Below are 57,671 nucleotides of genomic sequence, written 5' to 3'. Positions count from 1 at the left end.
CACCGATCTCTCAGCATAGAGGATGTGGTTGATATTTCTGGTATTGTCGGGGTTTTCATCTGTATGCTCAGCCTTTGGAAATGGCTTCAGCCAATTCTGCATTCGTCATCGCTATACCCCCGATACCCCATGCACCATCAACCGCATGTACGACATTTACCCAAATCTGATTTTTTGTAAGGTTGCCGCCAGAGGCTTCATGAACAATATTGGTAGCCTCTTTAATATGACCAATTTGAATTTCTCGTGTGGCGAATGCAAATGAAGGTGTTTTCCATTCCACCCATGCCCCTGAAGATTCTTGCCCACCCGTAAAACCCCGACCTTTGGATATTACATGGACTTGAGCAGTGACAGTTGGCGTCATCACTGTGTTACTTGCCAAACCATGCCACCGCAGCATGGATTCCGTTAGTTTAGCGACAATTTGCTTTTCTGCGGTTTCAGGTAATGCGCCTTCAGTATAAGTAAAAGTAAGTGGCATTTTTTGCTCCTAATAAATTGGATTATTGAAAATACGGCCTTTTAAATAACGACCGTGATGTATTATTAAATAACGATCGTTATATTGTCAATAGCTCTTGATCACAATTTTTGATATTATTTGCAACTGATGATTTAGGACAAAAAATGGTACGTTACAAAGCTAACCACAAAGAACAAACTCGGGAGCGCATTATTAGTGCAGCAGCGCGCTGCTTTAAAAAAGGCGGGTATAATGGAATAGGGGTTGATGGATTGGCAAAAGAAGCGGGTGTAACCTCTGGCGCATTCTATGGGCACTTTACATCCAAGGAAAATGCCTTTATTGAATCAGTTGTTGCTGGTTTAAGAGAAATTCACGATGCAGTTCTGCAGCTACAGGCTGAGTATGGCGCCCGTTGGTTCGAAGTGTTTATCGATTTTTACTTAAGCACGAAGCGTACTTGCGATCTTACCGAGGCTTGCGCCTTGCAGGCACTTACGCCCGAAGTGACTCGATCAAGCGAAATGGTAAGAGAAGTTTACCAAGCTGAAATGATTAAGGTAATTGATGTGGTTGCCAAAGGCCTACCACAAAGAGTCAATACCAATAATGTCGATTACGCATGGACATTACTCGCGCTGTTATCTGGCGGCGTAACGATGATGCGTGCTTTAGCTGATGAAGCACTGGCTGATCAAATTGCACATAATATTAAAATTATGGCGCTTGCACTCATTGATAACAATGTTACACGATAAGGTACATTCCATAGCGCACTGAATTGGCTAAAGCTGGATTGCGCATGATGAAATCAACGCCGATCCTCATCAACATTCAAAATAGACATAAGTGTTGCCCGATTTGCCGAAAGCGAATGATTATTACCAATAAAAGGTTTTGAACTCAATATAAAGGAGTGTCACTATGAAGTTCGGATATACCATCATATATGTTACCAATGTTGGCGCATCTTTAGCGTTTTTCGAGAAGGCGTTCGGCCTAAAAACACGGTTTCAGCACGAGTCTGGTTATGGCGAATTGGAGACTGGGGAAACGACATTGGCCTTTGCAACCCATAATCTCGGCCTAACCAATCTGCCTGCCGGTTATGTTGCCGCCGACGCTTCGCCTTTACCGCTTGGCGTGGAGATTGCTCTTGTCACTGAATCGGTAATACAGGCACATGAGCATGCTATAGCGGCTGGCGCAGTATCATTGAAAGAACCTATGGTTAAGCCTTGGGGGCAAATGGTGTCGTATCTCCGCTGTCCGGATGGCACATTGGTCGAGTTATGTTCGCCAATTTCCGCCTGAGATTCCCCTATGGCTACTCAACAAAGTACCGTTGATTTCATACTTGAACAAATTAAAGCTGCTGGAGGAGTCTACGGCAAAAAAATGTTTGGCGAATATGGGGTTTTTTGTGACAACAAGATGGTTGCCTTAGTTTGTGACGATGAACTATTTGTGAAGCCAACTGTGGCTGGCAGGGAGTTCATTGAGAATGTCGTAGAAAGCATCCCGTATTCCGGCGCGAAACCCTGTTTTTTGATTTCTGGTGACAAATGGGATGACCGGAACTGGCTATCTAACCTAATACGAATCACAGCTAACGAATTACCTTTGCCAAAGAAAAAGACACCTCCTCGTAAGAAAACAAACTGAGAGCCAATGTCAGAACTTAACGAAGCGCTAATTATCGAATCCTGGGGCAAAAATGTCTTACCCTGGATCAATGCGATTACCGAAGGACAGATTGAAAGCCGCAGAATCATAACTGACCAAGCAATCATTAACGCTATTGTAAGCTGTTCGCCGCAGTCAGCAATCGATATTGGCTGTGGCGAAGGCTGGCTGGCAAGAAGTTTGAATGCGAAAGGCATTTCTACCATTGGAGTAGACGCTCAGCCAGGCCTGGTCAAGGCGGCGCGGCAAGCAGGCGGTGGCGATTTTCGTCTGATGTCCTATGCCAATATTGCTGACCGTAAACTTATCGATATTGTTGATGTTGTAGTCTGTAACTTTTCCCTATTGGGTAAAGCCTCTGTCGAAGCTTTATTTGGCGCAGTACCTTATCAGCTCAATGCTGGTGGTTCATTCATAGTACAAACCCTGCATCCGGCCTTTGCTTGTGGCGAGCTTCCTTATAAGGATGGCTGGCGCGAAGGCTCTTGGGCAGGCTTTAATGCCGATTTTACTGAACCAGCACCCTGGTATTTCAGAACAATAGAATCCTGGATAAAACTGTTTACAGAGAATGGATTTCATTTAAGGGAGATACGTGAACCAATTCATCCAAAAACCTTAAAGCCTGCATCAATCATTTTTATGGGCAGTAAAACTATCAACAAATAAAACATCATTAACGCTCACGAGTTGGTGCTTTTTCCATCCAGAAATTGGATGATTGCTCAATGATCTTGTGAGAAGTGGCGTCTAACCCAAGCTACACGTGAAATGATGCGTCCAGTACGTTAGTACCGGTACTAACGTACCACTTGTGCTTTATCATCTTGATATGGCAGAATTCAACATACTTAATAGGGTTAATTAAACCTGTAATCGTGTTGCATATAAATACATATCAACTGTACTTCATTTAATAAAAACAAATAATTAAGCAGGAATTCATGTTTGAAAATAAATTGCCTTTATTAGAGTTTGATATTTTTAATGCCGACCCAAATCAAGCCAGCAAAATAACCATCAAAATTGAGTCGCGTAAAGCCAGAATATCTGACAATCCCAAAAATGATCCAAAAGACGAAAATTGCTGGCGATATATTCGCATCGGTTCAAAAGAGGACAAAAAAACTGAAAAGCCCTTAGAAACCTTCATAGGTCCTATTATAAATGTACGGCGCGATGTCGAATTAAAGGTGCATTGGAAAAACAAACTTGTTTCCATGAACAACAAACCCGGTATGGACGGCGCATGCCAACCCGAAATGCCTGCTGGGGATCCCATGCTGGAGATGCCGCCGATCAATCAGCCACCCATGGATAAAAATCCGCAAATGGCCGATATGAATCCTTCTGTAGGCGTGGTGGCGCATTTACATGGAGGAAAAATACATCCCGCTTCTGACGGCTGGCCAGTAGAACCTTTGAGTTTTCCGGGTAATCCCTATCATGTCACCGGAAAACCCGCTAAGAAATTTCCGACCGAAGCAACTTATACTTATCCAAATCAACAACGCGCCTCCATGCTTTGGTTTCATGATCACGGCATGGATAACACGGCTCCACAGGTACATGCCGGTTTAGCTGGATTATATTTTATCCGCGACCAGTCTGATGATGACCTGTTTAGTCTGCTGGGTGGGCAAATCCATAATAATGAGTTAATGGAACTGCCCTTGGTAATTCAGGATAGAGTGGTGGACTGCGATTTTTGCTGCTTCGATTATTGGGCTGGGCTGCCGACTAAAAACACACTGGACACTGTATCCGGAAAATTAACATCAATAGACTCGGTGCGCCCTGAATTTCTCGGTGACTCCATATTCGTTAATGGCAGACCTTGGCCCCATCATGAAGTCGGCCAAAATCGTTATCGCTTACGCATTGTAAATGGTTCCAATGCCCGTACCTATGCACTGGCATTGGTTAACCCCGAACCATGGACATCTCAAAATGTTACTGGTACTCCAAAAGTTTGGTATAGCGATAAAATTACCGTCATTGGCAACGATGGCGGTTTATTTCCACTTAAACAAACCTTGCAGGAAACTGATTATATCGTGCTGGCACCTGGGGAACGCCTGGATTTGATTCTCGATCTAACCGATATCTGTCCAGATGAAGTCTCCAAGTTGAGAATGGTTAATTTGGCGGTTGGATCGTTATTTAATGGTGATTGGCCGGAAGGCATTTTTCAATTCGAAGCGACTGGCGGCTCCATTTTACAGCCTACGCCTATACAAGCCACACCCAATCCAGACTATAAATTTTTGACTACGTTATTGGCAATCAAACAGGCCAATATCATGCAATTTTGCATCAAACATAATCATGGTGAATGTGATTGCAGCACCAATCAGTCACAAATAACCCAAGCCAAAACAAAGTTTCTGGACGATCTTGATCAATTGCTTCTCAAATATGCTGATGATGAAGGATTTCATTGGGATGACGCGAGTAAAACTCTGGTGGCAATCAACGGCGATGCTGTGCAGAATCGCCTGATTGTACTCATGAATGATACTAAAGGCTTAAAAGATGCTATTGGCGTAATTAATACCTTTACGGAAGAGCAAAAATGGCATGACACTCAGATTTGGGAAATGGGCGCGGTGAAGCCGGACAGCACACTGACACCGTTTCAAATTCCTTTCGATGTAACTGTGAATCAGGTGTCTCAAGGTATCGACAAAGGTCAACCATCGAGTTTTAAAGATTACCAAGTATTGCGATCAACTTTTTTTAAACCTAATCCTGGTTTGCCCGACAAGGTTATCACCAACAATAATCAGGAATATCCTGAATTAGCACAAGCCCAAATCAAACCCCAAGTTAAAACTTATGAACGCTGGTATGTTGCCAATATTGGTAATTGGCAACCGGCTGACGGTGTCCAAACCATACAAATTCCAGATATGCATCCTTTTCATATCCATCTGGTTAATTTTGTAGTTTTACGACGTTTTGTTTTGCAGACAAATGGCAGCTTTGTGCAATCCTACCCAAGTATCGGCATTGTCAATAGTGGGCTAAACACATTTGATGGTCAGGTTAGGCACGATACGGTTCGAATTAATTCTAACGAACTAGTAGAGTTGTTAGTATATTTCCCTGAAGGATATACAGGACAATATCCTTATCACTGTCATTTGGTCGAGCATGAGGATATGGGGATGATGTCGCATTTTGAAGTACAAGCATCCAACTAACGAAATTCTTGGTGTGCTTAGTGTGCAAAGTAAACTACTATCAAGAGAATGTTTTATTTAAGTTACTTTGGCAATAAGCACCCTACCCCCAGCTTTGACATTAAAACCGTATTTAATTAACAGCGTATAAGCCCATTGCCGTTGCCAAATGAGTGTACCCAACCAACTCGCACATGTAATCTGCGTCTGGCGGTAAATGCTCCTACTCCGTCAATACATCCACTTACAGGGAGTCGAATGCGGGGTTGAGCAAGGTTAATTCATGGTAATTAAATTCAGGCATGGGGAGTATTTTCTGTAACAGCAAATGTCGACACAAAAAAGCTCTGGCAAAAACATCGGAATTGGGGGTGTGTATGATTTCATTTCATTTGTTTCGTTACGACGAAAAGGTAAGAGGTAAAACATAGCGGATTCATTCATGATAGTCTTCAGCAGCAGTTAGTCTTAATAACCTATCAAAATCTTCCTTATAGTCAATATCAAATTCTGCTTCGGGTATAGGAATTTTCTGCAAATTGGTTTCAAATGCCTTAAACAATGACCTTGCACCTCGGTCACCACTTAAAGTTAGCAATTGCTCAAAATAGCGAGCTGGAAATAAAGCAGGTACCCCAACAGATTGCGGGTATTGACTAGCAACAATTTTATCCGTAGCACTTTGCCAACCCTTCAACAATTGTTGAAGATGCCGGGTATTAATCAGCGGTTGATCGCATAACAATATAAGCACTGCACTAGCAGATGCAGGTAAAGCGTTAACCCCTGCGCGTATGGAAGAGGCAATACCCTCTTCCCAGTTTGCATTGATAACAGTGTTGCGTTTATCAAGAGCAAGAGCAGATTGGATTTCGGCAGCATGTGCACCTAGTACTACATAGACTTGCTTGCCTAACAGCACCTGTACATTTTGTAGCGTATGCGCCAATAAACTCTGATTACGCCATTCAAGCAATTGCTTGGGGCTACCCAGACGTGTGGAAGCGCCTGCGGCTAAAATAATGGCATAGACTTTATCTAGGGATGCAGACATGTAAATCAACTGTGGACTTGGAAGACAAGGGCCGCCCGGAACGATTGCTTAGTTCGGCGCGTATACCCGCCACAATAGATAGAGCGATTTCTTCTGGCGTTTCCGCCCCTATATCCAGGCCCACAGGCCCAAACACCCTATTACTGATTAAAGAGCTGTCATTACCCAAGCTTTGCAATAACCTGTCTTTACGCGGCGCAGGCCCCAATAAACCGATAAACGGAATATGACTATGCACCAGCGCTTGCAGGTACCGCTGATCGTATTCTATATTATGCGTCATCAATACAGCGGCGTTAAAACTGTCCAGTTCCAGCGTATCACTAACTTTCTCTGGTACAGCATACAGTAACTGATCAGCCAACGGAAAGCGTTCAGGTTTAATATGGGCTGGTCGATAATCAACCACGCTAACTTGCCAACCAAGTGCCTTGGCACAGTTAACCACTGGTATGGCATCCGCTCCCGCTCCAAAAATCAATAAATGCAAGGGTGGTTGCAAAGGATCATAAAAGGCGCTGAATTGATGACCATTAATAGTATGAGACTCAATGCGCGGTTTTTGTTGCAACAGGCTTTGCAGCGCTGCCGTCATAAAAGGAAAGGGCGCTGAGGACAACATTTGCTGATTATTAGTCGTTGTGGCAGGCAAAAACAGGTTGTGTCCAACACAAAAATCAGCATACTGTGAATCAAAAATGGTAACCAGTACCCCGGCAAGTTTGGACTCAGCCACTTCGGCAATACTATTCAAGGGGCTAAAATCATTTTCTGCGCTGAGTAATTGCAGCAAAACTTTAACCGCACCATTGCAACCCAAACCTAAGCCCCAAATGACGTCTTCCGGCGAGCGCATATCATAAAAAACCGTTTTAGCAACGCCACTGGCAAATACCGAGAGCGCTTGCTCCACCAAATCGCGTTCGAAACAACCACCACCCAGCAAACCGGTCAACTCGCCTTTATGGCTAATCAACATGCGTGCACCCGCTTTTTGATAGGTGGAACCAAAGGTTTCTATAATGGTAGCGAGTACTACCGGGTGTGCATGCTGTTGCAATTGCCGATATGCAGGCAGCAGGTGGTTGATTTTATTGGCCATCCCTGCATTAACTCCAGCTCAAATCTGTTTTAAGTAATGGCAGTTGCCTTACACGAATGCCGGTAGCGGCAAAGATTGCATTACACACTGCCGGCGCCAACGGTGGCAATGCGGGTTCGCCCAAACCCGTCACCGGGTAATTGGTTTTAAGAAAATGCACATCCACCTGGGTAGGCGCTTCGGCAATACGTATCATGGGATAGTCGTGAAAATTGCTCTGCACAATACGGCCTTTTTCGATATTTAAGTCTTGAAACATCAATGCGCCCAAACCATCAATCACAGAGCCCTGCACTTGATTTTCCGCTCCGCTTAGATTCACAATTTGTGCGCCAATATCGGTGGCAACCACTACCCGATCCACCTTTAGTTTACCCTCTTTGGAAACTGTCACTTCCGCGACTTGCGCAATATAGCCTAAATGACTGAAATGGAAAGCAATACCCTGCCCTTGCCCTCGCGGTAAGGATTTTTTGCCCCACTCGGCTTTATCCGCCACATGTTGCAACACATGCTTCATGCGATTAACGTCGTAAGGGATGCCTTGTTGACCAGTGCCTGGGATAAAATCTTTGTCACCCAGAATTTCCAGACGAAACTCCAGAGGATCGCGACCAGCGGCATGTGCCAGTTCGTCAATAAAACTATGAAACACCCAGGCCAGTACATTACTGCGCGGCGCTCGCCAAGGCCCCATGGGTATATTACATTCCAGTGGCGTTTGTTCCAGCAGGCAGTTTTCTACCCAGCGTCCGGGAAATTCATCACCCGACAAATTGGCACCACTCCCCAACTCCAACGTGGGTTTACCCTCTTTGATAACCGAGTGGGCAAACGTCACAAAATGGTTGTGCCAAGCAATTAGCTTGCCTTTATCGTTCAGTCCGGCCTGCAAAAAGTGGAAACCACCCGCGCGAAACTGGTCATGCTGCAAATCGTCTTCACGGGTCCAAGTTAACTTGACAGGCACGGACAATTGTTTGGCAATAGCGGCCGCCTCAACTATATAATCGGGAATTAAGCGTCGCCCAAAACCACCGCCGCTGCGGGTGATGTGTAAGGTAATTTTGTCTTTAGGAATATCTAGCGTTTCTGTGACAATTTTCTGCCCTGCTTCTGGATTTTGTGTGGGTGCCCAAATTTCCAAAGCCCCATCCTTATAAAAGGCAGTACAATTTTGTGGTTCAATACTGGCGTGAGAAATAAAAGGATAGCTATAAGCTGCAACCACTGTTTTATCTGCATCAGCAAACGCTTTATTAAAATCACCATCGTTGCGCAGTGTCTCTGTACCCGGTTGTGAAGATAACTCTTGGGCCTTGGCCGTAAACCCAGCCCAGCTTTGTTCAACCACTTTACCCTCATCCCACACTACTTCCAACTGTTTACGTGCGCTAAAGGCTTCCCAGGTTGAGTCGGCTACAATGGCAATACCCGGCAATAATCCCTTCAGGCTACTACCGCCTTCGATTATAAAAGCATGACGCACACCGGGTAAGGATTTGATTTTATCCAGATTGGCACTAACAACTTTGCCGCCAAACACCGGCGATTTTACATAAACAGCATAGAGCATATTAGGCTGTTTTACATCAATACCAAACAGCGGCTTACCTGTCACTACACTGGGGTTGTCGATACCGCCAATACGCGAACCTAGCAACTTATAATCTTTTGTATCTTTTAACTTGACCGTATCGGCAGAGGGAACCGGTAGCGTAATAGCGTGTGCTACCAATTGCCCATAGTCTAGCTGACGGCCACTGGCTGGATGATGCACCGCGCTGTCTTTTGCTAGCAGTTCAGCTGCCGGTAACTGCCAAAGCTCTGCGGCTGCACTGATAAGCATGGTGCGTGCAGTGGCACCCAAGCGATGAAATTCTTCGTAGTTGGTCGGCGTAGAACGAGAACCACCGGCACTTTGGCTACCGTAAATAGGATCAAGATCGCCTTGCACGATCACCACATCCCGCCAATTAACTTCCAGTTCTTCCGCAATAATCATAGGCAGCGAGGTTTTTATACCTTGACCAATTTCCGGTTGCTTGCTAATCAGGGTGACGATACCATTGGTAGCAATGCGAATAAAAGCATTGGGTTTAAAGCTTGACGCTTCGGAAATAGCAGAGGGTTTAGCCACATGTTTGCTAGCGCTATTCGCTTCATCAAGATAAAAACCGAGCACCAAACCACCACCAGCTAGCGCAGAAGTACGCAAAAAACTACGGCGGCCGGGATTTTCAAGTTGGGACCTAATCATATGGACTCCTGACTGGTTAGTTTCGCCGCCAGATGTATACCCGCACGAATACGCAGATAAGTACCGCAACGACATAAATTACCTGCCAGGGCGCTATCTATATCAGCATCGGTGGGTTGCGGCGTTTTTTTCAAAAGCGCTGCTGCTGTCATTAGTTGTCCAGCTTGGCAATATCCGCATTGCGGTACGTCCAACTCTTGCCATGCCCTTTGCAAAGGATGTTCGCCATGGGGATGCAAACCTTCTATGGTGGTTATTTTGCTTTGCCCCACTTTAGATATTGGCGTCTGACAACTGCGGGTCGGCTGGCCGTCAATATGCACTGTACATGCGCCGCACTGACCGATTCCGCAACCGAATTTAGTGCCGACCAGTTGCAGATGGTCTCGCAATACCCATAACAAAGGTGTTTCTGCCGCCACCTCTACAGTTTTGTGCACTCCGTTTACCCTGACTGTGTATTTGCTCATATGAAATGATTCTGCTGATAATTATTATTGATGTTTTTAACCAAACTAAAATTATGTCTACATAAAATGTAACTATTTATTCATTCAAGATACCAAGCTAACAACGTTCGTAAGCACTGACTGCCTAGGCCCAAAAAGCCGAGTACCCAAAGGATCTGACCGAAGAAAAAGCCTTAGTTAATACAAAGGTGAATAGTTACCATGAAATAAACACATATATTTAGTCCTGTTAGTAGGAAGCAAAAATTGTACCGACTATAGCAAGTATAAATTAGACAACGCACAATTTCGTAGGTATTTGAATATCAATCAAATTACAAAAAATTCAATAATTTTCTAGAACACATATCAGTATTCCATTTAGAAATACCGGCAAATAGTTTAATTACCAACAGCACATCAACAGCTGCTGTTTCTTCAGCAACACAAAATTTATTTTTTAATGTTATTTATTATTTCAAACAAAGACTTGAAAAGTGGCATATTAATTGATTATCAAATTAAGCGATATGCATAATGCAAAAAATCGTGTATCACAATAAACACTCGATAAATCCGCTTATTATTTGCAATACTTATGTCCAAATCTTCAGTTCATCGCATGGCCAGTGCGCGCATCCCTACCGCCTATGGCGACTTTCAACTTTGTTATTACACCAATACTGAGGATAAAAAAGAACATTTGGCCTTTTATACTGGAAACATAAACGAAGTAGATGAGGTGCTGGTCCGCATACATTCCGAATGCTTTACGGGTGATGTATTGGGTTCCAGACGTTGCGATTGTGGAGAACAACTGGATAACTCGCTAAAAATGATAGCCAAACGCGGCGCAGGAATACTGGTCTACCTCCGCCAGGAAGGTCGCGGTATTGGTTTGTTGCAAAAAATGCGTGCATACAACTTACAGGACCAAGGATATGATACGGTGGATGCCAACTTGCTACTGGGGCATGGTGCCGACGAAAGAAATTATGCGCTGGCCGCACGTATTCTGGAAGAATTACAAGTAAAATCCGTATTACTGATGACTAACAATCCACTAAAAATTAGCGCACTCAAAGCGGAAGGCATCCAAGTTAATGCGCGCATTCCCTTAGAGGCCCAAGTCAACGCCGACAACGAAACTTACCTGTTAACTAAAGCCATGCGCATGGATCACCAGCTACAGATTACTTCTTTTTCTTACGCCAAAAACCATAGAGCAGCTTATGACTATCAATCAGCAGATTGAAAACTGGCTGGCTTCGCGCAAAACCACTTTTGAGTTTGAAAACCGCCCGTTTGTGACACTTAGCTACGCACAGAGCTGGGATGGCAGTATTACTACGCGTACCGGCGAAACACTGGCGTTAAGTGGCGCAGAATCAACCCGCCTGACCCATCAACTACGCAGCTTGCATGATGGCATACTGGTGGGTATCGGGACTGTGCTAACCGACGATCCGCAACTCACCGTCCGCGAATGGACCGGCGCTAACCCGCAACCCATCGTACTGGACAGCCACCTACGCATGCCACCCAACGCCCGTCTTTGCCAACATTCTGATAAAAATTGCTGGATTTTTACCAGTTTAAACGATGATTCAGATTTTGGTAACCAGGTTGAAATCATCACTATGGAGGGTGATAACGAAGGTAGGGTTAACTTACAACACGCACTCGGCTTACTCTGGGAAAAAGGGATAAAAATGCTGATGGTAGAAGGCGGTAGCCAAGTGATTACTGCATTTCTGAAAGCACAATTAGCGGATGCGCTGGTACTAACCATTGCCCCCACTTTAATTGGCGGCTACAAAGGCGTTGGAAACTTGGGCATTACCAGCAAACAGCAGTTACCTAAAATTCGCCCGCTATATTCACAGATGCTTGAGGATGACCTGATTATGTGGGGAGATTTGCAATACCAAGAGCCAGCCTTATCGTGAAAGCACAACAGCTCTGGTTTACCAATCCCTATCAAATCGAAATCCGTGAGCAGTCATTACCTACCTTGCAAGCTGAGCAGATACTCATCAAAAACGATTGCTCTGCTATTAGTGCTGGCACAGAAATGCTGGTGTATCGTGGACAATTGCCAGCCGATCTTACCCTGGATGCCACACTAAGCGCTTTACAAAACGCGCCCACTTATCCTTTGCAATATGGCTATGCCAGTGTTGGCAGAGTGGCACAGACTGGCACAGCTGTCGCAAGCCATTGGCAAGACAAACGGGTGTTTGCCTTTCAGCCACATGCCAGCCATTTTATCACTACCCCGGAACAAGTCATCGCCTTACCGGATGACATGACCCCCGAAGCAGCGGTGTTTTTGGCCAATATGGAAACAGCGGTCAATCTGCTGCTGGATGGCAATCCTGCACTAGGCGAACGCGTACTGATCTTAGGACAAGGGGTCGTTGGTCTGTTGGTTTCTAGCTTACTGGCACAGTTTCCATTAGCGGCACTGTATGGTATGGATGGCTTGGTTGAACGGCGGAGTCGTGCTTTGCGCATGGGTGTGCAACAAGTTTACGACCCTGGCTCTGCTACACAAATTGCCGTGTTAAAACAGGCGCTACAATTACCCTCACCACAACTGGCAACACCTGGCACAGGCGTTGATTTAATCTACGAACTGAGCGGTGTACCAGATGCCTTGAATCTGGCTATTGATTTATGCGGCTATAGCGGACGTATCGTTATCGGTAGCTGGTATGGCAACAAAGCCGGCACTCTACACTTGGGTGGTGTTGCACACCGTAATCGCATAAAACTCATTAGCAGTCAGGTCAGTAGCATTGCCCCGGAACTCACTGGCCGCTGGGATAAAGCACGCCGTTTTCACACCAGTTGGGACATGCTGCGCCGGGTGCAACCACAATCATTGATTAGTCATCGACTGCCGCTTACGCAAGCGAACAGCATCTATCAACAACTAGACCAAACCCCCGAAAAAGTCTTGCAAGCTATTTTTATTTATTAAAAGTGAAGGAAAAACCAAAGTGTATAGTGTAGCCGTAACCCGTGAATTCATTGCCCGTCATTTCTTATTTGGAGGCGACTGGGGGAGCGAAAATCAGCCCCATGCCCATCAGTATGTTGCAGAAGTTAGAATTAAGGGCGAACAGCTCGACCAACACGGCTATCTGGTCGATATTGTTGCCATTGAAGCGGCTCTAGACCTGATAGTGTCAGAGTTCCGCGATCAATTGCTTAATGATAAAGCAGAATTCGCCGGACTTAACCCTAGTATCGAGCACTTTAGTCGCATTATCAGCGAAAAACTCATCGCAACCATCAACCCACCCGGTACTGGTTCACTACGGGTAAAACTGTGGGAGAATGCCAGTTGCTGGGCTGCTTATAAACAGCCTTTCTAAGCAATCCTAAACCATGCGCATCGGTTTGTTGATTTATGGTGATTTGAACACAGTGAGCGGTGGCTATCTGTACAACCGGAAACTGGTATCTTATCTACGCGAACAGGGAGAACAGGTGCAGATTATCAGTCTGCCGCAGCGCAGATACTGGCAGCAACTAGGCGATAATTTCAGCCAGTTTTGCCTTGCGCAAATCAGCGCAGCCGATATTGACATATTGATACAGGATGCCATGGTGCATCCTTCAGTATTTATGCTGAATCAACGCTTAAGCAAACAGCTCAAGATACCTCTTATTGCACTGATACACTTACTGACAAGTTTCGATCACCACCCGTGGTTTAGCGTCTGGTTTTATCGATCCATCGAACGCCATTATCTTAAATCCGTAGCGGGAATAATAGTTAACAGCCAAACCACTAAAGCACAAGCAATTGAGTTAACCAACAACCACCCCCCGCCCCTGTGTTTGGCAGTACCAGCAGGCGATAATTTTCCCTGCGCGCAGATAGAGTTTGATGCTATCAACCAACGCGTACTAACACCCGGCCCTTTGCACATTCTGCTGGTAGGTAATGTCATTCAGCGTAAGGGTTTACATGTATTATTGCAAGCACTACGGCAACTGCCAACCGAGAACTTTCAGCTGACAGTAGCCGGACGACTGGACATGGAGCCTGACTATGTAAAGCGGATAGAAACGCTTATTCACGATTCACAGTTGCAAAAACAAGTGCTGCTAAAAGGGCCGGTACAAGGCCAAGCCCTGGCCAATCTATACCTGCAGCATCATATAATGGTATTACCCTCTGCCTATGAAAGCTATGGCATCGTCTATGTAGAAGCCCAGCAGTTTGGTCTGCCAGTAATCGGCACCCGCGCAGGTGCTGCTAAAGAAATTATCAAACACGGCGATAATGGTTATTTAATAGCGGTTGAAGACTGGCAAGCCTTAGCCGATCACCTGCAAACATTACAAAATAAGCGTTCACTTTTACTAGAATTAAGCCAGAATTCCTTAGCCGCTTATAGCCGCCATCCAACTTGGAAAAACAGTTGCAAAACCATACGCGAATATTTATATGCGCGATTGGACGGTGATTAAAAACACAAAATAATACTTATCAACATAAATGATATTTCATTCTAAATCTATCATTATCTTTAAGAAAATTAAGCAGATATAATAAACCTGCTTTTATGATTAATACCTTGATTAGAGGATTGGGTGATTAAGGACAATTACTGAAATGGATTTATTGATGGCGGGATTTATCCCGCCATTTTTATTGGGTAACGCTCTAGGATAAAATCAAACAACAACACTTTTTTTATCAAATAAATCTTTTCTATCTAAATACCCAATAAAGCTTAAAATCTTCGTAATATATGTTCGTCGCATCTCATGATTAGAAAATGATAAAAGCCCAGTATCCTACTTACGGATTTTTTTGCGGCCGTTAGTTGACTTGAATGAGAATAAAGCCCAGCTTAAAAGCAGATATGGTTATAAATCCAAAGGATAGCTTGAATGTAAAAAAACTCGGTTATTTCAAAGCATTTGCTGGGTTTCGCGTTGTTCTACCCAATCTACGTACCATATGCACATAACAGAATTGCAAACAGCTCGAACGATCCTCAGGCCATTTACCAACAATGATGCTAAACAAGCATTTTCGTGGTTTGGCGATCCAGATGTAATGAAGTTGACTCCTTATGGTCCAGATGTCACACTGGAAACCACCCTTTCAAGGATCACTCATTATATTGATCACCAAGAGCAATATGGGTATGCAAAATGGATGATTATTGATAGTACTACCATGAAACCCATTGGTGACTCAGGCCCCATGTATTTTCCAGAATGTCAGAGTTTCGAGTTAGGCTATAGATTGTTGCCTAGCTTCTGGAACCAAGGTATAGCAACCGAAGTTGCAACTGCCTGGATTCGGTATTGCTTTCAAGTATTAGGCTTGAAAAATTTAATGGCTTTTACGCATACAAAAAATTTGGCTTCAATACATGTTCTAGAAAAAACAGGATTTCAATTCAGCCATCAAGAGCGCCTTTTGGGGATGGACAGCATGATTTTTAATATCGCCAGTCGGCGTAACCGTGATTAGCAGACGAAGTAATTATGCTGGCACCTATAGCTGCTCGAAAAACGGCATGATCAAAATGCCAACTCCGCTTGACGACTTTCAGGCGCAGGTACGCTCAATTCTTCATGAACTAGGCATAGCAGAAGACATGCCGGCAGCCCGTGGTTTGGTGTTGTGGTCGCCGCCGTCCGAACTTGTTGTCGCCGAGATTGCGGCTAACGGTAAAGAATTTCTGTTAACGCCTGAAGCTTCCTCTGCTTGGCATAAGCTTCGAACTGCTGCCGCAGACGATTGCATAGAACTACAAATGATATCGGCCTACCGAAGCCTGGAACATCAGGCAGCCATCATCCGCCACAAGCTTGAGCGAGGCCAAAGTTTAGACAATATTCTTAAGGTATTGGCTCCTCCCGGTTACAGTGAGCACCATAGCGGTACCGCCATTGATATCGGCGCTCCCGGCTGTCTGCCTGTGGATGAACGGTTCGATACCATCCCGTCCTATGGCTGGTTGTCCGAATACGCCAACAGCTTTGGATTTTTTCTGTCGTTTCCAAAAGACAATCCCTTCGGCTATATTTACGAACCTTGGCATTGGCGATTTAGGGCTTAGTTTCAAAAAAATAGCCTGCCCTATAATCAACGCCTAATAGCCTGAATTGTTTGCCTTTATATATTTAAAAGTTTTTGTAACTATTCAGCTAGATTATCAAAAAACTTATAGGCAGTTGATAACCTTGGCTTTGGGTGCAGGGGGTCCTGGTAGAGGTGTTGCCAGCATGGATGCTGGCATCAAGCCTACATGGATGTATTCACGGCGTCCTCTACCAGGAACCCCGGCACCCAAAGCCAAATAGCAGACAATACGCTTAATAGTTACAAGTTTTTCAAAATGGCAATATTATATTAATCGGTAATTTACTTCTGTTACGTTTAACGGTAAGGTTAGACTACAACTTATTCCCAATATTACGCGTTGCTACTCGCGGCTACCAGAACTTCACCATAACAATTGATAATCAATGGAGATAATAGATGAAAACCATCATTGCAGCACTGACCATGATTTCTTTATTTTCTATGTCCGCTATAGCAGCAGAAAATAACAATCAAGTGATCACCAACCAAAAAATCATCTTAAATAACCTAGACAAGATACTTAATAACCAAACTAAGCTTGATAAAATTATAGATAATCAGAAAACCATATTAGGTAATCAGGAAAAGATACAGGATAATCAAAAAAAACTTGATAAGATTCTTCAAAATCAAGAAATCATAATAGAAAAGCTCGGTTCTAAACCCAGCAATTAGATCAAATGGAACGCGAGCTAAATTAGTATCACAATAATCTCCAAGCATATTGACGATAACAAGACACCCATAACCCGGCAAGGATACAATGTAGTTAATCAATCAAGAAACCACCACTTTGATGTTGCCACATTGCGAAATACATACCTTGTTTGGCCAGAAGTTCTTGGTGGGTGCCTTGTTCGATGATATTACCTTGATCTAACACAATAATCCGATCCATACTCAAGATAGTGGATAGACGGTGAGCAATAACCAAAGCTGTTTTATGTTTTATGAGTTCGAAGATAGCGACCTGTATTTGTTGTTCAGTGAGTGAATCTAAGGCACTGGTGGCCTCGTCCAGCACCACGATAGGCGCATCTTCTAAAAAGGCACGAGCAATCGCAATTCGCTGTCTTTCTCCACCTGAAAGCTTAACCCCCCGCTCACCCACCAGCGTATCAAAGGTTTGTGGTAATGCGCTGATAAAATCCAGGCTGCGCGATTTTTGAGCCACATCCAGTAGTTGTTCGTCTGATACTTCCGCACCTAAAGTGATGTTATCGCGAATCGAGCGATGAAATAACTCAGGCTGTTGTGGAACCATGGAGATTTGTTGACGTAGGGATTCCAGGGTAAAGTTTTTTGCGTCAATTCCATCAAAGTAAATATGACCTTGCTGAGGATCTAAGAATCGAAACAGTAGCTTGGTCAAACTGGATTTACCAGAGCCAGAATGACCAACCAGCGCCACCTTTTCGCCAGCTTTAATATTAAGCGAAAAGTTTTTAAAAAGAGCCGTTTGCTGGCTATTATTTGAGTGATAGCTAAAGTAAAGGTTTTTAAAATCAATATCCCCTAAGCTAATGATATGTGGTTGTGCCTCAGGGCTATCGACTTCAAGTTCTTTTTGTCTAAAGACTTCTGCCATTTCTGAGGCGTCCGCCAAAGAGGTAAACAAGTTTCTAATATTACGCCCAAACTCCCATAAGCGTTGAATCAGCATAAGCATAATTGATTGAAATAAAACAAATAAGCCTATCTCAAAATTCCCGGCTTGCCATTTTTGGATCATGAGATCAATTAAGAGTAGTTCGAAGCCAAAGGTCATTAAGCCTTGGACAGCAAAAGAAAGGAAAGTAAAAGCCCAAGCAACTTTTTTCTTTTTGTAAACATGGTCAGTGGCTTTGTTAATGAGCTTTTGCTCTCTATTTTCTAAGGCAAAGCTTTTGACAATAAACATATTGCTAATAGCATCCGAATAAGCACCTCCCACCAGTGAGTCTGCTTCGGCCACAGCTTTCTCAAAACGCAATTTCCAGATGGAATAGCCGATATTCCAAGCGATAAATACTACAACCCAAATTAAAAAGTAATACGCAAACTCTGGTTCCTGTTGATAAAACAAGGTGAAAGAAATAGAGATGGCTAAAATATTCATGTAAAACTGAAATAAAAACCAATCCATAATAGCTTCAAATGAATGAGTGAAGCGATAGGCTTGTTTTATTAGACTGCCAGAAAAGCGATCTTCAAAGAAAGAATACTTCTGTTTTTTAAGGATATCAAAACAGCGTTTATCTAACAGATTAATACCACCCGCTTCTAAGGGTATGATGGCTATTTCCAGAAAGCGCCAAGATATCCAGATTCCAGCATAAATACCAGCTAGGGTTTTTAAATTGTCTAGTAATAGAGCAAGGGTAGCTTTGGAATAAGGTAAGGCTAGGCCATTAGCAATGTTTTTATAATAGACAGGTGCAGATAAATCCAGGGTGATGGCACTGCCTAAAGCGAATAAAGTTAATAAGAAATAGCCTTTTTTTTGCCAGATAATTTTGCAGTATTCTTTAAATATAATATCCATTCGCTATAGGCATCCATGAACTGTAGGTTTTTTATGATGGAAAATAATGACATAAAGCTTAAAAGCTTCGTAATCTTGAGTAGTCACATCGCATAATTAGAAAATTAAAAAGCACAGCACCCTAATTGCGTATAGTTCGGCACTGTGGATATTATAAGGGATAGCACCCTTTTCCTTTACAACCCTTAAAATTTATTCTTCTGGATAGTAAAGAAATTCGGCGTCCTGCTTGATAAACCGCTTGATCAACCATGGACAAACAATCCGATCAATTTTGGGATGTTCTCTTATGATCCATTTATGGGGATTTTTTAAGTTTTAGTCTGAGTATCTAGTGCGGATTTAAAAGCTTTCGCCAAATCATTGCTGCTACCTTCACCCCAGTAGTGCAGAAATACAATTCTTGGTGATTCCCCAACCATGTGATTGTGAATCGTAGTAATTGCGATACCAGCACCGCGTAAGGCTTTCAGTACACCTTGTAGTTCGGACTCCAGCACTGCAAAGTCACCTTCGACGATGGCTTTGTCATTGCTGCCTGCAAATACCGCCCAAGTATTGACACCCATGCTCTTGCCAACAGTATGACCATCCATTTGCGTAGTACGGCCAATGGTGGCTTTATATACTTCGCCCGTTTTTTCTAGGGTGGCACCAATGATAGTTTCTATGGACTTTGGATCTAGCGATGTTTTACTCACATCGAATGACTTAGGTTTTGTTGTGATTTTAGTTGTGCTGGTTTCCTTAATTTTAGCAAATACCTTGCCGACGCCAGACGCCAGATTATCTAATTCACCAGAACCACCAATATGCATAAACATCACTTTCGGGGTATCCCATAGAAAATGATTGTGCAACGCAGTAACTTCAATGCCGTTTTCCAGTGCGGTGCTCATCACCGGGTTGATCTGGTCCTCCTGCAACACCATGTCGCCCATAATCATTACTTTCTCACCTACAAAAGAAAAGGCAGCCCAGGAAGTAAAGCCAGTAGCTGCTGACATTTTTACACCAGCAACGGTAACGGTTAAATCGCTCCGAGGGACAGAAACTTTGAAGACATTTTCTGCAGTATCGAGTTTTCCTTTTGCTCCTGTCAATTGTTCTATCTTGGCGGCATCCAGTATACCTGTATGCTGACCAGGCTCCTGAGCATAGACCGCACTGCTCAACAGTGATGAGATTAACAGAGCTAGAACTTGAGATTGAATCAGGGTATTCATATAAAAACTCCTTCCTGGGCTAACCAGATTTTGATATTACTAAATAAAAAACCGATACTACCAGAGCAGAGATAACGCCGACTTTGTAACGAATCAACGCCAAAATAGCGTATAAACTAATAATTGCGGATATAGCATCAAACGTCCCTGTAAAGCCTTGTGACCAGAACACTTGCTAACCAAAAAATATGGCCAAATTTAGAATCACGCCAACCACTGCAGCGGTTATGCCTGTTAATGGCGCAGTGAATTTCAGATCACATTGTCGATGGACCGCCAGCCAAAATAAATATACCGAACCTTTGGCATAACCCAATTCTAAAGTTCTATCCATATAGTGCGACATGGTGGTGCCCACAGTACTGGTAGTGAGTATCACTGTCCAATACAGTACGGGTTAAAACGTTTCGCTAGTAACTGCCAAATGAGCGTGATCAGAAATAGACCAATCAGAATCAGTGAACTCGGCCCATAGCCAATATCCAATGTCATGTACAATAAATCACCCGCGGTTTCACCTAAAGTAGTGGCGCAAATTTTGATGATCCAAAAATAAATAGTGATTTCTGCGACTTTATTCATTGTGTCTGCCTATTGCTCATCTACAAGGCCAGAGTGCGCATCGCGTACCCTGACCATTATACTGATAGTGATTGTTTAGTCGGTAGCAAAGCAGTAGAAATAACCGGCACCACCGGTACTGACCAAATTATCCTGACTACAGCCACGACTAGCATGGGTCGAGTTCCAGGAAACATTGCCACCAGTCGCACCCCGGTTGGTGCGATCGGAATGACCTAACTGAACAGTGCCATCGCCACTGCTAGTGTAGTTTTTACAAGTATGATCGGCAGCATCGCTGTAGGCTCTGCCATCGGGTTTTGAACCTGTGAGAATATCGTGCTGATTGGGGGTATCGCCAACGCCGTTGATCGATGCGCCCTTTTCAGTCAACGTGGTCTTACGATGGACGTTGTTACCCAGCTGACCGAGTTCTACGGTATCGCCATGCAAATGGGCAAGATCGTTAGCGATGATAGCACCGTTTGCATTAGCCCAAGGTCCGTTGCCAATGCGGTCACGGGCGTTTACAGCAGGTTGGTTGCCATCAGCCTGGGTACTTAAATATGCTCTCCAAGTGCGGTTTCCGGCACCGACTTCGCTGGCCAATTTTTGACAATGTGCATCCGCACCGGTTAAGCCACCCAGATCAGCACCCTTGCCTAGACCAACACTGGTTACAAAAAATCCCAATGGGGGTTTGGGTGCATCAGTGGCGGGCTGTTGTGCATAGACTGCTGAAGCGGATATCACCAATAGGCTGGTTAGAAAGCTAGTTTTTTTATTCATTGTCTCAGATGATCGGTTAGTAAAAGGATAATTAGAGCTAGGCTCTAGACCATACCGTGAGCATTTATCGTGCCGTATTACATGATGAGAAATTTTCGCTTTTGCAGAACATATCAGGCAGTTAATTGCTGCCTATCAGACAGGATATGCTGATTAGCTGCTATTAAACAAACACCACCTAGGCTAACAAATTAAAGCGGAACACCTAGTGCAGTTTGCGCAAGCACTGAAGACACCACAAACCTAGCAGTAACACAAGTGCATCTCGTAAACGCATCAGTGCAATCAAACTCACCACCGTCTCTGTAGGCAGTTGCAAATAATGAAAAGCCCAAAACAGCGCAGCTTCCAAAGTACCGATCCCGCCTGGCAACGGCAACAGAAAAGCTAAGCGTATCGACATCAGAATGATTAGAAAGGCAGAAAAGTCCAGATTAATATTGACAAAACCAAGTAGCAACCACAACTCACCGATCAGTGCCAGCCAACCGCATAGCGACAATAATAATGCTTGTAGTAATAGCGCTTTCCGTTCGACAAAAACAGTGTTTATATTACCAGTTAACTGCTGACATTGCGTTTCTATCTGTTTTAGACTTGGATGATGTTGCCAGCGTTGCACTAAGCGTGTTACCCAGCGAAACGCGCGCTCTGGCTGGCGCAGAATTAAACCGCCAAGCACCGATAGTATACTCAATAGGGTAATCACAATTAGCAAAACTTCTTGCCAGTTACCCACCTCAGCCATAGGTGAAGCCAGCAGTAGAAGCACACCAAGCACCAACATGCTAAAGTTAATCCATAATTCGTAAAATCTATCCAGACCCAAGGCTAGCACGCTGCAATCTAAGGGCAGTTGCTCGCGTTTCCACAACCAATAAATCTGCAGTGGTTCACCACCAAATTGTGGGCCTGGAGTAATAAAACTAATTAATTGCCCTGCTTGGCGGATCATCAGTAACGCAAAAAAACGCACAGGTGAAGACATCAACGTAATTAATAACTGCCAGCGTTGAGTAGCTAATATCATGATAAGCAGATTAATACCCAACCAGACAAACCATTGCCAAAAGGACAAACTGCCAATAAACTTAACAATAAGTTCAACAGGTAACTGGCTAAGTATCCAGCCGACCAGAAGCAGAGCTATTAGCCGCAGCAAAACGGAAACGACTTTAAGCCCGTTCATCAGGCACCTGTATAACGGCTAAGCCACTCATCACCCCAATGCCAGATACTATATTTTCCGGTACCCAGTAATAAAAGCCAACTAGCAATAAAAATAAGTAGATAGTCGATAGCATGACTGCCCACAGTAGGATAGCACCAACCTAACAACAGGATTAATAGCAACGCGCCCAGACGTCCAGCACAACCCAACAAAATAAGGCTGGCAGCAGCTATTACACCGAAAAATAGTAGTGGATCATCAATTACGGCTGAGAAAAATGAGCGAGTATTCGTGACCATCAAAATCACGCTCAAAATAATTAACACTCTAAGTCCGGGTTGAAAAATATGTTCGCTCCAGGCTCCCACACGGTTATAAAATCTTGTAGACAGCCTACCAGTGACTACATACCAATCCAGAACAAAACCAAACAACACAGGCAACATAAAGGCAATACTGGCAATGTTGGTTAGCTTGGAATTAAGTACTGGCCAAAGTGCCAAAGCAATAAAACCCATTTGAAAGCCAGCTAAAGTACGGCGCAACGAATTTTCCGGCAAAGCATAATAGGGCAAACCCAGTAGTTGACGGTGCCGCAACCCCCATTGATAAACATAATAGGCCACACTTAACAACAGATATGAACCGTGAACTTTCCCCCAACTGATTGCCAGCAGAGGGGCAACAACTAGTCCCAACGCATCAAAGGCAATATCCAGCTGGTTACCTAGCATACTCACCTGCTTAGTGCGCCGAGCCACATAGCCATCAAAACGATCAAGCACAGCAGCCATTGTATAAAATGCAGCAGGCAGTAACACGTTAACTGACATAGCCTGATTAAGGTATAGAAAACCACCGACCAAAGCAACTAGCCCACCGCGTAAAATAGTCAGACGATTGCCCCATCCCAAACAGCTATATAGAGTGCTGTCAACAGTGGCCCGATTAAGTGTGACCAGTCTTGATACGTATAGACAAACGCCTGCCCACAGCAAGCCAGCCTGTAACGACCACTGCACAGCTGTATACCAATCTTGCGTAATGCCTAACAAAGCAAAGCCACTTAACAAAATACCACAACCCAACTCTATAATTATTTTCAGTTCCTGTATCATAAACTTATTATTAAAACCCTTATTAAGCTTACTCTGCATCTCAGCAGATATTATTCATTAAAATTGCATTTATCAGAAATCACCCTACTATTTTTTAATGGTAAAATAATAAGCTGATAATATTTTAATTTATATAAATGCAATATTTGGTCCACAATAATTCAAACTAACCATTAGTAACGAGATTAATACATGGAATGTCATCAATACAGGGAGATTCTTAACTATGTTAAGTACTAATTTGTTAAGCAGAGGCAAAAAACTAGCGGCCTTAGTTTTCCTTTTACTAACGCTGCTTATTCCAAACCGCATTAGTGCAATTACGCCCAACTCTTTTGCCAATTTTCCATTAGAAGTACTGTTAGTCGCGCTAAGCTTGCTTATCCCCTCGCAAACAGGTATTGCGTTCCGCAGTCTAATAGCGTTTTTGCTAGGACTTGGGATAATCTTCAAGATTGCCGACATGGCTACCTACCAGTTTTTTGACCGTCCATTCAATCCGGTATTGGACGGCAACTTTCTACCCAACGGCATAAACTTTCTCGAAGGCTTGACTGGGCAGATGGGTGCTTATCTAGCCATATCACTACTTGTTGCATTACTAATCGGCATTTTTGTGTTGGTCTATATAGCACTTGAACAAGTGCGAGCATTGTTGCAATTATCAGCAAAAACCAACGGCCTTGGCTTACTTGCAGGACTAGTAATATGGACAGTCTGTGCCGTTGCTGGCTGGCAAAAAGCGTCGACACCCTTTTACCAATTGCTTTCCATGCACGTTACTAACACACTGAACAGCTATGCGGATCTAAACAGTTTTAATGGTATCGTCGACAGTGATCCCTATGCAGAAGTCCCTGACAACACCCTGCTGGCAAAACTAAAAGGGAAAGATGTGCTAGTGGTATTCATCGAGTCTTATGGACGCACCGTGCTTGATAAAGCCGATTTTTCTGAATATATCCGCCCACTATTGGAAAAAAGTAGTGAAACTCTGGCAAGTGCAGGTCTTTTTGCTCGTAGCGCTTACTTAACCTCACCTACCTATGGCGGTATCAGTTGGCTTGCGCATGGAACATTGCTATCTGGTCTGTGGATCAATAGCCAGACCCGTTACGACCGCCTGGTGATGAGTGAACGCCCCTCTCTCAATCGTCTATTCAAACGCGCTGGCTGGCGAACGGTAGCTGTGCAACCAGCGCATACCATGGATTGGCCACAAGGCCAGTATTTTGGTTACGACAAAATCTATGCGGCACCCGATTTAGGTTATCAAGGCCAGCCTTTCAACTGGATAACCATGCCAGACCAATATACGCTATCTGCATTCCAATCCAGGGAGCGCCCAGAACCGCATACCCCGGTAATGGCCGAGATTGCCTTAATCTCATCGCATGCACCATGGACACCCTTGCCCATGCCTGTCGATTGGCAGCAAGTAGGTGACGGCGCACTCTTCAATTCACAGAATAGAGTTGGCGATACACCAGAAGTGGTATGGCAAAATACCGAGCGGATTCGTGAGCAATACCGTAAATCCATCGAATATACCCTTTCCACACTGGTTTCTTATGCCACCCACTATGCTGACGAAAAGCTGGTTATTCTGGTATTAGGCGATCACCAGCCTGCACCGTTTGTAACGGGCGAGTCTGAAAGCCACGATGTTCTGGTACATCTAATCAGCCGAGATAGCAAAATTATGGAAGCAGTGCGAGACTGGCAGTGGACAGACGGTATGCTACCAGCCGATAACGCACCGGTTTGGGCAATGGATAAAGTGCGGGATCGGTTTATCTCTACTTTTTCTAAATAGGGTTTTTATAGATAGGCTGGTCTGAATGATGCTAAAGCTGGGCAATATTCAGCCAGTTTATCAAAAAAACTTAATGAAGCTAATTACTTAGGCTTTTGTGGGCATAATAGCGTAGATATTAACATCGGATAGTTCGATGCAATAGGCTACGCAAATTAAATATGCACATATATAACACGCTATGCCAACAAGGCAGAATTATCAATCAGCTTCTTATGCGAATTGGCGAGCATTTCATACGCCGCCAGCTTATGGCGTAGCACGTTACGACTAATATCCAGTAAACGCGCTGTTTGCACCTGGTTTTCGTCGCAAAACTCAAAAGCAGTACGAATGACAGTTTCCTCAATGATCTCAAATAGATTCGGCGGCGCTTGTTCGAGTAGCTTTAACAGAGAACTTTCTAAAGAACGGGTGGAGATAGGCGGCGTTTCATCTGGAACTCTGTGGTCTGATAACTTAAAATCTTCTGGACGCAGACGATTACCAGGGCAAACTAGCAACGCACGATGTACAGCATTTTCAAGTTCGCGAATATTACCGGGCCAATCATAATTCAACAAAGCCAACTCAGTTGCTGCGGATAGTTTGACTTCACTATAGCCTAGGCGATCACCGTATAATTTAAGGAAATGTTCCGTTAAAGGCAAAATATCACCTGGACGCTCACGCAAGGGTGCCAAATAAATAGTGGCAACATTAAAGCGATAATACAAATCAGCACGGAAATGCGAAGCTGCAACAGCTTCTTCAAGATTGATATTAGTGGCAGCAATAATTCTTACGTCAACTGGCACAGCTGTTCTTGACCCCACCTTAACCACTTCACGTTCCTGTAAAACGCGCAGTAATTTGGCCTGCAAGCCTAAAGGCAAATCACCCACTTCATCCAGAAACAAACTGCCTTTATTAGCCGTCTCGAACCAACCGTCTTTTGCTGATATTGCACCAGTAAATGAGCCTTTTTCATGTCCAAACAGTTCACTTTCAATCAATCCTTCACTCAGCGCAGCGCAATTTAAGGCTCCAAATGTTTGTTGATTGCGCTTACTTAAGGCGTGGATATGCCTGGCTACCAATTCTTTACCGGTTCCGGTTTCACCAATAATTAATACAGTTGCATCACTCGGCGCAATCCGTTCAATTTGATCAAGCAGGCGTCTCGATACTGGATCTTCAAACACCAGCGCAGTTGCGCGCACTGAGTGAGACAGCGAACGAGTCTGATTTTCATCAAAGGCTAATAATGTCATAGTAAACCTCTTTTGGCTTGGCTAGCGATAATGAGCTGCCATAAAATTAAAATACTGCTACCTTTTACCGATGCTTCATTAAAGGTAAAAAACAATAACAATCACCTATACAACATTTTTGTCGACACCGTTACTGACCAGTATCGACGCCAAAATTAAACAGAATGTTTCTCTTTATCAAAAACGTATACCGATTTTGATAAATCAGTTTCTTCATTAAGTGCTTCGCCTTCCTTAACAGCCTTTCTAAATCCCTTGATGGCATCCCCTAAATCAGCCCCCACATTTTTTAAACGTCGAGTACCAAACACTAAAACGACTATAGCCAAAACAACTAACAGATGCGGAACACTTAAACCCATGTTTTACTCCTCAATAAATTCAATTTTTGCCAATACTAAACATTCGAAAACTACTCACCAGAATGACTCTCATTTAAGGTTATAGCTTATTTAAATCAATACATTACGAAAACATATAACTAACGTAGGTTGAGTTATCACAATAGCGAGTAACCGAACAATCAAAGCTGTAAACTATTGCCAAGCTGACAGATTGGGTTAAGGCTTGCGGCTAACACAACCTAAGTCTTAAAAATACTATCGCCATTAATCTGTTACATTCTCAGTAACCAACTCACTAATAAATGCAGGACGCCTAGCTTTATGCTTTTTGGGCGCAAGGGTTTTCTTTAAACGCCGCCAACCGATCACCAGAGAACTAGCGCCTAATACCAAACCACAACTAACCCAGATAATCATCCAAATATCCCACAACGGCCGATAATATAACCAACCAAAATCCCAGTGATGTAAGGCGGAATAAAGCCAACGTAATATCCGACGACTTTTATCAAATTTACTGAGCAACCGACCATCCTGTGGATCCAGATAAAAACGAGTAGCTGCTTCGTCAGATAATTTCACCAATAACACTGGCAATGGTTTATCCAATTTGGTTTGATGATGTCTAGGATAGTAATAACTATCGTACTCATTTAATAGCGTAGTCGTTTCCATCTCGGTGATTGCTTGCACGCGATTAACCCCAGACACCAAAGCAGCAGAACTGAATTGTGGCAAACTGCTACCTACTATCTGCGGTATGCGCACTCCATCACGTCCATAGGCCAACAAAACAGCTTCATTACCTAAACGACGCCAGTTTAACTGCACCAAATCTTGAACTTTGTTTTCACCAATCAGCTCTATAGGTTTCGAGTTGGACATTACCTCGGGCAATGCATTATCCAGATAATGGTTTAGTTCCTCGCGTGTATAGTCTCCTTGAGAAAATAGTTTGCCAGGATTGGTATCAATAAAGCCGCTAAGCGCCCAAAACAAGGCTAGCGTACCGCCTAATAATCCAGTCCAAAAATGCCATTTAAACCAGAATTCTCTGTAGGGTTGGGTACGCCCCTCAGAATAAGTGCGTTTGCCATTAAAGCCGGGACGCCAGCGTAACCAGCCGATAATCAAACCGGTCAGCGTCGCTATGGTTGCTATCAAACTAGACCATAACTGCACATCGTGACGAATACTGCCATAGCCTAAAGCTTCCAATGGCTTAAACAAATGTATCCAGTTACCCGCCCAGAAAAAGGCTCTTTCTAAGCGTGTTGAAGCATGTAAAACTTCACCAGTGCGTGATGAAATTAATAATTCATCACCCGCTTCACCTACCGCAATATGATGAAAAGGACGTAAACTTTCCTGATTACGTAAAATAATCGGGCTGTCAACCAGCTCCAGATAACGTACTTTAGGCACATCGTGCTCATTGATGGCTTTATACCAGCTCTGGGCAATTTGTAAGGATTGTGCTTCGGAAAACTCACGTAATGCACCATCGTTAGCCGACAAGGCAAAACGCTGATTACGAGTATCATCCACTAACCACAACGGTTCACCATTAATTCTTACTAAACGTGCATCAGTAATAGCAGGCTCTTCCTGTTTCTGCTTTTGGCTGCTATTAGACTCTTTTTTAACTGCGCGTTGGTTGCTAGCCAACTTACGCTGCACTTCGCTATGCTGCCATACATCGCCCAAGCTTAACCAACCCGGCTCGACTGCTAGTATTTCCGCATGGGCTAATTGTTGAGTCGGGGTTTGGGTGGTAGGTGTGGAATACATAATCACCAGACCCGTTAAAAACCAGACAAACATAAATATTCCCACCGCTATACCTAACCAACGATGCACTTCGTATAACAACCAATTTAAAAACTTCATGCTTGCTCCTGTATCGTATTCTTAATCTAATCGTAATCAGGTGAAACTAACCGCATCGATTAGCAATCTATGGCATCAAGTTAAGCCGTTCTTGTTTACAAAGCCAAACAGCCAGCTCATTATCATTTCCACCTAACCCCAATTGAGATACATTGCCATTCGGAAACATTAAAGCCTGGACAAATAATCAGCTAACGCTTCAATTTCCTCATCCTGCAATGATTTGGCTATTTTATTCATAACACCCTCAGGGCTGTTTTTACGTTCGCCCATACGCCAACTTTGTAACTGCTGAAATAAATACACCTTTCGCTGCCCACCTATCACAGGGTAAACAACATTGTTCTTTACAGCACCTTTACCCTTTTCACCATGGCAACTACCACAAGCAGGAAGGTCGCGGAGCTGATCGCCGTTTAACATTAAATTGCCAGCCAACGGATTATCTATACTACCCTCACCTTGCATAACTTTCTGTCCCGAAAAATAAGCGGCAATATCATCTATATCATTGGCGGTTAGGTCAGCAGCCATAATGGTCATGGTTTCGTGCTTACGCTCACCAGATTGAAAGTTTAACAACTGCTTAATCAGGTATCCTGCAATCTGCCCAGCATGATTGGGAGTTTTGACATCAACGCTATTACCATCTTCCCCATGACATTCCACACATCTTTCTTCTATTGCCTTCAACTTGCCTCTAACTGCATCGCCATTGCCTTGATCTGCATACAAGCTATTACTGACCAGCAATAATGTGTAAATCCACAAGACAATGTGAAACATCCGTCGCTTAGGCAATGATTGATATAACACTAATAAATACACATTCCAGCTACCCTATTAAGCAGCAACCCGAATAATATGAACCCATTATTTCTATTAGTTTGTTTGTGCTGTAAAACCCAACTTCTGTACAGTTTCCAATGCTTTAGCCACATTTTCTTCCGGTTTAAGCCCACCCAGGGTGGCAGTAATTTTACCGTCGGGTGTTATTACAAAAGTGGTACGCTCCGCAAAGCCATGAGTAATTTCAACGCCTCGGCTATCAGTTTTACCCGGTGCAGCATCGCGAATCGATAAATCATAAGATTTGGCAATTGCGCCATCAGCATCCGAAGCAACTGGAAACTTACTGGCACAATAATTAGGATCAGCCGAAAAATCATTCAATCTTTCAATGCTATCCAGTGAGACACCCACAATACTGGCACCAGCACTGGCAAACTTCTCATGATTAACCGCAAAACTATGCGCCTGAATATTACAACCCCCGGTATAGGCCGATGGGTAAAAATACACGACCACCGGACCTTTTTTTAATGCATCTTGCAATGAATAATTGAATGCTTTTCCAGCCAATGACGCTTGTGCCTTAAAGCTGGGAGCTGGATGACCCTCGGGTAAAGCAGCCCAACCTGGCAATGTCATTATGCTTAGGGTCAGAATTTTCAATAAAGTTGTTTTCATGTTCATTTTATTTATAGGGGTTTATAACTATCGTGACAAGCACCACGACACTGTTGAGAAAATTCTTGCGCCACATGATTAGCAGTATCATAGTCACTCACGGCTAACGACTTCTGTAATGTGGCAGCCTTTTCCTGATATTCTTTGGCAATCCCCACAGCATCTGAAGCATTACCACGTTTTGTGAAATAGTTTTCTACTAACTTAAATTCATCCTGCAACTTCTTGGCATCCGCTGTAGCTGTATCTACATCTTTTGCGGCAATACTGTTTTGCACACTTTGTGTTTGTGTTTCAACATCTTTCATCATTTCTTCAAAATCAAATTCTGCATCTGCCCCCGCAATATTGCTAAGTAGCATAAAAAGAATTCCAATGGCATTTTGCGTCATTCGCATGATTCTATTTAATCCTGTTTGCTAACGTTATCAGCCCTTTAATACAGATTTAATCTCTTTAATTTTTACTGGGCAGGGCTTAATACCCAAGTAAAAACGCAAATACACACCCAGCTTTTTAAAAACCTCTATATTGCACAATCTTGGTTTCTGAGGCCGGATAGCTGATCAACCTTGTTAAGTAAACTCAGTTACTCAAGTATCGTTCCATTGAACTTAATACCTATAGAGCAACTGAGATATTCACTATCTAAAACTAAGCAATTAATTCTTTAATAACTTTTCCATAAACAACCGTTGGGCGTTCAGAGCGTCCTTGATAAGGGTAAATAACTTTTAAATGATCTAAACCTAATAGATTTAGCACTGTGGCATGTAAATCATAGGTATCAACCCCTTTGCTCTTATCGGCAATCTGTAAACCAATATCATCAGTTGCGCCATAGGTCGTACCTGCATTGGTACCGCCACCTGCCAGCCATTGTGTGTAACCCCAGGCATTGTGATCACGACCTGTCCCAGATTCACCATATGAGGTACGTGCAAATTCAGAGGTCCAAACCACCAGGGTAGAATCCAGCAAGCCGCGCTCTTTTAAATCGGCCAGTAACGCGGCAATGGGTTTATCAACCGCTTTAGCATGTTTACCGTGATTCTCTTCCAGACTGTTATGCGCATCCCAGTTTCTGCTATCGCCACCCACTTCGGTAGGACCCGATACTACTTGAATAAAACGTACTCCACGTTCCACTAGGCGTCTTGCCCTTAATAAACTGGTACCGTAACCTTTGGTAGCATCATCATTTAATCCATAAGCATCTTTGGTCGCTTGCGTTTCCTTACTTAAATCAACCGCTTCCGGCGCTGTAACCTGCATGCGTTGCGCTAACTCATAAGCACGCACTCTGGCTTGTAATTCAGTATCTTCTGGATATTGAGCGTCCTTTATACCGTTAAGCTGTTTCAGCAAAGACAGATTTTCATTTTGTTGTCCAGCCGAAATAGTTTCAGGACGATCCAGATACAAAATAGGTGTATCGCCAGGACGGAAAGCCGTACCTTGATACACCGCAGGTAAAAAGCCTGAGCTCCAATTAACAGAACCACCCGTTGGTTCTCTTTTACCGTTATACAAAACCACATAAGCCGGTAAATCTGGATTTGCCGAACCCAAAGCATATTGAATCCACGCACCCAATGAAGGACGACCCGGATTTAAACCGCCCGTATTTAATTTCAAAATTGAAATATCATGGGTTGCTCCCACGGTGAAGCTGGATTTAATAAAATTTAATTTATCCGCATGCTGTGCAAGGTTAGGCAATAAATCCGAAAACCAAGCGCCGCTTTCTCCGTATTGTTTCCAGGTTCTGTTTGATACCCACAGTTTACCTACACCACCCTGAGTACTGGTTTTAATACCTTTCATAAAAGAAGCAGGTACTTCTTTGCCAGCCAGTTTTATCAACTCAGGTTTATAATCGTACAAATCGATAGTACTAGGCGCACCATCCATATGCAGCCAGATCACAGATTTAACTTTGGCTGGAAAGTGCGTCGGTTTTGGGGCCAATGGATCCAGTAAATCAGCCGCAAAGGCTCCCTGGATAACCCCACCACCCGGTAATAATCCACTCAAACCGTATGCACCTGCTGCCAAACCGGTTTTAATCATAAAATCTCTACGAGATATATTTTTCATTTTATATTCCTATAATTATTTAATAAGTTAGCAGCATTAAAACCGGTATATAAACTCGTTTGAATTTGCAACGGTATGTACCAAATCAACGAAAGCAGCAGCACGAATTGGATCGATCTTGGTATCTTCTTTTAGACCCGTCGGCTCACTTAGCTCATATTTTCCGTCTTTAACTTTGTCTTTAACGGCCTGTTGATGTTCATCCAGAAAAGTTTGTAAGGTTTCTTTTTCAACATCGCTAGCAGGACGTGCAAACAAAATTTCATATAGGCGGTCAATCTGAGCAGACTCGTTATTACCCACTTCCTGGATAACTCTGCCCGCTAAAGCTTGCGACCAACCTAAGACGATATCGCTATTAAACAATGTTAAAGATTGCAAAGGCGTAGTGGTAACATCACGTTTACTATGCGCTTCCTGTGCCGTTGCCATATCAAAAGTTTCCAAAATGGGATAAGGCAAACTACGACGGGTGAAGATATAGATACTGCGACGGTTATGGTCTTTCTTGTCTTTAGAGACTACCCATTGCGTATTTGCCGCACCCAGATTAGCTGGAATAGGCGGAAATACGCCAGGGCCACCCACTTGTTCTTCCAATTTACCTGAAGCAACTAATAAAGAATCGCGAATTTCTTCGGCCTCTAAACGTTTGCGTGGAAATACCGCCAGCAATTTATTATCTGGATCAGCCTGATGTGCGTCTTCACGATAATCAGATGCTTGCCGATAGACACTGGACAATAAAATTTCACGATGTAGTTTTTTGATGCTCCAGCCCTCTTTGACAAACTTATCAGCCAAGTAGTCAAGTAAGGCCTGATTAGTTGGACGTTGTCCGGCTTTACCAAAATCACTAACGGTTTCAACAATTCCATGACCAAAGTATTGTTCCCAAACCCGGTTAACATAAACACGTGCGGTTAACGGATTGGTATCACTAGCCAACCAGTTTGCCAAAGCAGTTCTACGTCCCGAAGAGGTGGCAGTTGCATTAATGACCGGTTTTTCATCAGTAATGGCTTCTGGAAACGCCGGTTGCACTTCATCTAATGGTCTTTCATGATCACCGCCAAAGAATATAAAACTTTTGGGGGAATCGGATTTACCTAACTCGGTAGCCGCTGTAATGGTATCGGAACCTGCAGTTGGTTTAAGGTTATCGAGTTTTTTTAAATCCTCTTCCAGATCCTTATACTCATAATATCTGGCTGCCATTTCAGGGGTATAGTCTTTGTTGTGCGTTTCTACCGCAATTCGCACCCAACCCACATAGTCATTTTCCTGAGTAACTTTTTCAAGTCGCCAGTTAACCCATCGATCCAGAGACGTCCATTTTTCTTTAGGTTTAAAGATCGATTCACGACTATCGGTCAGATAACGTTCTTTATGATACTTCTCACCACGCTCTTTGTACGGTGCTAACAAGGCAGCTTGTTTATCACGGATGTCTTTGGTTGCTTCTTCCCATTTTGCCTGTTGTTTTAGGTATTTGTTTTCTACTTCACCTTTACTCGCAGGAATTTTGTCGGTAAAACTAGTATTAGCAAAGAATGATTGCAAAGAGAAGTAATCTTTCTGACTGATTTTATCGAATTTATGATTGTGGCAGCGTGCGCACTCAACTGTCTGTCCTAACACAACCTTACCTACAGTATCAGTCATATCCGTGGTAATTTGGTATTTACGTTGTACCAAATCGCGCGAGTTATAGTTATCAGGATACCCTGCTAAAAAGCCCGTCGCAATCAAGGCCTCTGGTTTATCAGGCGCAATCTCATCACCGGCAATCTGCTCCTTTAGAAATTGCGAATAAGGCTTATCCTGATTAAATGAATTAATCACATAATCACGATAACGCCAAAAATTAGGCCGAGTTTGATCATTCTGAAAACCCGCACTATCAGCATATCTTGCCAAGTCCAGCCAGCGCCGCGCTTGACGCTCACCATATTTAGGAGAAGCTAATAATCTATCCGCCAAGTTAGCGTAAGCATCCGGAGACTTATCATTAACAAAAGCTTCCACTTCGGCAGGTGTAGGTATTACTCCCCAAGCGTCGAGCGTAGCACGCCTGATAAAAGTAGCTCGATCAGCTTCTGCTGAGGGTGCAAGGTTTTTTGCCTCCAAAGGGGCCAAAACATAAGCATCAATTGGGGTTTTTACCCAGTCATTTTGTTTAACATTGGGAACAACGGGTGCCTTTACAGGTTGATAAGACCAAAACTTGCTCTTAGCTTCTGGAGCGGCATTCCCCTCAGCAGCAACTGCTGGTGCGCTTGCCGGCGCCTGATCTGCAGCCAATACATCAGCCGCCAATAGTGTTGATAAACCCCAGATAAAGGCAGAATACACTTTAATTTTCATTGAACTCTCCAAAACATGATTTATAGCGCCCTGATTTAACCTAAAAGGCATCCCAGCAGACAAAATCGGGCAATTTTTTTAGATTTTTGGTTGTGTGGTTGACACCTCAGCTTTTGGCGTATCAGTGCTTGAAGCCGCAGCTTTTGGTGGTGGAATTTCAATCTTATTGATTACACCGCCTTCTTCTTCATAATTCTGCGAGCCCACCGCACCAACCACCTTAAAACCTTTACTCGCCAACAAATCGGCAGCAATACCCGCACGATGCGCGTGATTTGAGACAGTGACGATTTTTCTATCCTTAGGTATATATTTCAGGGAATTTTCAATATCTTTACTTTGAATACTCAAATAGACAGGAAAGCCACCGATCTTGCTAATTTCATCTGGACGACGCACATCTATAATCAAAAGCTGTGAAGGCTTGGCGAGCAAAGCTTCCAGTTTGGCACGGTCCAGTTTTGGCGTTTTATAAGTCCATTTTTGTTCAGCAGCTGCATCCGGTTTTTTAGTGGCATCGGCTTCAGCTGCTTGAACAGACTGTGTTACTAACAGAGCCAGCGATAAGGCTAGCAGTATTATTTTTTTCATTTATCTAATTCCTAAATAATAATATTCCAATGTGCTATAAGTAAGTTATACGCACAGCTTCAGTATTATTAGCAAGCAATCAACATGCCATTATTTTATAAAAGATAAATAAAAATTAAAACAATATATCCAATTGATATTATTTGTATTTTTTTATAATCTCCTGTATTTATATTGCCATGTAAATTTATCACCTTATTTATAAAATAATCTGGTGATAATTCAACACACCCTCAACAATCACTGCTCATTTATTAGCATTTATAAACAGCTAAATATATCCATTCACTAACGAAGACTGTCCTATTTATAAACTCGACTTAATCAAATTAATAAATGAATTTTGTGAAAATAACATTCCATTAAAACGACAGGCAAAAAAAAGCGGATTAGAAGTATTACCCTCTAACCCGCCGAGCCTTTCACCACGAGAAAAAACTTAGAATTTACCGCTAAATTGCAATCCTAACCATTGTGGGTAGCTGGGTGTATAGCTAGTCATGGTTTGTACGGATGGGGTATGATTATTTAGCAGGTTTTTAGCCACAAAGCTGATATCGAACTTTTTGTCGCGCCGACCAATACCAAACGAAAAATCGGTATTAAACTGATAAGGAATCCAAGCATAAGCTGATAAGCTTGAGTCTGAATTGTAACGACTGAGATAACTCTCAGTAAAACTGGTATGAAACTCCGTTTTCGGCAAGTAATCACCCAAGCCCAAAATCTCACTGGCTACACGTACTTCCGGGCTGATATTGGCCGTGAATTTGGAAGCACCCGGCAAAGTTCGACCAGATGCGTTATACCCAGATTGATTAGCAGTAGTTACCTGCACTTCAGTTGGATTTGGCGCGTTATTGTATTCCACATAGATAGCATCTGTATAAGCGCCAGCAAAACGAATTGAAGTATAAGGCAAGCCAGTAAATACACCGTCTATCTCAAGACCTGCGGTTCTGGCCAAGGGTACATTACCGGTAATAGATGAATAAACTGAGGTGTTATTTGCCGCATTGGTCAGTTGATTGGTATATGCGGTATAACTATTATAAGTAGCAACCTGAGTTTGATAGTTTTTGATATTTGCCCAGAAAAGATCGGCATTGAGGACCAATTTTCTATCAAACAGCGTTGATTTTAAACCGATCTCGTAGCTATCATCTGTTTCAGGCGATGCAATGTAACCAACACCGTTAAGGGATTGAGCAATACCCGCTTTCATACCATGCTGCCAAGATACATAAGCGGTATAGTTTTCTGATAGCTTGTAGCTGGGGCTGATGTTCCAGGAAGGCAAAATACCGTTATAGACTGGTTTAGCAGTACTAAACAACCCCCCAATCTGCGATAGACGAATACTTCTGGCTGCCGCAATTTGTGCTGCTTGCTGAGAGGTTAATGCTGCATAGTTTACCCCATAATATTGTTGCGCCAATTTGTCTGCATTTGCGGCTTGTTGAGCCGTATTTGTTTGCAATTGGCCAGCACAACCCGTTGCTGCGCCAATTAGGGTAGTGGAACTGTTACAACCGCTAGCGCCAGTGGCGTTTGCATAAGTTGCATTAAAGCCATACCCAGTGTTAACACCATTTATATTGGTCGGATCCAGCAATGCGCCGGTACCTTCATTGATAATGTAAGCGCTATTTGGATTCTCGCGATGCTCATTAGTTACTCTAAAACCAGTGGTTAAGGTTAGATCATCATTTAAATGCGTATTGGCTTGACCAAAAATGGCCTCACTCTGATTCTGAATATCCTGATGATTAGTATCTAGCCACAAGTTATTCAACGAATTTTGCAGCAATAAGTTACCCGAGTTTATTACGGCGCTGGTAGCACCCGAAGGATTGGTTAATGCAGTGTACTGAGCATTTGAAGCGAACCAAGCACCCGCATCACTGCCATAAGATTTATTAAACGCAGTCTGGTTTTCGTTCTGCATCAAAAATAAACCAGCCGTGTAATCAATAAAACCACCTGCCTTGGAATTAATACGTAACTCCTGACTTAACTGGTGATAATTATTGGAATAACCACCCGCATTGGTGTTGATATTATAAGGTGTACCATCATCATTGGTAGGCGCATTAAAGTGGTATCCTTGGAAGCCGGTAATAGAGGTAAGATGATGATCAGCCACATCCCAATTCATTTCCAGCGAAGCCCCTTCACTACCGGAAATTACCGGTTGCTGGGTATTCAAATCTACGGAATTCATACCGTTATCACCATAGATATAATTTGATAGCCCGTAATTCAAACCACTACCGGTAAACCAAGGGCGAGCCAAACGTTGCCGAAAATTGGTAACTGAGGTAATAGTATTACCATTGGTATATTTAAAACCTTGAGGTGGAAAGGTATTGTATACACCACCATTGGTATTTTCGCCGGTATTAGGGGTAATGTTAACCGACAAACGCGCATTAAAATTCTGAGTGGGTGTCAGTAAAAATTGTGCTCGCCCAGTCAACCTATCAATGTTTTGAAAGGTACTGTCCTGGTTCCACTGATTAGTCATAAATCCACGCTGCTTTTGCGCAACAAAAGCACCGCGGAAGGCTAACAAATCGTCTATCACCGCACCACCAAAAGCACCTTTGCCAATATAGCTATCATAATTACCATAGGTAAACGAATAATCAGCGGTATTGGTAAAGGTGGGCCGTTTGGTAAAAATATTAACCACCCCCATAGTAGCTCCCTTGCCCTGCAAAGTACCTTGCGGACCACGAGTAACTTCCACAGCCTCCACATCGGTAAAGTCGTAACTGGAACTCATAGGATTGTAAGCGTAGTTGATACCATCAACGATAATACCTACGCTGGGGTCTTGCGCCTCGGTTTGTCCCACTTTACCTATACCACGAATGGAAAGACTGCTGGTACGCTGGTTACCCTGATTCCAGTTAATGTTAGCTGCACGCCGGGTGATTGAACTCAGATCCATGGATTGCTCTCGCTCCAGATCCTGACCAGTAACCACAGAAATAGATAACGGTACATCCTGTAATTTTTCTATCCTTTGTCGGGAACGCACCACCACTTCACCCAGATTTTTGGGTTTTTCCTGTTTAACTTCTTTTTCTTCAGGAATTGTTTCTGCTTGCGCCACATCCAAAGGTGGTTCGCCACTGTTTTCGGCTTGAGTGACTGGTACAGATGCTGCACCGGCTGTAACACTACTCTTTAATAATTGCTGTTCACGTTGCTTTGACGCTGCCAACTGCTGCTTTAACTGCTCAACCTGATCTTTTAAGGCACTTACATCCTCAGCCGACTTTTGCGGTTTCAGGTTTTTCGATTTTTTAACCTTTTTCTTAACATCTGTATTTGCTACTTCGGTAGCTGCGGTATCAATTGCATTGGCATCAATTGCGGTAATCATGGTTACTCCGGCCATTGCCAGCGCCATAATTGAAGATATTTTCCTGCGACGACTGATAATAAGAGGAACGGCATCCTTTTGATTTGCGTTAGCCTGAGTTGCACTCGCTAAGTAATTTTTCACTATTTCACCTTATTTATTTAATCCAGTAATTCAAGCCAACATCCTTGTTTTGCAGTCAAGATTGTCAAACTTTCCACTTTAGGAAATAGCAATGCCCATGCCAATTGTGTAACTATTGTCACAAATAAGAAAAAATTCACGAAAAAACTCTCTATGCCATTGAAATAATATAACTAATTTCTTCTAGTCTTTTCACAAGTACTTAATATAATTTTGCAATTGCGGATATTTTTAAAATCAGAGATTTGCTGAAATACGTTCATACGCTGTTGTAAGTCTGCGTGACAATCAACAGTTTTTAGTTTTGAAAACACCTGGATATAAAAAAAATCCAGATTTTATGATGGGAGTAACAATTGATTTTAAATAACTACCTACCCCGTTTTTAAAACATCGCTAAATAGCAGGCAATCTTGGCTTTTTATACCAGGTTGTTGGCAGCAGAAACATAGAAATGCTCCTGCATTCTATGCATACACTACATGCTTGTAGCTAAAGCTTTTATCAAGACTATACGGGCGTATTTACGACATACTCTAATGGTAATTGACATTGCTAACATACCTAGTAACGAAACATACCCGCAAAGCTGACTGTATTAAATGACTAAATAGATAGAGCTCTTATATTGGCTTACTAATTGCTTAATATTCGCAATTATTACCACAAACACGACTTATTCATGCCTATTAATATTAAAGCCACCCAAGTGGCTAAACATCGCCCCGTGGACTATTGGAAATACAACATAGCAATAATCGGGTTAGCAGCCAGCTGTTTACTAACCAGTCTTTGTGTCATGGCGGGCCCCAGTATTTACCCTACCGGAACCACACGTTATGATCCCAACAAAGCTTATAACTCTTTTGTATTATTTAGCGGTGGCGATAATATCGCGCACTTAATCGATTTAAACGGCAACTCTGTACATGAATGGAAAGATGCCGCTGCGCACAGTACCCTGATTAATCCAGCTCTGATTCAAGGCAAACTTGGGCATGTGTTTGTCACTCTGGAAACTATCGAAGGAAAAGGCACTGACCTAGTTCCTGGACAATTAAATCGGCGCATTTCCAAAATTGTCGGAGAACTGGACTGGGACGGTAATAAAGTATGGTCGTTCGGCGAAAGCGAAAATACACCCGGCGGAGCTGCTCAGCAACATCATGACTGGGCACGCCTGACTAACGGCAATACACTAATTTTGGCCAATTTAACGCATCGTATTAATGGCTTCAAACATCCGCTACTTATGGATGATGTGATTTATGAAGTCAACCCAAAGGGTGACGTAGTGTGGAAATGGATCGCTTCTGAACATATAGATGAATTTGGCTTCACACCCGCCGAATTAATACTGCTAAGAAACTCCGACTCGCCAGATTACTTACATATTAATAATTTGAAAGTGGTTGGAAACAACCACTGGTTTGACTCAGGAGACAAACGCTTCAACCCAGACAACCTGATTTTCGATTCGCGTAACGCTAATTTTACGGCTATCATCGATAAAAAAACCGGCAAAATTGTTTGGCGACTCGGGCCGCATTACCCACCAATCAACACTGAACAAGCGCAAAATCGCCAAGTACCCAGACCTGTTGATCAGATTAGTGGTCAACATGATGCACACTTGATACCGGAAAATCTGCCTGGAGCAGGGAATTTGCTGATATTCGACAATCAAGGCATCGCGGGATTTCCGATAGCAGAGCTACCATTTACGGGCGGCTCACGGGTTTTAGAAATTAATCCAGTCACGAACGAAATAGTCTGGCAATATACTGGGCTTGATTCCGGTGGACCCAGTTGGTCATTTCGCAGCACTCACATTAGTGCCGCTCGGCGTCTACCGAACGGTAATACCTTTATAGATGAAGGACAAAGCGGACGTTTATTTCAGGTTACACCTGATGGTGAAATTGTCTGGGAATATATCAACCCCTATGCACGCATAGGCAAAGACCCCATCAATGGTCGTACCATGCGTAATAATCAAATCTATCGTGGTCAACCCATACCTTATGACTGGGTTCCACCAGAAACACCCCGGAGCGAAAAACCCGTTACTCCGCCAGATATTACTCAGTTTCATATTCCAACTACCCCTTAAGTAACCCGTATTTTGGAGAAATATATGCCTCACATCACTGCAACCGGTATTGGCCGATGGTTATTGCCATTAACATTTCTTTGCTGGCATACACAATCAGCCTACGCCGTTGAGCTTGACCCTAAAGCCATCTCAGTAAAATTACCGGATAAAATCAATTGGGTAAGCAATCCGGGCGGTTCTGAAACAGCTGTTTTAGTCGGCGACCCCAGCAAACCCGGATTGTATGTGGTGTTAAATAAATGGAAAGCTCACCATAATAGTAAGCCGCATTCTCATCCCAACGACCGTTTCATCACGGTAATTTCTGGAACTTGGTGGGTGGGTACCGGCACCCACTACGACATCGAACAATTACAACCCTTACCGGCAGGTAGCTTTGTTACCCATTTTGGCAACGAAGTGCATTACGATGGCGCAAAAGAGGAAGATACGGTATTGGAAATTGTCGGTATAGGACCAGCAACCGCCACACCCGCACCGGAATTAGAAAGCCATCAATAAACACTAAGGCCACAAATGTAATCAACGACCGCTCGATCTTTGCTTGCGGTCATTTTTTGCAACTGACGCTATGAAACCATTAAACCTGCTTTGTACCCGAACCGACTGTTTAATTAATCACACCCTATCAACAACGACTGTTGATTATGCAGCATATTGTTCATGTTTGAAGGTTTATTGTTATTGCCATGGTAAAAACCTATTGTAACTAATGCACTGGCTTAGCACTAAGTTAGTCAAATATCAGATAAATGGTATGGGAATTGCTCTATTCGAGTTTTGCTTCAGTCATCTTCTGACCTTGATAAAACTAAAGGAGTTTTCATGTATAAATTAAACCCCATTATGGTAGGCATTGCCATGGCTTTGGCTACGACGGGATGCAGCCTGCTTAATCCGAGTCTAAATTCGGCCAGCGAGGCTGCGGGTGTAAAAAATATTCAAAGCATCGAGTTTTCTGGAACCGGCCGTTGGTATCAATTTGGACAAGCACCTAACCCTGACCTGCCCTGGCCACCTTTTGATGTCAAAAGCTTTACTGCAAACATTAACTATAGTGCTGCCAGTGCAAGGGTACAGATCAGCCGCTTACAAGTGGTTGAAACCGGCCGTAATCGCCCAGTACCTGTTGAACAAAAAGTTGATCAATATATTAGTGGTACTACTGCCTGGAATAAAGCGACTAGCGCAAATGCCAGCCCAGCCAATACCGCACAACCTGCCGCAGTTGAAGAACGTGTAGCGGAAATATGGGAAAGTCCACAAGGCTTTCTAAAAGCGGCTCTGGTTAATCATGCCGTTTCCGAGCCTGTCGATAATGGCACCAAAATCAGCTTTAGCTTAAGTGATAAATACCGTTTCATCGGCATTATCAATGATGACGATCAATTAGTTCAGGTAAAAACCTGCATCGACAATCCAGTATTGGGTGATACAGTCATAGAAAGCCAGTATAGCGACTATAAAGACTTTGGTGGTTTGCAGTTTCCTGCACACATCGTGCGTAGCGCAGGTGGTTTTCCTATTCTCGACCTAACGGTTTCTGCAGTTAAGATTAATCCTACTGTTGAAATCAGTATACCAACGGAAGTCTCGAATCCTCCCGCCGTTTCGGTAGTGGTTAAACCACTCGCTAATGGTGTTTATTATTTGACAGGAGGAACCCACCACAGCGTTGCCATTGAACAACGTGATCATGTTGTGATCGTAGAAGCGCCTCTGAACGAAGAACGCTCACAAGCCGTTATTGCCAAAGTTAAAGAGATTATTCCCAATAAACCGATTAAATATCTGGTTAATTCTCACGCTCATTTCGATCATTCCGGCGGCCTTCGCACCTACGTAGATGCAGGTGCCACTATCGTTACCGAGCAAGCCAATCAAGCGTATTACCAAAAAGTTTGGGCATATCCGCATAAAATTAATCCTGATCGCTTAAGTAAATCGAATAAACCGGCGATATTTGAAAGCTTTACCGGCAAACACACCTTATCAGATGGTAATCGTAACATTGAAATCTATTCACTAGCTGGCAACAGTCACAATGATGCTTTTGATTTTGTTTATTTACCCAAAGAAAAAATCCTCATTGAAGCAGATGCCTATACACCCACAGCAGGTCCTGCAACCACGCCTGCGGCTATTAACCCCTACAGTTTAAATTTGTACGAAAATATCAGAAAGTTCAAACTGGATGTTAATCAGATTGCGGGGTTACATGGTAGGGATGTACCTTTTTCTGACCTGCTAACGACTATAGGCTTACAAAAAGCACAAAACTAATCATAAGCCTGTCCGTGCATCAGGGCGAGAAAAATCAGTATTTCTCGCCCATTTATTTTCAGTTGTGTTTAACACTAACTGACGGTTGTAAACATCAACAAAATTAACTTTATATATTTTTTATCAACAGGAGAATCTATGAAAACTTTTCCTTTGCTGGCTAGCGTGGTTTTAGTGCAATTATCAGCCTTTTCTTATGCAGGCACTGTCGTAAACGGTAACTGGACGCCCAGTAGCTGCGGTGAAAAACCGATTGCTCCAGCGATTAAAGACACCGATATTGATGCGTTCAATGCCAGCGTAGAAAGTATTAATAATTGGCAGCTAAAAGCCAAAACCTATTACGATTGTCTAATAAAAGAAGCCAATAATGATAATTCAGCCATAGCACTTAGCGCCAATCGAGAGCAGAATAATCATCGTGATACCGTAGAAAAAATACGTGAAACCATTGCCGCAACTGAAAAAAAACTGGACAAGTGAATTGGGTAGTAAAACACTAAAGCCTTAACTTGACGGTGAATAACTTCCATCGGTGGAATACGATTAGCACCTATGGCCTTGCTTAATCTCAAACAGTAGCTGCACAAAGGGTGCACGATTAATAACACCCCTACACTTGGCACTAGCCTACTAACGAATTGATACAGGCTATTAAGTAATAATATCTAATACATTTTACAAAAATGCAATGGTTCTTTATTCGTTTGTAAAAAATGGCACAAAGCATGCTCACAATAAATAGTAGTTTGCTTGGAAGGTGCAATCAAGCAATTGAAAAATTACTAAACCGTTTAAAACCTACAGATCAATTAAAACTTGAACCGTGTGGTTTATATTTTCATCAAGGACTCAATGCCATGCATAAAATACTAGAAACCACATTGCTAATGGGCGGCGCTCTGGGCATTTCCCAAGCTGTTGAAGCAGTGGAGGCTCCCGCCAAAACAGCACCCGTAGCCACAACACAACAACCAGCACCTAATGTCATCTGGATATTATTGGATGATGTGGGATTTGGAGCCAGTTCTGCATTTGGCGGCTTAATAGAAACTCCCAACCTGGATGCGCTTGCAGCACAAGGGTTACGCTATACCAACTTTCATACCACTGCAATAAGCTCACCTACCCGTGCAGCCTTACTTACTGGCCGAAATCATCATAGCGTCAGCATGGGCTTATTTCCGGAAACAGCCAACGATCAACCAGGTTACCAAGCCAAAATTCCGGCAAGTAAGGGCAATATTGCCGAAATATTACATGAAAGTGGTTATAGCACCTACGCACTGGGCAAATGGCATTTGACACCCATTACAGAAGCAACCCAGGCGGGACCCTTCAATCGTTGGCCTACCGGTAAAGGCTTTGACCATTATTATGGTTTTTTGTATGGCGAAACAGATCAATGGCATCCGCAGTTAATTGAAGAAACACATCGGGTTGACAGCCAAACCAGTGGACAGCATTTAAATGCGTTACTGACCAATAAAGCCATCCAATATATTAGTGCTGAAAAATCGATACACCCTGACAAACCTTTCTTTGTTTATTTTGCTCCCGGCGCAACACATGCACCACATCAAGTTGCTCAACCCTGGATAGATAAATACAAAGGTAAATTTGATGGCGGCTGGGATAAATACCGGGAACAGGTATTTGCCAACCAAAAAAAGCTAGGGGTTATTCCGCAACAGGCACTACTTCCAGAACGTAATCCAAATATCAAAGCGTGGGATACTCTGAATGACAATCAAAAACGTTTATATGCACGTTATTTTGAAACTTACGCCGGTTTTTTCAGCTATACCGATGCTGAAATTGGTCGTTTGCTAGAGTTTCTGAAAAAAACCGGACAATTTGACAATACCATTATTGCAGTATTGATAGGTGATAATGGTGCCAGCAAGGAAGGTACAGAATACGGCACCACCATAGGCTTGAGTGCCAGGGCAAAACCAGATGGTGATGCAGATAAACTAGTACAAAAATTAGACTCTATTGGCACAGAATATTCATCACCCAACTACCCATTGGGCTGGGCGCAAGCCGCTAATACACCATTCAAATACTGGAAACAAGATGCCAACTCAGAAGGCGGCACACATAATCCATTGATCTTATCGTATCCACAAGGTATTCAAGATAAAGGTGGCATTCGCCAACAGTATGCACATGTCATCGACTTACTACCCACTACTTTAGAATTAGCAAAAGTTAATCAACCTAAAAGTATTGCGGGTATCACACAAGACAGCTTGGAAGGTACAAGCTTGGCCTATAGTATCAGTGATGCAAAAGCAACTTCTAGACACAAAATACAATACTATGAAATTAATGGTTCACGCTCAATTTATAAAGAGGGATGGAAAGCAGGCACCTTGCATAAACCCGGCACGCCGTTTGATAAAGACACCTGGGAACTCTATAATTTGAATAACGACCCTACCGAAATCAATGACTTGTCTACCAAAGAACCTGGAAAACTTAAAGAGTTGCAAGCCCTGTTTACTGCAGAAGGCAAGAAATATCATGTCTTTCCATTGAAAGACACCTTATTTACCGATTTCCTGAGTTACAAAGGCGCATTCCAAAATCGACAACAAATTGTGCTTTACCCAGGCATTGAACAAATCTTCTCTTTATCAGCACCGGATATAATTACTAAAGCTTACAGCCTTAACGCCGACGTTGAGATACCGACTAATGGAGCAGAAGGAGTCCTGATTGCTAATGGTGGTCGTTTTGGTGGTTCCAGTTTGTTCGTGCAAAATAACAAATTAAACTTTGCCTTTAGCGATGGAAGCCAACAAACTTTAATCTCTGCTAATAAGCCTATCAGTGCAGGTAAAGCCAAACTACGGGTTGATTATGCGCCCGAAACCAACAAAAATCCGCAAACGGCAAGCATTAGTTTGTTTGTAAACGATGAAAAAGTGGCCGAAGGAAAAATACCCTTACTGCCCATAAGTGGCGGTATCCCTTATTTTGCCTATGATGAAGGATTTGATATAGGCCGAGATCAGCAAACACCAGTGAGCGATACTTACCAAACACCCTATAGTTTTACCGGTAATATAGAAAAAGTGACTATAGACTACGCCAAAAACTGACAAATCTAGCCCGATAACTGATTTATTAAAGCAACAGCCACTGCTCTGTTCCATAAATCAAGTTATCGGCTCTTCGTTTTTTTCCAATAGCTACCACCTTCCCCACTCTGATAATTTAGATGTACAACATGGAAACAACAGATCAGACCCCAGGCCTACACCTCATGGCTAAACCGGTAGGCCCCATTTGTAATCTGGATTGCAACTATTGCTTTTATTTGGAAAAAGAACAATTGTTTCCAACAGGGCAACGTTTTTTAATGTCAGAAGAAGTATTGCGTAGCTACATAAAACAGAACATTAGTAGTGAAAACTCATCTGAGGTACTTTTCACTTGGCAAGGGGGCGAACCCATGCTGCGCGGCTTGGCTTTCTATCAACAAGCGGTAATGATTCAACAAGAATTTGCAAAGGGTAAAACTATCCGTAACAGTCTACAAACTAACGGTGTGTTATTAAATAAGGAATGGTGCCAGTTTTTAGCAGCTGAAAAATTTATGGTGGGAATCAGTCTAGATGGCCCGCGTGATTTACACAATGCTCATCGGGTTAACAAACAAGGCAAGCCAACTTTTGACGCCGTTATGCAAGGCATTGAATATTTAAAAAACTATCAAATTGAATTTAATGTATTGGTAACAGTTACGCGAGAATTATGCAAACATCCAATACGTGTTTATGATTTTTTTAAACAACACGATCTTTTTCATCTGCAATTTAATCCGGTCGTGGAACGCGTTGTACCACTAGATACCGAGAATTTAGGGCTTAGTTTTGCTATACCAGATACCGAATCATTGTTACCTGTCACAGAACAGAGTGTTGAACCTGCAGCCTATGGTGATTTTCTGGTAGCTATATTTAATGAATGGATCAAACAGGATGTTGGAAAAGTCTATGTGATGAATTTTGAATGGGCACTGGCTTCCTGGTTAAAGTTACCAGCAAATGTGTGCTTATTCTCAGAAAATTGTGGTAAGGCTTTAATTGTTGAACACAATGGCGACGTTTATTCTTGTGATCACTATATGTATCCGGATTATCGCTTGGGTAATCTGCAAAACAATGATATAGCGGCGCTAGCAGATTCTGCGCAGCAAATCAGGTTTGGTAAAACAAAATCAGCAACGCTACCAAGGGATTGTAAACAATGCGAATTCTTATTTGCCTGTCACGGAGAATGCCCGAAAAATCGCTTCAAACAGACTTTGCAGGGTGAACCTGGACTCAATTATTTATGCCCCAGCTATAAAAAGTATTTTAAACATATTAATCGTTATATGCAGGCTATGGCTAAATTGATTTATTACAAGCAACCAGCCAGTTTAATTATGCAGGCGTTAAAAGGTCCTTTGCCGATTAGTTTATCAATCGCAGACACTACAACAATCTAATGTATTTATTTTACACGCGTACTTTCAAAACCCAGTCGTAGCAGACTATGACTCAATTTAATTATCGATACAGAAATTAGCCTCTTTTTTGTTTTAGCCGTTTTATAAATATGCTTAACCACCCTTAATACGAGAGGATTAAGGCAGCACCAATATAACCGCAGACATCCATACCCTTTAAATTTGACGGCAATAAAAAGCTGACAAATTATCATTGCAGAAAACAAACCATTTAGTGAGTATTTATTTAGTCATGTACAGTATTTTCAACTCATACTGTTGATAAAAAAACACCAGACAAACAACAGCAACAAAATTCTGCTGATTTACAAACAACCTAGCAGTTACTTATTTTTTTAATTTCCAGAGAGGCAGTACTTACACGCAACAAAAACACCAATATATTTATTAATTTTCTCTATATTAAACATTAACTTGTTACTAATAAACACATAATTTACTAATTAAATACTCAACTTTCAAAATTTGGCATGAGTCGTGCAATAAATAGCATAAGGAACTGAACCTGTTCTAACTTGATTAAACAAGCACAACAGCATTCTTCCGGCTAATCAATAAGACAGCTATTTAATTTTATACAGGACAATCAAAATGAGCAGTCATGCAGCCACGTTAGAAAAATTTACTCAGGGGGAAACCAGCAGTTGGGAATCGGCAAAAGTAATTACACTCAATACATCCAACCATACTTTAGCAGAAAACTTCAATCCAACAGCCATTGCTGCTGCCATTGGCAGTTTTAAATTTAATGCAAAAAATAATGATCACAAAATCGTCGATTATTTTTTGATCGGCATATTGACACTATTAGTTCATAACACCGTCATTTCACATTTTGAAGGACTTTCGTTTGAACAGGAAATTGTAGAAGCCATTAAGCCACCACCTAAAGTGCAAATTACCCTAACCAGACCACAACCTAAACCGGTTGCGCCGCCACCGCCTATTGTGCAGCCAAAACCACCCATTGTAAACGCTGTGCCGTTAAAACCACCAAAACCTAAACCAGTTCCCAAAGTGGTAGAACAGGCTCCTCAGCCTACTCCCAGCCCGGTAACTGAAGCAGTGCCAACGGCATCTACCGCCCCCCCTGCTCCACCAGCACCCGTTGTACAGGAAAAAGTAACCGCACCTACAGCGGGCGCTGATTATCTGCATAATCCGGCACCGGAATATCCTGATCTTGCACAGGAAATGGCTTGGGAAGGCAAAGTGTTATTGAAAGTTCATGTTCAAGCGGATGGTAAACCCAACAGCGTCAGCTTAGCAAAATCCAGTGGCCACAAGGAACTGGATGATGCAGCCATAAAAGCAGTAAACAAATGGTCTTTTGTACCCGCAATGCGTGGAGATACCCCGATTGATGGCTGGGTAACAGTGCCAATTTCTTTTAATTTATAATTCTGAGGTTATTTAAATGTCTGATATTTCAACTAACGTTATCGTCGATGGTACGCTGTCTCTATTGATTGGCGCATCTGTTATCACCTGGTCTTTAATCTTGATTAAAGGTATCCAGCATCTACGAATTTCCTATTACAACCGTAATTTTGGCAAAAAATTCTGGACTGCCCCCAATATTCTGGCTGCTTCGCAACTGGAAAATCAGCACGGGCCGGCAGCACGCGTCGCTGGCATTGGTTTTACGACCTTAATAGAAACCGATGATAATGCCACCACCCATGATTTGGAGCACACTTGGGACCGTCAAGAATTGCTGGATAGACGTTTACGTCAACAAATGCAAAAAGAACGTGGTTCCCTAGAAAGTGGTCTGGCCATTTTGGCAACCATAGGCAGTGTATCGCCATTCGTTGGCTTATTCGGTACGGTTTGGGGCATTATGGGGGCATTAACCAATATTAGTAAAAGTGGTTCAGCCAGTCTTGAAGTCGTAGCAGGTCCTATTGGTGAAGCTTTGGTGGCAACAGCGGTTGGGATTGCTGTTGCGGTACCTGCCGTGATTGGCTATAACTTTTTTATTCGCCGCAATAAAGTAATCTGGGCCTATCTGGACGATTTTGCTATTGATTTTATTCACTTAGCACTAAAAAGTTCATTTGTGATCGAGCGATTAAACAATAAACAAGCAACTACGTCTTCGCGACTGACTGATATTACCGGTGGCAAAAAAACCAGTGGCAAAGAAACTGTTAATACTCACGATGAATTACTAGCGAAAGAGGCGCATGCATAATGGCATTTAAAACTCAAGATGATGGCGATGATGTAATGGGTGAAATCAATGTTACGCCATTGGTCGATGTAATGTTGGTACTCCTGGTGGTATTTATTGTGACCGCACCATTATTGACGCAGGCTATCCACGTTAACCTGCCAAAAACTGCTGAAACCGCACCACCAGAAGAAAAAGCGGCCATTTATTTAAGTGTGGATGCACAAGGTAAAGTTTTTCTTGATAAACAAGAATACCCAGTTGATGCCATTGAAAATGAACTCAAAAACCGCAAAGCGGCAGATCCTGAGTTGGCTTTAAATCTTAACGCAGATGATGCCGTTCAGTATGGCACGGTAGCTAAAGTCATGTCTTCCATTGAGCGTGCAGGGGTCACAAAGCTTTCGGTATTAACTATTCCTAACTAGGTTGATTTATATGCTGGCAGTGTTGGTTTGTTTTAATTTATCAGCACTGCCCTAAACTACTCATATTCAAGATACGGAGAACAAATGTCTTTTATAAAACCTATACAAAGGAGTGTACTGTCACTTGCCATTGTTATAGCACTAACAGGCTCAGTAAAGGCAGAGGATAGTGTCGTTACTTCGATACCGGGTGTAGCAGATGCAGGAACCAAAGTTGAATTAATTAAAGAAGGCTTTAACGGCACGGAAGGGCCTATTTCTCTGCCAGACGGTAGCGCTATTTTCACCGAAACCACTGCTAATCGAATTACGCGGGTTGGAATCGACAATACTATCTCAACGTTTCTGGAAAATACCAATGGAGCTAATGGCTTGGCCTTTACACCCAGTGGTGAATTAATTGCGGTACAAACCTTAAATACAAAGGTTGGCATTATTTATCCCGCCGGCAAGGAAAAAGTGTTGGCCGAAAATTTTGCGGGTACAGCTTTTCAGCGTCCGAATGATTTAGTACTGGCTAAAAACGGTGGAATTTATTTTACCGACAGCGGCACTCGCGCCAGTAAAGAGAACCCAAATCCTCCGCGATCAAATCCAGGCGTTTATTACATTTCACCGATTGGAGATCTTAAACGACTGGCAACACCTGCCGACATTGAACGTCCAAATGGCATCCAATTAAGTCCCAATGAAAAAACCCTGTATGTGGCCAACACAGCGGGTGAATATTTGCTGGCTTACGATATTGCCTCAGACGGTTCTATTAGCGGTAAAAGGAATTTCGCAAAATTACAGGGATGGAGTCAAACAGACAATGTTTGGTCTAGTGGTGCAGATGGACTGGCTATTGATGCGGAAGGCAGAGTTTTTGCGGTTTCGAATCTTGGTATAGAGGTTTTCACAGACAAAGGTGAAGCGCTAGGCATTATTCCTGTACCGAAAAAACCGCAAAATATTGCTTTTGTGGGTAAAGACAAAAAAACTTTATTTATAGTTGGTCGCGGTTCGGCTTATAAAATTGCTTTAAAAACTGCGGGATATTCAGGACGAGTAAAATAGACAACACTTTGAAAATTATAACTATTAAGTCAATTTACCTAAGTAAACTCATTGGTAAGTTCGTACTCCTTACGCATAATTACTGCATAAGCAAAAACACGGACTTTTGTTAATACTTTGGTTTCTGGCGAGTACAAACTGCCCGTATATATTCTGTTTGCTGAATATCGGAATGGATTTAAACCAGGTGAATAGTTACAAAAAACTTAACGATAAGAGTCAGTTTAAACACTCACCGTCATTGCACATTAGTATCTGCTAGCAGTTCGGCTATGACAGACACAGAGCATTTTTATTTTTTATGGAGTTTTCTAGATGGCACGAAAAACAGCACATGACTTTCATCCGGAAGCACTGCAAATTTTCGATAAATACGTACACGGAGATATTAGCCGACGTGATTTTCTATCCTCAATCCCCAAATACGCACTGCTAGGTTTATCGGCAGAAGCATTACTTGAGGCATTGAATCCAAAGTTTGCGCAAGCACAGGAAGTTAAAGACAACGACCCACGTATCAAAGCGACTTTTGTTGAATACCCATCGCCGCATGGTAATGGCAAAATTCGCGGCTATCTGGTACAGCCAGCACATTTCACCGGCAAACTCCCTACCGTGCTAGTGATCCATGAAAACCGAGGACTTAATCCGCACATTGAAGATATCACCCGCCGTCTGGCACTTAACAATTTTATTGCCTTTGCACCGGATGGGCTGTATAGCCTGGGTGGTTATCCAGGTGATGAAGATAAAGCCCGCGAGTTGTTTCAAAAACTAGATAAGGAAAAAACTCAAGCAGATTTTCTGACTGCGGCACACATATTAAAAAAACTACCACAGGGTAATGGTAATGTCGGGGCAGTAGGCTTTTGCTATGGCGGTGGCATAGTGAACTACTTAGCAACCAAAATTCCAGATTTAGCCGCAGGTGTACCTTTTTATGGCGTGCAACCCAGTGCAACAGATGCAGCTAAAATCAAAGCCCCTTTATTAATTCATTATGCGGGTGTTGACGAACGTATCAATGCGGGTTGGCCTGCTTACGAATCTGCTTTGCAAGCAGCCAATGTCAATTATGAAGTTCATATTTATCCAGGTGTTCAACATGGGTTTAACAATAACACGACACCACGCTACGATGCGGCTACCGCAAAATTGGCATGGGATAGAACCATCAGTTTTTTCAATACCTACTTACGTGATAGCTAACCAGGAAAATAAAAGATGAAAGTGAGCGTTCATATCTGGGACTGGCCGTTACGCCTGTTTCACTGGTTACTGGTACTAGTAGTAGTAGGTTCGTATATCACCGGTAAATTAGGTGGCTCCCTCACAGATTGGCATGGTCGTCTGGGCAGTTTAGCATTAGGCTTAATCATTTTCCGCCTAATATGGGGTTTTATTGGCACAACACACGCCCGATTTAGCAGTTTTTTTCCTACCATTTTACGTTTAAAAACCTATGTTAAAGGTGAATGGCAAGGTGTTGGTCATAATCCAGTAGGTGCTTTAGCGGTAATAGCCTTGTTGATTAGTTTGAGTCTTTTGGTCGTAACAGGATTATTCGCCAACGACGACATCGCTTTTGAAGGGCCACTTTTTCATTTAGTCGACAAAGACATCAGTGACAAACTTAGCGGCTGGCATATCAGCCTAGTAAATATACTCATATTGCTGGTTGCTATCCATGTGTGTGCCATTGTTTTTTACCATAAAGTTAAAAAAACCAATCTTATTGTGCCAATGATTACTGGCAAGAAAGATCTTCCCAAATCTTTCGCACCTGTATCTATCACCGCTGTAAGTCTTTTACGCTTTACATTAACTCTCATAGTCTCAGCCAGTCTGGTATGGGGAGTATGGAACGGGGGCCTTACAAAACTGCTCACACCGCAAGCCAGTATTCAACGACCCGCTACACAGACCCACACCTAAACCTAAAATTTTAATTTCTACCACAACACCTTAAGGAGATAAATCCATGAGAAAAAAACTTGCGCTAGGCGTTTTTCTAGCCGTTACCACAGTCAGCAGTTTTGCCGGGCCTGTTGAGGATCAAATCAGATTTCGGCAATCTACTTACTCTTTCTTAGGTTGGAATACCGCCAAAATCAAGTCTCAGGCGGTAGATCATCCAGAAACGTATAACAAAGACCAAGTAATTGCCGCGGCTAATGCCATAGCCGCAGTTGCAAATTCGGGTGTTTTGGAACTCTATGGCCCCGGCACAGATCAAGGCACAGGTTGGAAACCAACCCGCTTAAAACCAGAATATTTCCAAAAAAAGGATGAAGTAAAAGAAATTGAAGCCACTTTCATCAAAGAAGCCAATGAATTGCAAAGCGTTGCAGCATCAGGAGATGCAGCTGAGATTAAAGCTCAATTTGGTAAAGTGGGTGCTTCTTGCAAAAGCTGTCACGATTTGATTCGTGTACGCGAATAATACACATTAGTTAAACCTTAAACTGCGCAACGGGTGCATGAACTTTTACCTAAATCATCATATGTTGAGGATTGTCCCGTTGCCAGACTATGAAATAAGTAGCCTTTGTTAAGTGTATAACCATTAATCTAAAACAGTTGCGCTATTCAACTAAGCTATTTTTGTGGAATAGCGCAAAACATGTAACCTATTTAAGTTCTTATGAATCAAACTAAGAATAAACCCTATGGACATAGTGGGAAACGCATAGTTTCTTTAGGGTTGTTAGTAACAATCATTGCAGGCGGGGTATATGTTTATCAAAACAACCAACCGACAGTAGCAGAGACTAAAACAGCTTTGACGGATAAATCCGATAAACATAAGCGCAGATCTGGCCGAGATCACTTTCACGACGAGGATGAGGCTGTTGTAGTAGCGGTTGAAACAGCGATCCAAGGAGACTATCCCATTTTTCTAAATTGTTTAGGAACGGTTACTGCTCTAAAAACGGTTACAGTACATTCTCGGGTAGATGGTGAATTAAAAAATATTGTATTTACCGAAGGGCAAATGATTAAAGAGGGAGATCTACTGGCGGAAATAGATCCCAGACCCTTTGCAATACTACAAAAACAAGCTGAAGGACAACTACTAAAAGACGAAGCACTACTAAAAAATGCAGAATTGGATTACAGGCGCTATCAAACATTGCTGGAACAGGAGTCTATCGCAGCACAGCAAACTGCCACTCAAGCGGCACTGATTACGCAATATCAAGGTGTCGTTGAAATAGATAAATCACAACTGGACAATGCAAAGCTGCAACTTAATTACGCCAAACTTACCGCCCCCATCACTGGACGTGTAGGCTTACGGCAAATTGATCAAGGTAATATTATCCATGCATCTGATAGTAATGGCCTAGTTGTTATCACACAAATGCAACCCATTAGCGTGGTTTTTACCCTGCCAGAGGATAAGGTTCAACCACTTATTAAACGTTTGCGCACCCACCAGACTATTCCGATTGAAGCTTATGATCGAGCAGGCACCAATAAACTGGCGGATGGCAAACTGACAGCTATTGATAATCAAATTGACCCAACTACCGGTACTTTGAAGCTAAAAGCACAATTTGACAATACTGAATCTACGCTATTTGCCAATCAATTCGTTAACATAAAAATGTTATTGGATACATTAACCGGTGTTACATTGATACCCAGTGCCGCATTACAACAAGACACGCAAGGCCCTTATGTGTATGTTATCAATTCTGATAAAAAGGCTGAACTACGCCATATTTCTTTAGCACCAGGCACTTCGGCACAAGATAAAGTTGCCGTTCTCAATAATCTTGCGGCGAATGAAGTCGTGGTCATAGAAGGCATCGACCGCTTGAAAGAAGGCAGCAAAATCGACATAGCGCAAAAAGATGGTTTGGCTCTTGCGGAAAATACCGAAACGTCCTCAGCACTACCTCAGGAAAAGAAAAATCACCAAAGTAGGCGTAAAGAATAAAGCATGCCAAATTCAAATTCTAAGCAATCAGGCTTCAATCCTTCACGGATTTTTATCCTGCGACCCGTCGCAACTTCGCTTTTAATGGTAGCCTTACTATTGGTAGGTATTCTGGCTTACCGGTTACTACCGGTATCTGCATTACCTCAAGTTGATTATCCAACCATACAGGTGGTTACATTATATCCAGGAGCAAGTCCTGAAGTCATGACCTCAGTCATTACAGCCCCTTTGGAACGTCAATTTGGTCAGATGCCTGGACTTACACAAATGTCTTCCAGCAATTCCAGTGGTGCATCCGTCATCACTTTACAATTTAATTTGCATCTTGAACTGGATATTGCCGAACAAACAGTACAGGCTGCCATTAATGCAGCAGCCAGTTTTCTGCCTACGGATTTACCGCAAGCGCCTATCTATAGCAAAGTAAATCCGGCTGACACACCAATCATGACACTCGCAGTTAGCTCTAATTCATTACCCTTATACAAAGTAGAAGACCTGATTGACACTCGACTCGCACAAAAAATTGCACAGTTGCCGGGTGTAGGTTTAGTTAGTTTGAGCGGAGGCCAACGTCCTGCGGTCAGAATTCAAGCTAATCACAAAGCACTTTCTGCCTATGGCATCAGTTTGGAAGATTTGCGCTCGGCTATTGCCGCCGCCAATGTCAATCAACCGAAAGGCATGTTTAATGGCCCATTGCGTTCAGCCATTATTGATAGTAACGATCAATTACATTCTGCCGTTGAATATCGCGATTTGGTTATTGCTTATCGTAACGGAGGACCGGTACGTTTAACCGAAGTAGCAAAAGTGGTTGATGGTGCGGAAAACACTCGACTCTCGGCATGGACAAATGATAAGGCATCCATCATCGTTAACATTCAACGTCAACCCGGTGCAAATGTCATAGAAGTAGTTGATCGTATTAAAGCACTGTTACCAGAATTGCAAGCATCTCTGCCAGTCAGCATAGAAGTTTTACCACTGACTGATCGTACCATCACCATTCGTGCTTCGGTACACGATGTACAATTCGAATTACTGCTAGCAGTCGCGCTGGTCGTTATGGTGATTTTTTTATTTCTGCGCAATATTCCGGCCACCATTATTCCGGGTATTGCAGTGCCAGTATCTTTGGTAGGCACTTTTGCCGTAATGTACATAGCCGACTTTAGTATTAACAATCTGACTTTAATGGCATTAACCATTGCGACTGGGTTTGTCGTGGACGATGCCATTGTGGTGATTGAAAATATTTCCCGTTATATAGAACGAGGGGAATCACCTCTAAAAGCAGCATTAAAAGGTTCTGAACAAATTGGCTTTACTATTATTTCTCTAACCTTTTCTTTAGTTGCCGTATTAATTCCATTGTTATTTATGGGCGATATTGTCGGACGGCTATTTAGAGAATTTGCCATTACCCTCGCAGTTGCTATTTTAATTTCTGCCCTAGTCTCACTAACATTAACACCCATGATGTGTGCAAAGCTGTTGCGTCCAGAGCAACAACACGAACAACAGAGCAAAAACAATTGGTTCGAAACACTAATTGCAGGTTATGGACGGTCATTGCAATGGGTGCTAAACAGACAAGTACTAACTATGTGTGTGTTTTTTACCACCGTTTTATTGACTGTAGTCTTATATATTGTCATTCCGAAAGGATTTTTTCCGATACAGGATACCGGAATTATTCAAGGCATTTCTGAAGCGCCACAAGACGTATCATTTACGGCAATGGCAAATTACCAACAACAAATGGCTGCCATTATTCTGAATGATCCGGCTGTAGAAAGTTTATCGTCGATTATTGGTGTTGATGGCATTAATAGTACCCCCAACAGTGGTCGATTTTTAATTAATCTTAAACCAAAAGCTGAACGCTTAATTTCGGCTAGTGAAGTGATAGACCGTCTAAAAACAAATCTAAGCAAACAATCAGATTTTAAATTATTTCTACAACCTGTTCAGGACTTGACAATGGAAAACCGTGTCAGTCGTACCCAATATCAATTTACCCTGGAATCTGCAAATCTTGAAGAGTTGAATAGCTGGACGCATAAACT

51 protein-coding genes and 1 pseudogene (1 of these 52 cut by a window edge) are annotated in these 57,671 nt (G+C 42.7%); 29 read left to right on the top strand and 23 right to left on the bottom strand.

The features are described from left to right. Positions 1-67: 67 nt before the first annotated feature. Complete coding sequence (locus ABH008_RS06735; RefSeq protein WP_347989089.1) at positions 68-484, bottom strand: 4-oxalocrotonate tautomerase; 417 nt, start codon at positions 482-484, stop codon at positions 68-70. Between the two features lie 146 nt (positions 485-630). Between ABH008_RS06735 and ABH008_RS06730 the strand changes: the two genes are divergently transcribed. From ABH008_RS06730 to ABH008_RS06710, 5 genes are all read left to right on the top strand, one after another. Further along, on the top strand, positions 631-1,224 hold the full coding sequence (locus ABH008_RS06730) for a TetR/AcrR family transcriptional regulator (RefSeq protein WP_347989088.1): 594 nt from the start codon (positions 631-633) through the stop codon (positions 1,222-1,224). A gap of 166 nt (positions 1,225-1,390) precedes the next feature. Next, the gene (locus ABH008_RS06725) at positions 1,391-1,780 is read left to right on the top strand and encodes a VOC family protein (RefSeq protein WP_347989087.1); all 390 of its coding nucleotides are present in this window, start codon (positions 1,391-1,393) and stop codon (positions 1,778-1,780) included. A 9-nt stretch (positions 1,781-1,789) separates the two neighbouring features. Next, positions 1,790-2,131 carry a TfoX/Sxy family protein gene (locus tag ABH008_RS06720; protein ID WP_347989086.1) on the top strand — a complete coding sequence of 114 codons (342 nt, stop codon included), beginning with the start codon at positions 1,790-1,792 and terminating at the stop codon, positions 2,129-2,131. Positions 2,132-2,137: 6 nt separating this feature from the next. Further along, a complete protein-coding gene (locus ABH008_RS06715; RefSeq protein ID WP_347989085.1) occupies positions 2,138-2,821 on the top strand; it encodes a methyltransferase domain-containing protein in 684 nt (227 codons plus the stop codon). 275 nt (positions 2,822-3,096) lie between these two features. Next, positions 3,097-5,358: a multicopper oxidase domain-containing protein gene (locus ABH008_RS06710; RefSeq protein ID WP_347989084.1), complete on the top strand. Its 2,262-nt coding sequence runs from the start codon at positions 3,097-3,099 to the stop codon at positions 5,356-5,358. A gap of 415 nt (positions 5,359-5,773) precedes the next feature. Here the strand turns inward: ABH008_RS06710 and ABH008_RS06705 are convergent, their stop codons facing one another. Genes ABH008_RS06705 through ABH008_RS06690 form a run of 4 tightly spaced genes read right to left on the bottom strand, consistent with a single transcriptional unit; the run spans position 5,774 to position 10,223 of the window. Next, on the bottom strand, positions 5,774-6,391 hold the full coding sequence (locus ABH008_RS06705) for a nucleotidyltransferase family protein (RefSeq protein WP_347989083.1): 618 nt from the start codon (positions 6,389-6,391) through the stop codon (positions 5,774-5,776). Continuing rightward, entirely contained in the window at positions 6,372-7,493 is a 1,122-nt protein-coding gene (locus tag ABH008_RS06700; RefSeq protein ID WP_347989082.1) for an XdhC family protein, read from the bottom strand. The genes ABH008_RS06705 and ABH008_RS06700 overlap by 20 nt, the downstream gene beginning before the upstream one ends. Before the next feature lie 7 nt (positions 7,494-7,500). After that, positions 7,501-9,753, bottom strand: coding sequence for a molybdopterin cofactor-binding domain-containing protein (locus ABH008_RS06695; RefSeq protein WP_347989081.1), 2,253 nt, complete (start codon positions 9,751-9,753; stop codon positions 7,501-7,503). Continuing rightward, entirely contained in the window at positions 9,750-10,223 is a 474-nt protein-coding gene (locus ABH008_RS06690; protein WP_347989080.1) for a (2Fe-2S)-binding protein, read from the bottom strand. Before ABH008_RS06690 ends, ABH008_RS06695 begins: the two co-directional genes overlap by 4 nt. A 577-nt stretch (positions 10,224-10,800) precedes the next feature. Between ABH008_RS06690 and ribA the strand changes: the two genes are divergently transcribed. The 8 genes from ribA to ABH008_RS06650 all read left to right on the top strand — a co-directional run bounded on the left by ribA (position 10,801) and on the right by ABH008_RS06650 (position 17,001). Beyond that, on the top strand, positions 10,801-11,457 hold the full coding sequence (gene ribA / locus ABH008_RS06685) for a GTP cyclohydrolase II (protein ID WP_347989079.1): 657 nt from the start codon (positions 10,801-10,803) through the stop codon (positions 11,455-11,457). Further along, positions 11,435-12,151 carry a RibD family protein gene (locus ABH008_RS06680; RefSeq protein WP_347989078.1) on the top strand — a complete coding sequence of 239 codons (717 nt, stop codon included), beginning with the start codon at positions 11,435-11,437 and terminating at the stop codon, positions 12,149-12,151. Before ribA ends, ABH008_RS06680 begins: the two co-directional genes overlap by 23 nt. Further along, positions 12,148-13,188, top strand: a complete 1,041-nt coding sequence (locus ABH008_RS06675; protein WP_347989077.1) for a zinc-binding alcohol dehydrogenase — start codon at positions 12,148-12,150, stop codon at positions 13,186-13,188. Before ABH008_RS06680 ends, ABH008_RS06675 begins: the two co-directional genes overlap by 4 nt. A 19-nt stretch (positions 13,189-13,207) precedes the next feature. Continuing rightward, entirely contained in the window at positions 13,208-13,585 is a 378-nt protein-coding gene (locus ABH008_RS06670) for a 6-carboxytetrahydropterin synthase (RefSeq protein ID WP_347989076.1), read from the top strand. 13 nt (positions 13,586-13,598) lie between these two features. After that, positions 13,599-14,690, top strand: coding sequence for a glycosyltransferase family 4 protein (locus ABH008_RS06665; RefSeq protein ID WP_347989075.1), 1,092 nt, complete (start codon positions 13,599-13,601; stop codon positions 14,688-14,690). A 496-nt stretch (positions 14,691-15,186) separates the two neighbouring features. Next, positions 15,187-15,708, top strand: coding sequence for a GNAT family N-acetyltransferase (locus ABH008_RS06660; RefSeq protein ID WP_347989074.1), 522 nt, complete (start codon positions 15,187-15,189; stop codon positions 15,706-15,708). After that, the gene (locus tag ABH008_RS06655) at positions 15,701-16,300 is read left to right on the top strand and encodes a M15 family metallopeptidase (RefSeq protein ID WP_347989073.1); all 600 of its coding nucleotides are present in this window, start codon (positions 15,701-15,703) and stop codon (positions 16,298-16,300) included. The genes ABH008_RS06660 and ABH008_RS06655 overlap by 8 nt, the downstream gene beginning before the upstream one ends. Positions 16,301-16,722: 422 nt before the next feature. Continuing rightward, positions 16,723-17,001 (top strand): hypothetical protein, encoded by a 279-nt coding sequence (locus tag ABH008_RS06650; protein WP_347989072.1) that lies wholly within the window; start codon positions 16,723-16,725, stop codon positions 16,999-17,001. A 94-nt stretch (positions 17,002-17,095) separates the two neighbouring features. Here the strand turns inward: ABH008_RS06650 and ABH008_RS06645 are convergent, their stop codons facing one another. The 8 genes and pseudogenes from ABH008_RS06645 to ABH008_RS06610 form a co-directional block, all read right to left on the bottom strand. Beyond that, positions 17,096-18,850, bottom strand: a complete 1,755-nt coding sequence (locus ABH008_RS06645; protein ID WP_347989071.1) for an ABC transporter ATP-binding protein — start codon at positions 18,848-18,850, stop codon at positions 17,096-17,098. A gap of 192 nt (positions 18,851-19,042) precedes the next feature. Further along, complete coding sequence (locus tag ABH008_RS06640) at positions 19,043-19,141, bottom strand: chromate resistance protein ChrB domain-containing protein (RefSeq protein ID WP_347989953.1); 99 nt, start codon at positions 19,139-19,141, stop codon at positions 19,043-19,045. A 20-nt stretch (positions 19,142-19,161) separates the two neighbouring features. Further along, positions 19,162-20,076: a DUF1259 domain-containing protein gene (locus tag ABH008_RS06635; RefSeq protein ID WP_347989070.1), complete on the bottom strand. Its 915-nt coding sequence runs from the start codon at positions 20,074-20,076 to the stop codon at positions 19,162-19,164. Next, positions 20,073-20,332 (bottom strand): annotated as a pseudogene (locus ABH008_RS06630) (chromate transporter); the annotation flags it as partial. The gene ABH008_RS06635 and the pseudogene ABH008_RS06630, both read right to left, overlap by 4 nt. Positions 20,333-20,451: 119 nt before the next feature. Then, positions 20,452-20,658, bottom strand: coding sequence for a hypothetical protein (locus tag ABH008_RS06625; protein ID WP_347989069.1), 207 nt, complete (start codon positions 20,656-20,658; stop codon positions 20,452-20,454). Positions 20,659-20,733: 75 nt separating this feature from the next. Further along, positions 20,734-21,426 carry a lectin gene (locus ABH008_RS06620; protein WP_347989068.1) on the bottom strand — a complete coding sequence of 231 codons (693 nt, stop codon included), beginning with the start codon at positions 21,424-21,426 and terminating at the stop codon, positions 20,734-20,736. A gap of 205 nt (positions 21,427-21,631) precedes the next feature. Continuing rightward, positions 21,632-22,615 carry a lysylphosphatidylglycerol synthase transmembrane domain-containing protein gene (locus ABH008_RS06615; protein ID WP_347989067.1) on the bottom strand — a complete coding sequence of 328 codons (984 nt, stop codon included), beginning with the start codon at positions 22,613-22,615 and terminating at the stop codon, positions 21,632-21,634. After that, entirely contained in the window at positions 22,615-23,715 is a 1,101-nt protein-coding gene (locus ABH008_RS06610; RefSeq protein WP_347989066.1) for a CDP-alcohol phosphatidyltransferase family protein, read from the bottom strand. The genes ABH008_RS06615 and ABH008_RS06610 overlap by 1 nt, the downstream gene beginning before the upstream one ends. 226 nt (positions 23,716-23,941) lie before the next feature. On the opposite strand from ABH008_RS06610, the gene ABH008_RS06605 reads away from it, so the two are divergent. Next, positions 23,942-25,531: a sulfatase-like hydrolase/transferase gene (locus ABH008_RS06605; RefSeq protein WP_347989065.1), complete on the top strand. Its 1,590-nt coding sequence runs from the start codon at positions 23,942-23,944 to the stop codon at positions 25,529-25,531. A gap of 179 nt (positions 25,532-25,710) precedes the next feature. Here the strand turns inward: ABH008_RS06605 and ABH008_RS06600 are convergent, their stop codons facing one another. The 10 genes from ABH008_RS06600 to ABH008_RS06555 all read right to left on the bottom strand — a co-directional run bounded on the left by ABH008_RS06600 (position 25,711) and on the right by ABH008_RS06555 (position 39,063). Next, positions 25,711-26,784: a sigma-54 dependent transcriptional regulator gene (locus tag ABH008_RS06600; RefSeq protein ID WP_347989064.1), complete on the bottom strand. Its 1,074-nt coding sequence runs from the start codon at positions 26,782-26,784 to the stop codon at positions 25,711-25,713. Positions 26,785-26,939: 155 nt separating this feature from the next. After that, positions 26,940-27,146: a twin-arginine translocase TatA/TatE family subunit gene (gene tatA, locus ABH008_RS06595; protein WP_347989063.1), complete on the bottom strand. Its 207-nt coding sequence runs from the start codon at positions 27,144-27,146 to the stop codon at positions 26,940-26,942. A 246-nt stretch (positions 27,147-27,392) separates the two neighbouring features. Next, a complete protein-coding gene (locus ABH008_RS06590) occupies positions 27,393-29,018 on the bottom strand; it encodes a PepSY domain-containing protein (RefSeq protein ID WP_347989062.1) in 1,626 nt (541 codons plus the stop codon). A 168-nt stretch (positions 29,019-29,186) separates the two neighbouring features. Further along, positions 29,187-29,804 (bottom strand): c-type cytochrome, encoded by a 618-nt coding sequence (locus tag ABH008_RS06585; protein WP_347989061.1) that lies wholly within the window; start codon positions 29,802-29,804, stop codon positions 29,187-29,189. Between the two features lie 96 nt (positions 29,805-29,900). Beyond that, complete coding sequence (locus ABH008_RS06580; protein ID WP_347989060.1) at positions 29,901-30,488, bottom strand: peroxiredoxin; 588 nt, start codon at positions 30,486-30,488, stop codon at positions 29,901-29,903. A gap of 11 nt (positions 30,489-30,499) precedes the next feature. Next, complete coding sequence (locus tag ABH008_RS06575; RefSeq protein ID WP_347989059.1) at positions 30,500-30,886, bottom strand: hypothetical protein; 387 nt, start codon at positions 30,884-30,886, stop codon at positions 30,500-30,502. A gap of 256 nt (positions 30,887-31,142) precedes the next feature. Continuing rightward, positions 31,143-32,588: a DUF1501 domain-containing protein gene (locus ABH008_RS06570; RefSeq protein ID WP_347989058.1), complete on the bottom strand. Its 1,446-nt coding sequence runs from the start codon at positions 32,586-32,588 to the stop codon at positions 31,143-31,145. 36 nt (positions 32,589-32,624) lie between these two features. Further along, entirely contained in the window at positions 32,625-34,955 is a 2,331-nt protein-coding gene (locus ABH008_RS06565; RefSeq protein ID WP_347989057.1) for a DUF1549 and DUF1553 domain-containing protein, read from the bottom strand. Between the two features lie 78 nt (positions 34,956-35,033). Then, on the bottom strand, positions 35,034-35,546 hold the full coding sequence (locus tag ABH008_RS06560; protein ID WP_347989056.1) for a rhodanese-like domain-containing protein: 513 nt from the start codon (positions 35,544-35,546) through the stop codon (positions 35,034-35,036). A 439-nt stretch (positions 35,547-35,985) separates the two neighbouring features. Further along, positions 35,986-39,063: a TonB-dependent receptor gene (locus ABH008_RS06555; RefSeq protein ID WP_347989055.1), complete on the bottom strand. Its 3,078-nt coding sequence runs from the start codon at positions 39,061-39,063 to the stop codon at positions 35,986-35,988. 682 nt (positions 39,064-39,745) lie between these two features. Here ABH008_RS06555 and ABH008_RS06550 point away from each other — a divergent pair. The 15 genes from ABH008_RS06550 to ABH008_RS06480 all read left to right on the top strand — a co-directional run. Continuing rightward, the gene (locus tag ABH008_RS06550) at positions 39,746-41,176 is read left to right on the top strand and encodes an arylsulfotransferase family protein (RefSeq protein WP_347989054.1); all 1,431 of its coding nucleotides are present in this window, start codon (positions 39,746-39,748) and stop codon (positions 41,174-41,176) included. A gap of 24 nt (positions 41,177-41,200) precedes the next feature. Further along, positions 41,201-41,680, top strand: a complete 480-nt coding sequence (locus ABH008_RS06545; protein WP_347989053.1) for a cupin domain-containing protein — start codon at positions 41,201-41,203, stop codon at positions 41,678-41,680. A gap of 324 nt (positions 41,681-42,004) precedes the next feature. Next, on the top strand, positions 42,005-43,462 hold the full coding sequence (locus ABH008_RS06540; RefSeq protein WP_347989052.1) for an MBL fold metallo-hydrolase: 1,458 nt from the start codon (positions 42,005-42,007) through the stop codon (positions 43,460-43,462). 138 nt (positions 43,463-43,600) lie between these two features. Continuing rightward, entirely contained in the window at positions 43,601-43,945 is a 345-nt protein-coding gene (locus ABH008_RS06535) for a hypothetical protein (protein ID WP_347989051.1), read from the top strand. A 377-nt stretch (positions 43,946-44,322) separates the two neighbouring features. After that, entirely contained in the window at positions 44,323-46,572 is a 2,250-nt protein-coding gene (locus ABH008_RS06530; RefSeq protein WP_347989050.1) for an arylsulfatase, read from the top strand. Between the two features lie 164 nt (positions 46,573-46,736). Beyond that, complete coding sequence (locus tag ABH008_RS06525) at positions 46,737-47,966, top strand: anaerobic sulfatase maturase (RefSeq protein ID WP_347989049.1); 1,230 nt, start codon at positions 46,737-46,739, stop codon at positions 47,964-47,966. Positions 47,967-48,578: 612 nt separating this feature from the next. Beyond that, positions 48,579-49,388 (top strand): energy transducer TonB, encoded by an 810-nt coding sequence (locus ABH008_RS06520; RefSeq protein WP_347989048.1) that lies wholly within the window; start codon positions 48,579-48,581, stop codon positions 49,386-49,388. Positions 49,389-49,404: 16 nt separating this feature from the next. Beyond that, positions 49,405-50,184: a MotA/TolQ/ExbB proton channel family protein gene (locus tag ABH008_RS06515; RefSeq protein WP_347989047.1), complete on the top strand. Its 780-nt coding sequence runs from the start codon at positions 49,405-49,407 to the stop codon at positions 50,182-50,184. Continuing rightward, positions 50,184-50,591 carry a biopolymer transporter ExbD gene (locus ABH008_RS06510; RefSeq protein WP_347989046.1) on the top strand — a complete coding sequence of 136 codons (408 nt, stop codon included), beginning with the start codon at positions 50,184-50,186 and terminating at the stop codon, positions 50,589-50,591. Before ABH008_RS06515 ends, ABH008_RS06510 begins: the two co-directional genes overlap by 1 nt. 84 nt (positions 50,592-50,675) lie before the next feature. Continuing rightward, a complete protein-coding gene (locus ABH008_RS06505; RefSeq protein ID WP_347989045.1) occupies positions 50,676-51,650 on the top strand; it encodes an SMP-30/gluconolactonase/LRE family protein in 975 nt (324 codons plus the stop codon). 315 nt (positions 51,651-51,965) lie between these two features. Further along, positions 51,966-52,859 carry a dienelactone hydrolase family protein gene (locus tag ABH008_RS06500; RefSeq protein ID WP_347989044.1) on the top strand — a complete coding sequence of 298 codons (894 nt, stop codon included), beginning with the start codon at positions 51,966-51,968 and terminating at the stop codon, positions 52,857-52,859. Between the two features lie 15 nt (positions 52,860-52,874). Further along, on the top strand, positions 52,875-53,585 hold the full coding sequence (locus ABH008_RS06495) for a cytochrome b/b6 domain-containing protein (RefSeq protein ID WP_347989043.1): 711 nt from the start codon (positions 52,875-52,877) through the stop codon (positions 53,583-53,585). Between the two features lie 46 nt (positions 53,586-53,631). Beyond that, positions 53,632-54,093 carry a cytochrome c gene (locus tag ABH008_RS06490; RefSeq protein WP_347989042.1) on the top strand — a complete coding sequence of 154 codons (462 nt, stop codon included), beginning with the start codon at positions 53,632-53,634 and terminating at the stop codon, positions 54,091-54,093. A gap of 201 nt (positions 54,094-54,294) precedes the next feature. After that, positions 54,295-55,596, top strand: coding sequence for an MdtA/MuxA family multidrug efflux RND transporter periplasmic adaptor subunit (locus ABH008_RS06485; protein WP_347989041.1), 1,302 nt, complete (start codon positions 54,295-54,297; stop codon positions 55,594-55,596). 3 nt (positions 55,597-55,599) lie between these two features. Continuing rightward, positions 55,600-57,671: the 5' portion of an MdtB/MuxB family multidrug efflux RND transporter permease subunit gene (locus tag ABH008_RS06480; RefSeq protein ID WP_347989040.1), read on the top strand. Its footprint extends 1,066 nt past the window's final position; 2,072 of the gene's 3,138 nt are visible here — the first part of the coding sequence; it begins with the start codon at positions 55,600-55,602; its stop codon lies beyond the right edge, outside the window.

It is taken from the genome of Methylomonas sp. AM2-LC, assembly GCF_039904985.1.
Lineage (GTDB): Bacteria > Pseudomonadota > Gammaproteobacteria > Methylococcales > Methylomonadaceae > Methylomonas.
The sequence above is the reverse complement of the archived record's forward strand: the minus strand, read 5'-3'. Positions and strand labels throughout refer to the sequence as shown.

Excerpts from the sequence above, each read along its gene's own strand:
- ABH008_RS06735 (WP_347989089.1), bottom strand. The coding sequence starts at position 484 with ATGCCACTTACTTTTACTTATACTGAAGGCGCATTACCTGAAACCGCA.
- ABH008_RS06730 (WP_347989088.1), top strand. The coding sequence starts at position 631 with ATGGTACGTTACAAAGCTAACCACAAAGAACAAACTCGGGAGCGCATT.
- ABH008_RS06725 (WP_347989087.1), top strand. The coding sequence starts at position 1,391 with ATGAAGTTCGGATATACCATCATATATGTTACCAATGTTGGCGCATCT.
- ABH008_RS06720 (WP_347989086.1), top strand. The coding sequence starts at position 1,790 with ATGGCTACTCAACAAAGTACCGTTGATTTCATACTTGAACAAATTAAA.
- ABH008_RS06715 (WP_347989085.1), top strand. The coding sequence starts at position 2,138 with ATGTCAGAACTTAACGAAGCGCTAATTATCGAATCCTGGGGCAAAAAT.
- ABH008_RS06710 (WP_347989084.1), top strand. The coding sequence starts at position 3,097 with ATGTTTGAAAATAAATTGCCTTTATTAGAGTTTGATATTTTTAATGCC.
- ABH008_RS06705 (WP_347989083.1), bottom strand. The coding sequence starts at position 6,391 with ATGTCTGCATCCCTAGATAAAGTCTATGCCATTATTTTAGCCGCAGGC.
- ABH008_RS06700 (WP_347989082.1), bottom strand. The coding sequence starts at position 7,493 with ATGGCCAATAAAATCAACCACCTGCTGCCTGCATATCGGCAATTGCAA.
- ABH008_RS06695 (WP_347989081.1), bottom strand. The coding sequence starts at position 9,753 with ATGATTAGGTCCCAACTTGAAAATCCCGGCCGCCGTAGTTTTTTGCGT.
- ABH008_RS06690 (WP_347989080.1), bottom strand. The coding sequence starts at position 10,223 with ATGAGCAAATACACAGTCAGGGTAAACGGAGTGCACAAAACTGTAGAG.
- ribA (WP_347989079.1), top strand. The coding sequence starts at position 10,801 with ATGTCCAAATCTTCAGTTCATCGCATGGCCAGTGCGCGCATCCCTACC.
- ABH008_RS06680 (WP_347989078.1), top strand. The coding sequence starts at position 11,435 with ATGACTATCAATCAGCAGATTGAAAACTGGCTGGCTTCGCGCAAAACC.
- ABH008_RS06665 (WP_347989075.1), top strand. The coding sequence starts at position 13,599 with ATGCGCATCGGTTTGTTGATTTATGGTGATTTGAACACAGTGAGCGGT.
- ABH008_RS06660 (WP_347989074.1), top strand. The coding sequence starts at position 15,187 with ATGCACATAACAGAATTGCAAACAGCTCGAACGATCCTCAGGCCATTT.
- ABH008_RS06650 (WP_347989072.1), top strand. The coding sequence starts at position 16,723 with ATGAAAACCATCATTGCAGCACTGACCATGATTTCTTTATTTTCTATG.
- ABH008_RS06645 (WP_347989071.1), bottom strand. The coding sequence starts at position 18,850 with ATGGATATTATATTTAAAGAATACTGCAAAATTATCTGGCAAAAAAAA.
- ABH008_RS06635 (WP_347989070.1), bottom strand. The coding sequence starts at position 20,076 with ATGAATACCCTGATTCAATCTCAAGTTCTAGCTCTGTTAATCTCATCA.
- ABH008_RS06625 (WP_347989069.1), bottom strand. The coding sequence starts at position 20,658 with ATGAATAAAGTCGCAGAAATCACTATTTATTTTTGGATCATCAAAATT.
- ABH008_RS06620 (WP_347989068.1), bottom strand. The coding sequence starts at position 21,426 with ATGAATAAAAAAACTAGCTTTCTAACCAGCCTATTGGTGATATCCGCT.
- ABH008_RS06615 (WP_347989067.1), bottom strand. The coding sequence starts at position 22,615 with ATGAACGGGCTTAAAGTCGTTTCCGTTTTGCTGCGGCTAATAGCTCTG.
- ABH008_RS06610 (WP_347989066.1), bottom strand. The coding sequence starts at position 23,715 with ATGATACAGGAACTGAAAATAATTATAGAGTTGGGTTGTGGTATTTTG.
- ABH008_RS06605 (WP_347989065.1), top strand. The coding sequence starts at position 23,942 with ATGTTAAGTACTAATTTGTTAAGCAGAGGCAAAAAACTAGCGGCCTTA.
- ABH008_RS06600 (WP_347989064.1), bottom strand. The coding sequence starts at position 26,784 with ATGACATTATTAGCCTTTGATGAAAATCAGACTCGTTCGCTGTCTCAC.
- tatA (WP_347989063.1), bottom strand. The coding sequence starts at position 27,146 with ATGGGTTTAAGTGTTCCGCATCTGTTAGTTGTTTTGGCTATAGTCGTT.
- ABH008_RS06590 (WP_347989062.1), bottom strand. The coding sequence starts at position 29,018 with ATGAAGTTTTTAAATTGGTTGTTATACGAAGTGCATCGTTGGTTAGGT.
- ABH008_RS06585 (WP_347989061.1), bottom strand. The coding sequence starts at position 29,804 with ATGTTTCACATTGTCTTGTGGATTTACACATTATTGCTGGTCAGTAAT.
- ABH008_RS06580 (WP_347989060.1), bottom strand. The coding sequence starts at position 30,488 with ATGAAAACAACTTTATTGAAAATTCTGACCCTAAGCATAATGACATTG.
- ABH008_RS06575 (WP_347989059.1), bottom strand. The coding sequence starts at position 30,886 with ATGCGAATGACGCAAAATGCCATTGGAATTCTTTTTATGCTACTTAGC.
- ABH008_RS06570 (WP_347989058.1), bottom strand. The coding sequence starts at position 32,588 with ATGAAAAATATATCTCGTAGAGATTTTATGATTAAAACCGGTTTGGCA.
- ABH008_RS06565 (WP_347989057.1), bottom strand. The coding sequence starts at position 34,955 with ATGAAAATTAAAGTGTATTCTGCCTTTATCTGGGGTTTATCAACACTA.
- ABH008_RS06560 (WP_347989056.1), bottom strand. The coding sequence starts at position 35,546 with ATGAAAAAAATAATACTGCTAGCCTTATCGCTGGCTCTGTTAGTAACA.
- ABH008_RS06550 (WP_347989054.1), top strand. The coding sequence starts at position 39,746 with ATGCCTATTAATATTAAAGCCACCCAAGTGGCTAAACATCGCCCCGTG.
- ABH008_RS06545 (WP_347989053.1), top strand. The coding sequence starts at position 41,201 with ATGCCTCACATCACTGCAACCGGTATTGGCCGATGGTTATTGCCATTA.
- ABH008_RS06540 (WP_347989052.1), top strand. The coding sequence starts at position 42,005 with ATGTATAAATTAAACCCCATTATGGTAGGCATTGCCATGGCTTTGGCT.
- ABH008_RS06535 (WP_347989051.1), top strand. The coding sequence starts at position 43,601 with ATGAAAACTTTTCCTTTGCTGGCTAGCGTGGTTTTAGTGCAATTATCA.
- ABH008_RS06530 (WP_347989050.1), top strand. The coding sequence starts at position 44,323 with ATGCATAAAATACTAGAAACCACATTGCTAATGGGCGGCGCTCTGGGC.
- ABH008_RS06525 (WP_347989049.1), top strand. The coding sequence starts at position 46,737 with ATGGCTAAACCGGTAGGCCCCATTTGTAATCTGGATTGCAACTATTGC.
- ABH008_RS06520 (WP_347989048.1), top strand. The coding sequence starts at position 48,579 with ATGAGCAGTCATGCAGCCACGTTAGAAAAATTTACTCAGGGGGAAACC.
- ABH008_RS06515 (WP_347989047.1), top strand. The coding sequence starts at position 49,405 with ATGTCTGATATTTCAACTAACGTTATCGTCGATGGTACGCTGTCTCTA.
- ABH008_RS06510 (WP_347989046.1), top strand. The coding sequence starts at position 50,184 with ATGGCATTTAAAACTCAAGATGATGGCGATGATGTAATGGGTGAAATC.
- ABH008_RS06505 (WP_347989045.1), top strand. The coding sequence starts at position 50,676 with ATGTCTTTTATAAAACCTATACAAAGGAGTGTACTGTCACTTGCCATT.
- ABH008_RS06500 (WP_347989044.1), top strand. The coding sequence starts at position 51,966 with ATGGCACGAAAAACAGCACATGACTTTCATCCGGAAGCACTGCAAATT.
- ABH008_RS06495 (WP_347989043.1), top strand. The coding sequence starts at position 52,875 with ATGAAAGTGAGCGTTCATATCTGGGACTGGCCGTTACGCCTGTTTCAC.
- ABH008_RS06490 (WP_347989042.1), top strand. The coding sequence starts at position 53,632 with ATGAGAAAAAAACTTGCGCTAGGCGTTTTTCTAGCCGTTACCACAGTC.
- ABH008_RS06485 (WP_347989041.1), top strand. The coding sequence starts at position 54,295 with ATGAATCAAACTAAGAATAAACCCTATGGACATAGTGGGAAACGCATA.